The 57,671-nt window shown below is 48.9% G+C and carries 56 protein-coding genes (1 of these 56 cut by a window edge); 14 read left to right on the top strand and 42 right to left on the bottom strand.

Annotation, left to right across the window (positions count from 1 at the left end; genetic code table 11):
* The 12 genes from PUP29_RS00875 to lepA all read right to left on the bottom strand — a co-directional run.
* A protein-coding gene (locus PUP29_RS00875) for a PhoH family protein (protein ID WP_079547898.1) crosses the window boundary here: on the bottom strand, nt 1–597 show its 5' portion. 345 nt of this gene lie to the left of the window's left edge; only the first 597 of its 942 coding nucleotides appear in the window; the start codon lies at nt 595–597; the stop codon falls past the left edge of the window.
* Between the two features lie 193 nt (nt 598–790).
* The gene (gene rpsU, locus PUP29_RS00870; RefSeq protein ID WP_046444557.1) at nt 791–964 is read right to left on the bottom strand and encodes a 30S ribosomal protein S21; all 174 of its coding nucleotides are present in this window, start codon (nt 962–964) and stop codon (nt 791–793) included.
* A gap of 133 nt (nt 965–1,097) precedes the next feature.
* Nucleotides 1,098–1,442 (bottom strand): histidine triad nucleotide-binding protein, encoded by a 345-nt coding sequence (locus PUP29_RS00865; protein ID WP_079547681.1) that lies wholly within the window; start codon nt 1,440–1,442, stop codon nt 1,098–1,100.
* 16 nt (nt 1,443–1,458) lie between these two features.
* A complete protein-coding gene (gene mtaB / locus PUP29_RS00860) occupies nt 1,459–2,727 on the bottom strand; it encodes a tRNA (N(6)-L-threonylcarbamoyladenosine(37)-C(2))-methylthiotransferase MtaB (protein WP_353423574.1) in 1,269 nt (422 codons plus the stop codon).
* Between the two features lies 1 nt (nt 2,728).
* The gene (locus tag PUP29_RS00855; protein WP_079547683.1) at nt 2,729–3,463 is read right to left on the bottom strand and encodes a 16S rRNA (uracil(1498)-N(3))-methyltransferase; all 735 of its coding nucleotides are present in this window, start codon (nt 3,461–3,463) and stop codon (nt 2,729–2,731) included.
* Nucleotides 3,460–4,401: a 50S ribosomal protein L11 methyltransferase gene (gene prmA, locus PUP29_RS00850; RefSeq protein WP_079547684.1), complete on the bottom strand. Its 942-nt coding sequence runs from the start codon at nt 4,399–4,401 to the stop codon at nt 3,460–3,462. Before prmA ends, PUP29_RS00855 begins: the two co-directional genes overlap by 4 nt.
* Nucleotides 4,402–4,501: 100 nt before the next feature.
* Nucleotides 4,502–5,614 (bottom strand): molecular chaperone DnaJ, encoded by a 1,113-nt coding sequence (dnaJ, locus tag PUP29_RS00845; RefSeq protein WP_353423572.1) that lies wholly within the window; start codon nt 5,612–5,614, stop codon nt 4,502–4,504.
* Between the two features lie 102 nt (nt 5,615–5,716).
* Entirely contained in the window at nt 5,717–7,600 is a 1,884-nt protein-coding gene (dnaK, locus tag PUP29_RS00840) for a molecular chaperone DnaK (RefSeq protein WP_079547686.1), read from the bottom strand.
* Nucleotides 7,601–7,667: 67 nt separating this feature from the next.
* Nucleotides 7,668–8,249 carry a nucleotide exchange factor GrpE gene (gene grpE / locus PUP29_RS00835; protein WP_353423570.1) on the bottom strand — a complete coding sequence of 194 codons (582 nt, stop codon included), beginning with the start codon at nt 8,247–8,249 and terminating at the stop codon, nt 7,668–7,670.
* 14 nt (nt 8,250–8,263) lie between these two features.
* The gene (gene hrcA / locus PUP29_RS00830) at nt 8,264–9,310 is read right to left on the bottom strand and encodes a heat-inducible transcriptional repressor HrcA (protein ID WP_079547688.1); all 1,047 of its coding nucleotides are present in this window, start codon (nt 9,308–9,310) and stop codon (nt 8,264–8,266) included.
* 231 nt (nt 9,311–9,541) lie between these two features.
* Nucleotides 9,542–10,672 (bottom strand): radical SAM family heme chaperone HemW, encoded by a 1,131-nt coding sequence (gene hemW, locus PUP29_RS00825; RefSeq protein WP_353423568.1) that lies wholly within the window; start codon nt 10,670–10,672, stop codon nt 9,542–9,544.
* A 57-nt stretch (nt 10,673–10,729) separates the two neighbouring features.
* Nucleotides 10,730–12,535 carry a translation elongation factor 4 gene (lepA, locus tag PUP29_RS00820; protein WP_079547690.1) on the bottom strand — a complete coding sequence of 602 codons (1,806 nt, stop codon included), beginning with the start codon at nt 12,533–12,535 and terminating at the stop codon, nt 10,730–10,732.
* Between the two features lie 143 nt (nt 12,536–12,678).
* Here lepA and PUP29_RS00815 point away from each other — a divergent pair, with 143 nt between their 5' ends.
* The 3 genes from PUP29_RS00815 (at nt 12,679) to PUP29_RS00805 (ending at nt 15,404) form a co-directional block, all read left to right on the top strand.
* Nucleotides 12,679–13,296, top strand: coding sequence for a lactate utilization protein (locus PUP29_RS00815; protein ID WP_079547691.1), 618 nt, complete (start codon nt 12,679–12,681; stop codon nt 13,294–13,296).
* Nucleotides 13,297–13,367: 71 nt separating this feature from the next.
* Nucleotides 13,368–15,089: a phospho-sugar mutase gene (locus PUP29_RS00810; protein WP_079547692.1), complete on the top strand. Its 1,722-nt coding sequence runs from the start codon at nt 13,368–13,370 to the stop codon at nt 15,087–15,089.
* Between the two features lie 12 nt (nt 15,090–15,101).
* Nucleotides 15,102–15,404 carry a Dabb family protein gene (locus PUP29_RS00805; protein WP_079547693.1) on the top strand — a complete coding sequence of 101 codons (303 nt, stop codon included), beginning with the start codon at nt 15,102–15,104 and terminating at the stop codon, nt 15,402–15,404.
* 52 nt (nt 15,405–15,456) lie between these two features.
* Here the strand turns inward: PUP29_RS00805 and PUP29_RS00800 are convergent, their stop codons facing one another.
* From PUP29_RS00800 to PUP29_RS00730, 15 genes are all read right to left on the bottom strand, one after another.
* Nucleotides 15,457–16,263 (bottom strand): class II aldolase/adducin family protein, encoded by an 807-nt coding sequence (locus PUP29_RS00800; protein WP_079547694.1) that lies wholly within the window; start codon nt 16,261–16,263, stop codon nt 15,457–15,459.
* Nucleotides 16,263–17,342: an S-methyl-5-thioribose-1-phosphate isomerase gene (gene mtnA, locus PUP29_RS00795; RefSeq protein ID WP_353423566.1), complete on the bottom strand. Its 1,080-nt coding sequence runs from the start codon at nt 17,340–17,342 to the stop codon at nt 16,263–16,265. The genes PUP29_RS00800 and mtnA overlap by 1 nt, the downstream gene beginning before the upstream one ends.
* 13 nt (nt 17,343–17,355) lie before the next feature.
* Nucleotides 17,356–17,934, bottom strand: coding sequence for a EutN/CcmL family microcompartment protein (locus tag PUP29_RS00790; RefSeq protein ID WP_353423565.1), 579 nt, complete (start codon nt 17,932–17,934; stop codon nt 17,356–17,358).
* Nucleotides 17,935–18,095: 161 nt separating this feature from the next.
* Nucleotides 18,096–19,823: an ATP-binding protein gene (locus PUP29_RS00785; RefSeq protein ID WP_079547697.1), complete on the bottom strand. Its 1,728-nt coding sequence runs from the start codon at nt 19,821–19,823 to the stop codon at nt 18,096–18,098.
* A gap of 3 nt (nt 19,824–19,826) precedes the next feature.
* Nucleotides 19,827–20,504, bottom strand: coding sequence for a response regulator transcription factor (locus tag PUP29_RS00780; RefSeq protein WP_079547698.1), 678 nt, complete (start codon nt 20,502–20,504; stop codon nt 19,827–19,829).
* 58 nt (nt 20,505–20,562) lie between these two features.
* Complete coding sequence (gene phoU, locus PUP29_RS00775; RefSeq protein ID WP_079547699.1) at nt 20,563–21,219, bottom strand: phosphate signaling complex protein PhoU; 657 nt, start codon at nt 21,217–21,219, stop codon at nt 20,563–20,565.
* A 14-nt stretch (nt 21,220–21,233) separates the two neighbouring features.
* The gene (gene pstB / locus PUP29_RS00770; RefSeq protein ID WP_353423564.1) at nt 21,234–21,989 is read right to left on the bottom strand and encodes a phosphate ABC transporter ATP-binding protein PstB; all 756 of its coding nucleotides are present in this window, start codon (nt 21,987–21,989) and stop codon (nt 21,234–21,236) included.
* Between the two features lie 16 nt (nt 21,990–22,005).
* Nucleotides 22,006–22,893, bottom strand: coding sequence for a phosphate ABC transporter permease PstA (gene pstA, locus PUP29_RS00765; RefSeq protein ID WP_079547701.1), 888 nt, complete (start codon nt 22,891–22,893; stop codon nt 22,006–22,008).
* Nucleotides 22,883–23,818 (bottom strand): phosphate ABC transporter permease subunit PstC, encoded by a 936-nt coding sequence (pstC, locus tag PUP29_RS00760; protein ID WP_079547702.1) that lies wholly within the window; start codon nt 23,816–23,818, stop codon nt 22,883–22,885. Before pstC ends, pstA begins: the two co-directional genes overlap by 11 nt.
* A gap of 96 nt (nt 23,819–23,914) precedes the next feature.
* The gene (locus PUP29_RS00755; RefSeq protein ID WP_353423562.1) at nt 23,915–24,805 is read right to left on the bottom strand and encodes a phosphate ABC transporter substrate-binding protein; all 891 of its coding nucleotides are present in this window, start codon (nt 24,803–24,805) and stop codon (nt 23,915–23,917) included.
* A gap of 236 nt (nt 24,806–25,041) precedes the next feature.
* On the bottom strand, nt 25,042–25,518 hold the full coding sequence (locus tag PUP29_RS00750) for a peptidylprolyl isomerase (protein ID WP_079547704.1): 477 nt from the start codon (nt 25,516–25,518) through the stop codon (nt 25,042–25,044).
* Between the two features lie 118 nt (nt 25,519–25,636).
* On the bottom strand, nt 25,637–26,806 hold the full coding sequence (hydF, locus tag PUP29_RS00745; protein WP_353424036.1) for a [FeFe] hydrogenase H-cluster maturation GTPase HydF: 1,170 nt from the start codon (nt 26,804–26,806) through the stop codon (nt 25,637–25,639).
* 43 nt (nt 26,807–26,849) lie between these two features.
* Nucleotides 26,850–28,241, bottom strand: coding sequence for a [FeFe] hydrogenase H-cluster radical SAM maturase HydG (gene hydG / locus PUP29_RS00740; protein ID WP_079547899.1), 1,392 nt, complete (start codon nt 28,239–28,241; stop codon nt 26,850–26,852).
* Between the two features lie 21 nt (nt 28,242–28,262).
* Entirely contained in the window at nt 28,263–29,258 is a 996-nt protein-coding gene (gene hydE / locus PUP29_RS00735) for a [FeFe] hydrogenase H-cluster radical SAM maturase HydE (RefSeq protein ID WP_079547706.1), read from the bottom strand.
* Between the two features lie 182 nt (nt 29,259–29,440).
* Entirely contained in the window at nt 29,441–30,697 is a 1,257-nt protein-coding gene (locus PUP29_RS00730; protein ID WP_079547707.1) for a hypothetical protein, read from the bottom strand.
* 150 nt (nt 30,698–30,847) lie between these two features.
* Here PUP29_RS00730 and PUP29_RS00725 point away from each other — a divergent pair, with 150 nt between their 5' ends.
* The 7 genes from PUP29_RS00725 to PUP29_RS00695 all read left to right on the top strand — a co-directional run bounded on the left by PUP29_RS00725 (nt 30,848) and on the right by PUP29_RS00695 (nt 37,973).
* Entirely contained in the window at nt 30,848–32,140 is a 1,293-nt protein-coding gene (locus PUP29_RS00725) for a sn-glycerol-1-phosphate dehydrogenase (protein ID WP_353423561.1), read from the top strand.
* A gap of 142 nt (nt 32,141–32,282) precedes the next feature.
* Nucleotides 32,283–33,479, top strand: a complete 1,197-nt coding sequence (locus PUP29_RS00720; protein WP_079547709.1) for a coenzyme F420-0:L-glutamate ligase — start codon at nt 32,283–32,285, stop codon at nt 33,477–33,479.
* 159 nt (nt 33,480–33,638) lie between these two features.
* The gene (locus tag PUP29_RS00715; protein WP_079547710.1) at nt 33,639–34,505 is read left to right on the top strand and encodes an amino acid ABC transporter substrate-binding protein; all 867 of its coding nucleotides are present in this window, start codon (nt 33,639–33,641) and stop codon (nt 34,503–34,505) included.
* An 89-nt stretch (nt 34,506–34,594) separates the two neighbouring features.
* Nucleotides 34,595–35,266 (top strand): amino acid ABC transporter permease, encoded by a 672-nt coding sequence (locus PUP29_RS00710; RefSeq protein WP_079547711.1) that lies wholly within the window; start codon nt 34,595–34,597, stop codon nt 35,264–35,266.
* A gap of 12 nt (nt 35,267–35,278) precedes the next feature.
* Nucleotides 35,279–36,040, top strand: coding sequence for an amino acid ABC transporter ATP-binding protein (locus tag PUP29_RS00705; protein WP_079547712.1), 762 nt, complete (start codon nt 35,279–35,281; stop codon nt 36,038–36,040).
* Nucleotides 36,041–36,148: 108 nt separating this feature from the next.
* Nucleotides 36,149–36,892: an acyl-[acyl-carrier-protein] thioesterase gene (locus PUP29_RS00700; RefSeq protein WP_079547713.1), complete on the top strand. Its 744-nt coding sequence runs from the start codon at nt 36,149–36,151 to the stop codon at nt 36,890–36,892.
* Nucleotides 36,893–36,896: 4 nt separating this feature from the next.
* On the top strand, nt 36,897–37,973 hold the full coding sequence (locus PUP29_RS00695) for a 6-phosphofructokinase (RefSeq protein ID WP_079547714.1): 1,077 nt from the start codon (nt 36,897–36,899) through the stop codon (nt 37,971–37,973).
* A 57-nt stretch (nt 37,974–38,030) separates the two neighbouring features.
* Here the strand turns inward: PUP29_RS00695 and PUP29_RS00690 are convergent, their stop codons facing one another.
* Nucleotides 38,031–39,293 (bottom strand): homocysteine S-methyltransferase family protein, encoded by a 1,263-nt coding sequence (locus PUP29_RS00690; RefSeq protein ID WP_079547715.1) that lies wholly within the window; start codon nt 39,291–39,293, stop codon nt 38,031–38,033.
* Between the two features lie 132 nt (nt 39,294–39,425).
* On the opposite strand from PUP29_RS00690, the gene PUP29_RS00685 reads away from it, so the two are divergent.
* Nucleotides 39,426–39,980, top strand: coding sequence for a DUF6512 family protein (locus tag PUP29_RS00685; protein ID WP_079547716.1), 555 nt, complete (start codon nt 39,426–39,428; stop codon nt 39,978–39,980).
* A 287-nt stretch (nt 39,981–40,267) separates the two neighbouring features.
* Here PUP29_RS00685 and PUP29_RS00680 read toward each other — a convergent pair whose 3' ends face one another.
* Nucleotides 40,268–40,648 (bottom strand): desulfoferrodoxin, encoded by a 381-nt coding sequence (locus tag PUP29_RS00680; protein ID WP_079547717.1) that lies wholly within the window; start codon nt 40,646–40,648, stop codon nt 40,268–40,270.
* Nucleotides 40,649–40,727: 79 nt separating this feature from the next.
* Nucleotides 40,728–41,975 carry a deoxyguanosinetriphosphate triphosphohydrolase family protein gene (locus PUP29_RS00675; RefSeq protein ID WP_079547718.1) on the bottom strand — a complete coding sequence of 416 codons (1,248 nt, stop codon included), beginning with the start codon at nt 41,973–41,975 and terminating at the stop codon, nt 40,728–40,730.
* A 140-nt stretch (nt 41,976–42,115) separates the two neighbouring features.
* On the opposite strand from PUP29_RS00675, the gene PUP29_RS00670 reads away from it, so the two are divergent.
* Nucleotides 42,116–42,796: a hypothetical protein gene (locus tag PUP29_RS00670; RefSeq protein WP_079547719.1), complete on the top strand. Its 681-nt coding sequence runs from the start codon at nt 42,116–42,118 to the stop codon at nt 42,794–42,796.
* Between the two features lie 258 nt (nt 42,797–43,054).
* Here PUP29_RS00670 and PUP29_RS00665 read toward each other — a convergent pair whose 3' ends face one another.
* From PUP29_RS00665 to pyrB, 4 genes are all read right to left on the bottom strand, one after another.
* Nucleotides 43,055–44,533, bottom strand: coding sequence for an aldehyde dehydrogenase family protein (locus PUP29_RS00665; protein ID WP_434542800.1), 1,479 nt, complete (start codon nt 44,531–44,533; stop codon nt 43,055–43,057).
* 107 nt (nt 44,534–44,640) lie between these two features.
* Nucleotides 44,641–45,549, bottom strand: a complete 909-nt coding sequence (argF, locus tag PUP29_RS00660) for an ornithine carbamoyltransferase (protein WP_079547721.1) — start codon at nt 45,547–45,549, stop codon at nt 44,641–44,643.
* A gap of 66 nt (nt 45,550–45,615) precedes the next feature.
* Nucleotides 45,616–46,038 (bottom strand): aspartate carbamoyltransferase regulatory subunit, encoded by a 423-nt coding sequence (locus PUP29_RS00655; RefSeq protein WP_079547722.1) that lies wholly within the window; start codon nt 46,036–46,038, stop codon nt 45,616–45,618.
* Nucleotides 46,038–46,958 carry an aspartate carbamoyltransferase gene (gene pyrB / locus PUP29_RS00650; protein WP_079547723.1) on the bottom strand — a complete coding sequence of 307 codons (921 nt, stop codon included), beginning with the start codon at nt 46,956–46,958 and terminating at the stop codon, nt 46,038–46,040. Before pyrB ends, PUP29_RS00655 begins: the two co-directional genes overlap by 1 nt.
* Before the next feature lie 269 nt (nt 46,959–47,227).
* On the opposite strand from pyrB, the gene PUP29_RS00645 reads away from it, so the two are divergent.
* Complete coding sequence (locus PUP29_RS00645; RefSeq protein ID WP_353423560.1) at nt 47,228–47,401, top strand: hypothetical protein; 174 nt, start codon at nt 47,228–47,230, stop codon at nt 47,399–47,401.
* A 43-nt stretch (nt 47,402–47,444) separates the two neighbouring features.
* On the opposite strand, the gene PUP29_RS00640 is transcribed toward PUP29_RS00645, so the two are convergent.
* The 6 genes from PUP29_RS00640 to PUP29_RS00615 form a co-directional block, all read right to left on the bottom strand.
* Nucleotides 47,445–48,383, bottom strand: coding sequence for a mechanosensitive ion channel family protein (locus PUP29_RS00640; RefSeq protein WP_079547724.1), 939 nt, complete (start codon nt 48,381–48,383; stop codon nt 47,445–47,447).
* A 36-nt stretch (nt 48,384–48,419) separates the two neighbouring features.
* On the bottom strand, nt 48,420–49,955 hold the full coding sequence (gene cls / locus PUP29_RS00635; RefSeq protein ID WP_079547725.1) for a cardiolipin synthase: 1,536 nt from the start codon (nt 49,953–49,955) through the stop codon (nt 48,420–48,422).
* Nucleotides 49,956–50,202: 247 nt separating this feature from the next.
* Nucleotides 50,203–51,570, bottom strand: coding sequence for a TrpB-like pyridoxal phosphate-dependent enzyme (locus PUP29_RS00630; protein WP_079547726.1), 1,368 nt, complete (start codon nt 51,568–51,570; stop codon nt 50,203–50,205).
* Nucleotides 51,564–51,716 carry a hypothetical protein gene (locus tag PUP29_RS00625; RefSeq protein ID WP_353423559.1) on the bottom strand — a complete coding sequence of 51 codons (153 nt, stop codon included), beginning with the start codon at nt 51,714–51,716 and terminating at the stop codon, nt 51,564–51,566. The genes PUP29_RS00630 and PUP29_RS00625 overlap by 7 nt, the downstream gene beginning before the upstream one ends.
* Before the next feature lie 212 nt (nt 51,717–51,928).
* The gene (locus PUP29_RS00620; RefSeq protein ID WP_079547727.1) at nt 51,929–53,092 is read right to left on the bottom strand and encodes a hypothetical protein; all 1,164 of its coding nucleotides are present in this window, start codon (nt 53,090–53,092) and stop codon (nt 51,929–51,931) included.
* A gap of 146 nt (nt 53,093–53,238) precedes the next feature.
* Nucleotides 53,239–53,904: a glucosaminidase domain-containing protein gene (locus PUP29_RS00615; protein ID WP_079547728.1), complete on the bottom strand. Its 666-nt coding sequence runs from the start codon at nt 53,902–53,904 to the stop codon at nt 53,239–53,241.
* A gap of 168 nt (nt 53,905–54,072) precedes the next feature.
* On the opposite strand from PUP29_RS00615, the gene PUP29_RS00610 reads away from it, so the two are divergent.
* On the top strand, nt 54,073–54,435 hold the full coding sequence (locus PUP29_RS00610) for a DUF2185 domain-containing protein (protein ID WP_079547729.1): 363 nt from the start codon (nt 54,073–54,075) through the stop codon (nt 54,433–54,435).
* A 543-nt stretch (nt 54,436–54,978) separates the two neighbouring features.
* On the opposite strand, the gene PUP29_RS00605 is transcribed toward PUP29_RS00610, so the two are convergent.
* Both PUP29_RS00605 and PUP29_RS00600 read right to left on the bottom strand, forming a co-directional pair.
* Entirely contained in the window at nt 54,979–55,428 is a 450-nt protein-coding gene (locus tag PUP29_RS00605) for a GatB/YqeY domain-containing protein (RefSeq protein WP_079547731.1), read from the bottom strand.
* A 252-nt stretch (nt 55,429–55,680) separates the two neighbouring features.
* Complete coding sequence (locus PUP29_RS00600; RefSeq protein WP_079547732.1) at nt 55,681–57,045, bottom strand: putative glycoside hydrolase; 1,365 nt, start codon at nt 57,043–57,045, stop codon at nt 55,681–55,683.
* Nucleotides 57,046–57,671 lie beyond the last annotated feature (626 nt).

Raw genomic sequence — 57,671 nt, 5'->3', positions numbered from 1 at the left:
TTTCTCAGACAGACGCGCATAAGCATCCGTTCCCATAAAATCATAAAGAGCATCGTAAAGCGGCCGCAGATATGGATCCACTTTATTTTGCAGATCCCCCGGCAAAAATCCCAAATTCTCACCCGCTTCTACAGCAGGTCTTGTCAGTATGATACGCGATACCTGTTTATTTTTCAACGCGACGACTGCCATTGCCATAGCAAGATAGGTCTTTCCCGTTCCGGCGGGGCCAATGCATATCACTACGGTATTGTCCCGTATCGCTTTGATATATTCCTTCTGGCCATAGGATTTGCATTTGATTTGTTTCCCCTTGGCGGTAATTGCTACTACGTCTGACATCATTTCATTTACAAGTTCTTGCTGTCCATCGTGAACAAGGTCAAACGCATAGTTGACGGAATCCTGATCGATCGTTTCGTTTTTCCCATACATCTTCTTTAAAACTTCGATTACATCTGCAGCGGTCTGCGCTTTTTTTGCTTCTCCTGTGATCCTGATCCCATGCTCAGTCGCCCGGATCGCCGTTTCTGTCTCTGCCGAAATAATATTGATATTCTCATCAAAGTTTCCAAAGACACCAGCCATCTGCTCCATGTTGTCAAATGAAATATCTATTTGTGTTTCAGCCAAATTAAACGCTTCCTCCTGACTTCATACCCATATATGCATAGTACCACATTTTCTTCAAAAAGCCCACACCTATTTCCGTTTAAAAAAACAGGCCGCCTCGTCTGCACGAGGGGCCCGTCATGTTTTGAAAATAGTCAGCGCATAAGCCGCTTTAAGCTCAATGCTTTCTTTTTCTAGCTGCTTCTGCTTTCTTTTTTCTCTTTACACTGGGTTTTTCATAATGCTCACGTTTCCGGATCTCAGCCAGAACTCCTGCTCTTGCGCATTTACGCTTGAATCTTCTCAGAGCACTTTCCAGTGTTTCGTTTTCGCCTACGCGTATCTCAGACATTGATCTCCCCTCCTCCCGTACTCGGTTTTCATGCTGCCATAAAAACTGGGAGTTATTTCATACCCCTGTATTATAGTAAAATCGTCTCATTCTGTCAACAGCTAATTCATAGCTCCGATCTTTCCGCATCGTTTCAGCCGGGCGGCCATTCCATATATCTCCCGCCCAGAAGATGCATGTGAAGATGGTGAACGGTCTGCCCGCCGTTTTCTCCCGTATTGAAAACGAGCCGGAAACCATCCGCGGCTATTTTCTGTGTCTCCGCGATTTTTTGTGCCGCACGTACCATAGCGTCTAAATATTCAAAATCTTCTTCCGATACTTCGAGAATACTTTTGATGTGCTTTTTAGGGATCACCAAAATGTGCACCGGCGCCTTGGGGTCAATATCGGTAAACGCATATACCCTCTCGTCTTCATATATTTTGTTCGAGGGGATCTCCCCTGCTATGATCTTGCAAAACAAGCAATCTTCCATCCTTCGGCCTCCTCGCTTATCTTTTCCCATACAGTATACCATTTTCGCAACGCTGCAGCAAAACTTTTTCCAATGCTCCGGGAATACCGTCCGCATGCACTCGCAAATAGCGGTCTGTATATCCTTCTGCCATACCGTCGCCTGCCGCCTGTTCAAACAGGACATCCTGCACCGTTCCTATAAACCGCTCCGCATAATTATATTCCAGCTGTTTTCCAAGCTCGATCAAATCATTCGCGCGTTCGCGCCGGACAGAAACGGGAATTTTCTCTTCCATTCTTTCGGCAGGCGTTCCTTTACGCTCCGAATAGGGAAACACATGGATTCTGGAAAATTGCTGTTCCTCCAAAAAACGGCGTGTTTCCTGAAATTCCTGCTCAGTCTCTCCGGGAAAGCCGGTAATCACATCCGTCGTGACGGCAGGGCAGTCATACGTTCTGCGGATCGTATCCAAATATCCCGCGAATTGCGATGCAGTATATTTCCTGTTCATTCGCTTCAAAACGGAACTGCTCCCGCTCTGGAGCGATATATGAAAATGCGGACATACTTTTCCGAGCGTTTTGAGCCTACACACGAAATCCTCCGTCAGGATATGCGGTTCAAGGGAACCAAGACGTATCCGCCGAATCCCGGAAATCGAATCAAGTCTGTGCAGTAAGTCAAAGAGTTCTTCCCCGGTATCCTCCCCATAAGACGAAATGTGTATCCCCGTCAGCACGATCTCCTGCACGCCAGCCTCCGCAAGCCCCTGTGCCTCCGCATAAATCCCGCCTGAGCCGCGCGACCGCACTCTGCCGCGCACATAGGGGATAATACAATAGCTGCAAAAATTATTACAGCCCTCCTGTATTTTGATATATCCGCGCGTCAATTCTCCTGCCGTTTTTACCCGCAATTCCTCATATACACTGCCAATCTCCTGCACACCGTCTACCCGCTTCCCGTCAAGACACTCCCGAACGATAGCAACGATCTGTCTGCGCCGTTCCGTTCCGATCACCGCGCTGACTCCCTCTGTTTTCAGAAGCGCTTCGCCGTCCCGCTGAGCCAGACAACCGCATACACAAATAATGGCGCCGGGATGGCTTTTGTGCAGGCGCCGAATCATATTACGCGATTTTTTATCTGCAGCGTTCGTCACCGTGCAGGTGTTGATGAGATAGACATCCGCTTCCTCATGAAACCCTACCCGCTGAAATCCCGCTTCTTCAAGCAGCTCCATCATTGCATTTGTATCATATTGGTTCACTTTGCATCCAAGCGTATATGCAGCTGCTTTCATTTTATTCCTTCTCCATGAATTCATAGCCTATCATTGCAGCAGCGGCAAGTCCCGCTGTTTCTGCACGCAATATCCTCTTCCCGAGCGAGCATGAAACTGCTCCGTATTCCTTCAGCACGCTGATTTCTTCCTTCGAAAATCCGCCTTCAGGCCCAATGAACAATGCTATCTGCATCGAGTCAGCCTTTTTCAGCGCCCTCTTCAGCGTCCGTTTTTTTTCGTCCTCATAAGCAACTAAAATCGTTCCGCCAAGGCTGCATGCAGCTTTGGCCGCTTCTCTAAACGGTAGGATATCCGTTACCTCCGGAACGATGGAACGCCCGCACTGCTTTGCCGCTTCCAGAGCGATCCTATTCTCACGTTCCACAAGCTTTCGCGCCGCTTTTTCGTCCGGACGCTTCACACAACGCTCGCTGATAAACGGCATAAATCTATATACGCCGGCTTCTGTGCACTTTTGTATGGCATAATCCAGATGATCGCTTTTCAGTACTGCCTGAAATAAAACGATCCTGACCGGCAGCTCCCGGTCTGAAGGCTTTCGCTCTATGATATCTACAACTACGCTTTCCGCACCTATTCGTGTTATCGTTCCAATGCAATCGACTCCGCTGCCGTCAAACAGAATAAGCATATCGCCCGGCTGCATGCGCAGAACGCGGGAAATATGCTTTGCTTCCGTTCCTGTTATAGCAACCTGCCGTCCGGCGATATCCGGCCAAAAGAAGCGTCTCATCCTCTATACTTGCAGGCGATCGCCCGCCATTCTCCATCCTCTAAAATCTGTATGACCTTATAGCCCTCTTCCTCCAGAGACTTGCGCACATCTCCAAGCCGGGAATCAATGATGCCGGAGCAGATATACATTCCATTGCGCTTCATATATTTCTGCGCTTTTCCGTTCAGAGCGATCACAACGTCTGCAATGATATTAGCGACAACGATATCTGCCTGCGTTCCCTCGGGCACCTCCGTCAAAAGATCAGACCTCTTCGCCTCTATTACGTCCGCACAGCCGTTACGTTCTGCATTTTCCGCAGTTACATCTACTGCGACCGGATCAAGATCGAGCGCGTATACTTTTTCTGCGCCGAATTTTGCCGCTGCGACGGAAAGAATGCCGCTGCCGCAGCCGGCATCGATCACCCGCATTCCCGGTTCCATATATTCTTCTAAAAAACGCACGCACATGCGCGTCGTCTCATGGTTTCCCGTTCCAAACGCCATTCCCGGATCGATCTCGATCACGATCTCGTCCTGTCCGGCCGAATATTCCTCCCATGTCGGTTTGATCACTACAAAATCAGATATCTTGACCGGTTTGAAATATGCTTTCCACGCATTTGCCCAATCCTCTTCGCGCACAGTTTGGGTAATGATCTCAAGAGTTCCGAGCGGCAGGCCGATATCCATCCCCTTCACATCACGCACCCGTTCCTTAATATCTGCCAGTACCTCCTGTTCGCTACCGTCGCATGGAAAAAACGCCGTTACGCAAAACGGGACTTTTTCCAATACTTCTTCATCCAAATAGTCCCATGGAAGCCCGCCCTTTGAGCATGCCTCATTATCTCCTTCTATAGAAACGCCTTTCGCTCCTGCTTCCATCAATAACGCGGAAAAGATCTCCTCCGCTTCTTTTTGTGTCCGTATTCCTATTTTCAGCCAATCCATATCTGATTGCACCTCGCATATTGTATTTTATTATTATACTCGCAAATCTTTTGTCAATGCAACAAAAAAAGAGCGGCGGCCCGCTCTTTTCTTTATTTTATCAAAATGCATCGTTTGGTTTTGTGAAAGACGTTTCCTTATCCTTCGTCCGTATCTTATCCTCAAATTCACGCAGTATTTTCTTCTGCCGCTCGTTCAGCTTTTTGGGGATCTGCACATTGGCCCGCACATAAAGGTCGCCCACACGGTTCGAATTCAGATACTGTATTCCCTTGTTCTTCAGTCTGAATACCGTACCCGGCTGCGTTCCCGCATCGATTTTATATCGTACTTTCCCATCGAGCGTAGGCACCTCTACTTCATCGCCGAGCGCCGCCTGCATCATCGTGATGCTCATATCCAGATAAAGATCGTTTCCAAGACGCTCAAACAGCTTATGCGGCTTTACCGAGACTACGATCTGCAAATCACCGGCCGGACCTCCCCGCTTTCCCGCATTTCCTTCGCCGCGCATCGTAAGGATCTGACCGTTATCGATCCCCGCCGGAATGTTGACTGCGATCGTGCGCTGGCGCTGTATGGTTCCTTTGCCCTTGCATTTTTCACACGGCGTATCCACGATCGTTCCTTCTCCGCCGCAGGTCCGGCAGGGCTGCACATTTACAAAGCTCCCGAACATCGTCTGCTGCTGTACGCGCTCCTGCCCCGTTCCATTGCAGGTAGGGCAGGTCCTCCGCTCCGTTCCCTTTGCAGCTCCTGTTCCGCTGCATTCATCGCATTGTTCGAGCCGCGTTATGGTAATATCATGTTTTATACCGTGCGCTGCGTCTTCAAATGAAAGCCGCATGTTCACCCGGATATCGCTTCCGCGCTGCGGTCCGTTTGCCGGACGGCTCCGCATACCGCCTCCGAAAATATTATCAAAAATATCTCCAAAACCGCCGAAACCTTCAAAGCCGCCGAAGCCGCCCTGACCGCCGAAGCCGCCTGCATTTCCGTCCGCCGTTCCGAAAGTGTCATATTGTCTGCGCTTCTGGTCGTCGCTCAATACCTGATAAGCCTCGTTCACTTCCTTGAATTTCTGCGCCGCTCCTTCATCGCCTTTATTCAGGTCTGGATGGTATTTTTTTGCAAGCTTTCTGTATGCGCTTTTGATCTCGTCCGCACTTGCGTCTCGTCCGACTCCAAGCGTTTCATAATAATCCTTAGCCAAAATCTATGATACCTCTTCCATTTCATTCTGAAAAATCCTCAAAAGCCAAAGTATAATACTCTGGCTTTTTGAGGAATTCCAGCACACATAACTCAACGGCGCTTATTTTTTATCTTCGTCCTTTTTGTCGTCATCTACGACTTCATAGTCCGCGTCTACCACATTGTCATCCTTTTTCGCCCCGCCGTTCGGGTCATAGTTGGGATCGAAGCCCGCACCGCCCTGTGCTCCGCCTGCTGCATTCGGGTCTCCGCCTGCCTGCTGATAAATCTTTCCGAAAGTATCGAACGAAACCTTCTGCAGCTTTTCTGTCGCAGATTTGATCGTATCCGGATTATTTGTTTTAAGCGCTTCTTTTGCAGCTGCTACTTCATCCTCTATCTTTTTCTTATCCTCTTTCGGCACCTTATCTCCGAGGTCTTTCAGCGTCTTTTCCGTTTGGTAAATCAGAGAATCCGCATTGTTGCGCGCCTCTACCTCTTCCTTGCGCTTCTCGTCCTCTGCTGCGAACTTTTCAGCTTCTTTAACGGCCTTGTCGATTTCTTCATCCGAAAGATTCGTAGAAGCTGTGATCGTGATCTTCTGCTCTTTCCCGGTCCCCATATCCTTTGCAGACACGTTTACGATGCCGTTTGCATCGATATCAAAGGTGACTTCGATCTGCGGTACACCGCGCGGAGCGGGAGCGATGCCTGTCAGCGTAAACCGTCCAAGGGTTTTATTTGCCGCGGCCATTTCGCGTTCGCCCTGCAATACGTGGATCTCTACGCTGGTCTGCCCATCCGCTGCCGTCGAGAAGATCTGACTCTTTTTCGCCGGGATCGTCGTGTTCCGGTCGATCAGCTTCGTGCAGATACCGCCCATCGTTTCGATGCCGAGCGAAAGCGGCGTAACGTCAAGCAGCAGTACATCCTTTACCTCGCCGCCCAATACGCCTGCTTGGATCGCTGCGCCCATTGCAACGCATTCATCCGGATTGATTCCCTTAAAAGGTTCTTTTCCTGTGATCCTCTTGACCATATCCTGTACTGCGGGGATACGGGAAGATCCGCCTACCAGCAGCACCTTATCGATATCTGAATTGCTGATGCCTGCATCTTTGATTGCACTTGAGGTCGGTCCCTCCGTTGCCGCAACCAAGTCTGCCGTAAGCTCATCGAACTTCGCACGCGACAAATTGAGATCAAGATGCTTCGGGCCTGTCGCATCCGCCGTAATAAACGGCAGATTGATGTTTGTCTGCATCACGCCGGAAAGCTCTATTTTCGCTTTTTCAGCCGCCTCTTTCAACCGCTGCATTGCAATCTTATCGCCGCCGAGGTCTATCCCATTGCTCTTCTTGAATTCTTCTACCATCCACTGTACGATCTTATCATCAAAATCATCGCCGCCAAGGCGGTTATTTCCACTCGTTGCAAGAACTTCAATAACGCCGTCGCCAATCTCCAGAAGCGATACGTCGAACGTGCCGCCGCCAAGGTCATATACCAAAACTTTCTGATTGTTGTCCTTTTCCAGTCCATAAGCAAGCGCTGCTGCCGTCGGCTCATTTACGATACGCAGAACTTCAAGACCTGCTATCTTGCCCGCGTCCTTTGTTGCCTGACGCTGTGAATCCGAAAAATAAGCCGGAACAGTAATGACCGCCTGTGTCACCGTCTCACCGAGATATGCTTCCGCATCCGATTTCAGTTTCTGCAGAATCATTGCAGATATTTCCTGCGGAGAATATGCTTTCCCATCGATCGTAACTTTCCTGTCTGTCCCCATATCGCGCTTGATCGACATAACGGTATGGTCGGGGTTCGTTACCGCCTGACGCTTCGCTACCTGTCCGATCAGTCTTTCTCCGTTGTTCGAAAACGCAACGACGGACGGCGTTGTTCTTGCTCCTTCTGCGTTTGGTATTACGACGGCTTCTCCGCCTTCCATAACTGCTACGCAGGAATTTGTTGTTCCAAGGTCGATTCCGATTACTTTACCCATTTATAAAAACCTCCTGTAAATGTTTTTCACTTCTTTGTTATCAAACAAGGCTTACGCCTGTTTCTGCTTATTTAGCCACTTTCACCATGGAGTGCCGAAGCACTTTTCCGTTCAGGCTATAGCCCTTTTGCAATACCTCGATGATCTGATTTGTTTCATATCCCTCCTCTTCCGCCTGCATGACTGCATTGTGGAATTCCGGGTCAAACTGCCCCTCCGCAGGGATCTCCTCTACTCCAAGGCTTTTCAGAGAATCCTGCATCTGCCGCATGATCATTTTCATGCCCTCGAGGAAAGCTTCATCTCCGCATTCGGCTACGAGTGCGCGCTCAAAATTATCAAGGATCGGCAGGACTGCCATAACAGTGTCTGCTACACCGTTTTGAAAAGACGTCGCGGCAAGAGCGGCATTCCGCTTTTTATAATTTTCAAAGTCGGCGCGTTCCCGCTGCAGCGCGTTCAGATATTCGTCCTTTTCTGCTTCCAGCTTTTTCAGCTTCTCTTGTGTCTTATCCTTTTTGGGAGCGGACTTATGCTTAGCTGCTTTTTTTTCTTGCGGCTGTTCCTCCTCCGCTGTCTTTTTCTGCTCTTGTTCCTGCTCTTCCTCAGCAGCCTGACCAGCCTGCTTCTTTTCCTGTTCTTCCGCCAATTTTCTTACCTGCCTTATTTTTTATTCTCTGTATTTTCTGTTTGCAGCAAACACGAAAGAATGTCGCTCAAACTCATTCCGACATATTTTAATACAGACAGCACCCTGCCGTAATCCATCCGCGTAGGTCCTATCACGCCGAACGAACCGATTTTTTCCCCGCCGATCTTATAGGTCGCCGTTACGATACTCATATCCTTAAAATCGTCATAGGGGTTCTCTTTTCCGATCCTGATTGAAAATTCAAGGTCGGTCGCCGCGGACATCACTTTATATAAAACGTCTTTTGTCTCCAAAAGCTGCAGGAAATGCTGCGCCTTGCTGACATCCTTATATTCCGGGTAGTTAAAAATATTCTGTGCGCCGCCGAATACCATTTCTTTCTTTTCCCTGTTCAGATTGATGGCATCCAACACCTCGCCCATGATAAGCTTCTGCTCCTTCAGGCTGTCCATACAGGAGTTCCGGATCACTTCCTCCGCTTCCGAAAGAGAGAGATTCTGCACCCGCTCTGTCAGCATATTCGACAGGAGCTCCAATTGATGCATATCCATCGCAAGAGGGATATTGATCATCTTATCCTGCACGAGACCGTTATCCGTAACAAAAATGAGTATCCCTTTCGTTTCCGTGATCTTTACGATCTGTATTCTCTTGAGTCTTACGCTTTCAAGATTCGGGGCCGTTACCATCGATATATGCTTTGTTGCATCCGACAGCGCCTTTGCCGCCGATGTAAGCACCTCACTGATCTCGTCTACGCGTGTGTCAAAGTAATTGCGGATAAACATCGCCTCGTCTTTTGTGATACGGTCTATGTGCATCAGCCGGTCTACATACAGCCGGTACGCCCTGTCGCTCGGCGTTCTTCCCGCCGAAGTGTGCGGCTGTTCGAGAAAGCCCATTTCTTCAAGGTCCGCCATCTCGTTGCGGATCGTCGCCGGGCTGTAATCAAGCTCCGGTTTTTTGGACAGCGTACGCGAGCCCACCGGGATACCGGTATCGATATAATCATCGATAATCGCTTTTAATATTTTCAGTTTTCTGTCCGATAGTTCCATAGTCCGGCGCGCCCTCCTTTCCGCGCTTATCTCTGCACAAATTAGATATATACACAAAAAATCGGCTCTAAACCGTTTTGTTAGCACTCTATTCAGTTGAGTGCTAACCCTTGATATAAAGATACCACCGCTCCGGGTGGTTGTCAATATGGTTTGTTAAAATAATAGCCGTACAAAATGAATATTCTGTGAACTTCCGTTATCCGTTTATTCCATGCATGTCATAGAGGTTTACAGGTTTTCGGTCAGTAAGGACACGAGTTGGTTCTGCAGATCGAAGCCGCGCCGGGTAGGCCGCATGCCCCGGTCGTCCATTTCTACAAGTCCATAGAAAACTGCCCGCCGTATCTCCTCTGGGAATTCTTCCCGGAAATCTTTTGTGAATCTGCTCTTGTAATCAAAAAAAGTAAAACCATCCTTCAAACGCAGTTTTAGCATGATATATTCCAATTTCCGTTCCTTTTCCGGCAAAAATTCCGAGGCTGCATACCGCAGAACGCCTCCCGACAGGTTTTTAATATATTCCTCTATATCCTCCGTATTTGCAAAGCGCATCGAATCGATACACGAATGTGCGGCGGCTCCAAGCCCCAAATAATCCCTCACATTCCAATATTTCAGATTATGCCGGCAGGAAAAGCCCTCCCGTGCAAAATTGGATATTTCATAGTTGGTATAATCGTTTTCTGCCATCGCCTCCTGCGCCGCATGATACATGGCAAGGTCTGTTTCTTCGTTGGCAGGATGCAGCTTTCCTTCCTGTACCTCCCTGTACAGCGGAGTTCCCTCCTCTATTTTCAGCGCATAAGCTGAGATATGCTCCGGCCTCTTTTCCAGAACAAAATCCAGCGTCTCCTGCCAGTCCTCCAGACTCTGCCCGGGAAGCGCATAGATCATATCGATATTGATATTTTCAAACCCTGCTTCACGCGCAAGGCCGTACGCCCTTTCAAATCCTTCTTTCGTATGCTGCCTGCCAAGCATCGCAAGAAGCCTGTCCTGCGCCGCCTGCAGTCCGATGCTGAGTCGATTGATTCCTGCTGCACGGTAGGCTGCAAGCTTCGGGCGGTCAAGCGTGCACGGGTTCGCTTCCAGAGTGATTTCCGCATCTGCGCTGACATCGAACGCCTGCCGCAGCGCTTCCAGCAATCCTGTGATATATCGCGCCTCCGGCAGCGACGGCGTACCACCGCCGAAGAAGACAGAATCCACTTTCCGGCTATACATTTTTCCTGTTGCTGCGATTTCGTTTTTCACAGCAGAAAAATACTGATCGATAAGCTCTCCGTGTTCGACGGATACAAAATCGCAGTAATTGCATTTTTTGATACAGAATGGAATGTGCAGATAGATCCCCAGCATAACGCTCTCCATTTGAAGCGGGGCGCCCGCCGCCGGACGCCCCGCCCTATTTTTCTCTTATTTATCCATTTTCAGTACGCTCATAAAGGCTTCCGACGGAACTTCGACACTGCCTACCTGCCTCATGCGCTTTTTCCCCTCTTTTTGCTTTTCAAGCAACTTTTTCTTCCGGGTGATATCTCCGCCATAACACTTCGCAAGCACATCTTTGCGCAGTGCTTTTACCGTCTCCCTTGCGATGATCTTTCCGCCGATCGCCGCTTGTATCGGTATTTCGAACATCTGGCGGGGAATGACTTCCTTGAGCTTTTCGGCAATAGACCTTCCCCGTCCATAAGCGCGGTCTCTGTGCACAATGATGGATAGGGCGTCGCACATCTCTCCGTTCAGCAGGATATCGAGCTTCACAAGATCGCTCTTTTCATATCCGCTGACCTCATAATCCATAGAGGCATATCCTCTTGTTCTTGATTTCAGATTATCGAAAAAGTCGTATATGATCTCATTGAGCGGTATCTCGTAATGCAGCAGCACACGGGTCGATTCAATATATTCCATATTCTTGAACGTTCCTCTTTTTTCCTGACAAAGCTCCATAACTGCGCCTACGTAGGTATCGGGTGTCATCACACTGACCTTGGCGATCGGTTCCTCCATATATTCAATGGTAGACGGATCCGGAAGATTCGTAGGATTATCTATTTCCAATTCTTCTCCGCTCATCATGCGCACCCGGTAGGAAACGCTCGGAGCCGTCGTTACAAGATCAAGATCAAATTCCCGTTCTAACCGTTCCTGTATGATCTCCATGTGCAGCAGGCCGAGAAAGCCGCACCGAAATCCAAATCCAAGCGCTGCGGAAACCTCCGGATCGTAGAGCAGAGATGCATCATTGAGCTGCAGTTTTTCGAGCGCATCCCGCAGGTCATCATATTTGGCCCCATCTGCCGGATAAATACCGCAGTATACCATTGGGGTGATCTTTTTATATCCCGGAAGCGCCTCTGCCGCCGGCTCCCGGTCATTTGTGACCGTATCTCCCACGCGCGTATCCGCAACATTTTTGATGCTTGCCGCGATATATCCGACGTCTCCTGCTTTCAGCTCTTTCGTCGGTACAAACTCCGGCGAAAAAGCGCCGACCTCCGTCGTATCAAAGACCTTGCCCGATGCCATGAAGCGTATCTTCGTTCCCTCGGAAACCCGCCCGTCGATCAGCCGCACATAGCTGATCGCGCCCTTATAGTTATCATAATAGGAATCAAATACAAGCGCTTTCAACGGCCTGTTCTCATCTCCCGACGGAGCCGGGAGCTTATCCACGATCGCATCCAGCACCTGCTGCACATTTTCTCCGCTTTTCGCACTGATGCGCGGCGCATCGGAAGCGTCCAGTCCTAATACATCCTCGATCTCTTTTGCGATCTCATCCGGACGTGCGCTCGGCAGGTCTACTTTATTGATGACCGGAATAATTTCAAGGTCGTTAGCCATCGCGAGATAAACGTTGGCAAGCGTCTGCGCTTCAATTCCCTGACTTGCGTCCACCACAAGGACAGCGCCCTCACACGCCGCGAGCGACCGGGAGACCTCATAGGTGAAGTCCACATGCCCGGGCGTATCTATCAGATTCAGCTCATATTCCTCGCCGTTCCGCTCATAGATCATGCGCACCGCCTGCGACTTGATCGTAATGCCGCGTTCCCGCTCAAGGTCCATCGTATCCAGAAGCTGATCCTTGATGTCCCGCTGCGATACTGTTCCTGTCATCTCGATCAGCCGGTCTGCAAGCGTTGATTTTCCATGGTCTATATGTGCGATGATACAAAAATTCCGTATATTTTTCTGATAGTCGTTTTTCATGTGTGCTCCTCGTATTGTTCTCCTCTCTATGATACGCAAAGCGCATTCAAAAATCAATAAAATAATCGGTAGCCCGCCGCGCTCTTGTGGTATATAATAAAGAATAAAGATTCCTTATTTCTGCGAAGAGGGAGAGCATTTTTATGAACGAATATCAGGATCTGATCGACCTGCTGAACAGCAAGCGGTTCCATGCCGAATTTTTTGAAGATGCAAGTTCTGCAAAAAAACGCGTAATAGAGCTTATCGCCGATGCTGCGTCCGTCGGGATCGGCGGAAGCCAGACCATTATGGACACCGGACTTTTTGACGATATCGTTTCTACCGGAAAAACGGTTTATTCCGCAGTTCTTGAGCAGCAGAAGGAAAAGCCCGATAAAATGGCCGCATGGAAAAACGCTATGAGCGCGGACGTCTATCTTACATCCACCAACGCCCTTACCCGCGGCGGCGATCTCATCAATATCGATGGAAACGGCAACCGGGTGGCAGCCATGTTTTTCGGGCCGGATACCGTGATCGTATTATGCGGCGTCAACAAGATCGCAGGCAGTCCGCACGACGCGATTGACCGGATCAAAAAGACGGCCTGTCCGCAGAATGCGCGGAGACTGAATCTCCCTACACCATGTGCCGTTGAGGGCGTATGCCGTGATTGCAGCCTGCCTGAACGCATGTGTAATGTGACTGTGCGGCTTCAATATCCGCCGCGCGGAAAAGAAATCTATATTCTGCTCGTCAACGAAGCCTTAGGCTTTTAAACAACGCAGTACCTTATAAAATACGCGTCCCGTAAATATTCGGGCCGCATCAAGCACGAGGAGGCACTCTCATGACTTACCGGGAAACCTATGAAATTTGGAAAAATGCCCTAAAGGATACGGAATATGCGTCCGATCTGGACCGTATTGCAGATGACGAAGACCTGCTTCAGGATTCTTTTTATAAAGAAATGGAATTCGGCACCGCCGGGATGCGCGGCATCATCGGCATGGGCACAAACCGCATGAATGTATTTACGGTAAAGCGCGCTACCCAAGCGCTTGCCAACAATATCCTTGCACACGGCGATCCTGTTGCCGGCGTTGCCGTCGCCTACGACACGCGTAAAAACAGCGACCTGTTTGCGCGCGAAACGGCAGGCGTTTTGTGTGCGAACGGTATCAATGTGTTTATGTATGACACGCCGCACAGCGTTCCCCAGCTTTCCTTTACGATCCTTGAGCTGAAAACGACGTCGGGGGTTGTCATCACAGCAAGCCATAATCCGCCCGAATATAACGGCTATAAAGTATATGGCAAGGACGGCGGACAGTGTCCCGTTGCGGATTCCGACCGCATCACGGAATACATTTCCCAAATAGACGACATGTTCCACATTGAATCCATGCCTCTTGATGAAGCAGAACGGAACGGGCTCTTGACCTATATCGGCCATGAGCTTGATGAGATCTATTTCAGCAAGGTAGAAGCGCTTTGTATCCACCCTGAGATCATGAAGCAGCAGGCGGATAAGCTGAATATTGTATACACGCCCCTCCACGGTACCGGAAACGTTCCCGTACGCCGCGTTCTCAAAGATCTCGGTATTCGCCGGCTGCACGTCGTTCCCGAGCAGGAACACCCCGATCCGGCATTTCCGACCGTCAAGGCGCCTAATCCGGAGGAAAGGCAAAGCTTCGATCTCGCAGTAGAGTTAGCAAACCGCGAAAACGCCAACCTGATCCTTGCGACGGATCCGGACAGCGACCGCCTCGGCGTTGCGGTCCGTAATCCTGCGCATGAGTTCGTCATTTTGACCGGCAATCAAATCGGCTGCCTGCTTATGGATTATGTGCTGTCCCAAAAGCAAAGCACCTTTGTGGGCGACGAATTTGTTGTAAAATCGATCGTCACCAGCGATATGGTCGATGTGATCGCCGGCCATTACGGTGTGGAGCTTCGCAGCGTATTCACCGGCTTTAAATTCATTGCAGAGCAGATCAAGCTGTCTGAACAGACCGGAAAAGGAAAATTCATCTTTGGTTTCGAAGAAAGCTATGGCTATTTGCAGGGAGCGTTTGTGCGTGATAAAGACGCGGTACAGGCGGCGATGATGATCGCCGAAGCCGCCTGTTGGTATCATTCCATGGGCCGGACTCTTTATGACGTCCTCGTCGGCCTGTATGAAAAGTACGGTTGGTTTGAAGACCTTGTCCTCTCGAAAACGCTCTATGGAAAGGAAGGGATCGAAAAGATCCAGAATGCCGTGCGCACTTTGCGTGAGAGCTATCCCGGCCATATCGGCGCCTTCAAAGTGCTTGCGGTCCGCGATTATCTGAAGCAGGAGCGGCTCGATATGCTGACCGGAAAGACGGAGCCGATCGATATGGAGCGCTCCAACGTCCTCTACTTTGAACTTGAAGGCGGACGCTTCATTATTCGTCCTTCCGGTACGGAACCTAAATTGAAATCTTATCTTTCCGCCTCCGCTGCCGAAAAAACAGAAGCAGACTCGAAGCTTGCGCAGTTAAAAACTGCGGCGTCAGCGCTGATCGATCAACTTACAAAATAAAGGAGAAAGAATATGGAAGCTGCAATCAGACATATGGTAGTATTTAATCTGAAATATGATAAGGACGATCCCCGCGCAAAGGATTTTATTGCTACTGCCAAAAAAGTTTTCGCGGGTATCCCTTTTGCGCAGAATGTCATGCAATGCTGGGAGGTAAGCCCTAAAAATGGTTATACCTATGGCTTTTCTTTTGATTTCATGAAACCTGAGGATTACGAAAGCTACAATAATCATCCGGAGCACTGTAAATTTGTGGAGGAACGGTGGAATACCGAAGTAACGGATTTCATGGAGATCGACTTTAAGGAGATATAAAAATAAAAGGCAGCCAGTCCTTTTGCAGGGCTGACTGCCTTTTGATTCTGCACTATTCCATCTGTTTCAGCTTTTCTACAACTCTCCGTGCAATTCGCTCAGTCAATTCATCAAGCGCAGTAAAATACGTCTCCACCGTTCCTGACTGCGGCATAAAGTCAGTATCGTTCGTTTCCCTTGCGCTGCACAGCGGCTCCCCTCCACAGCGGTTCCCCATATTTTCCCGCGTCTTTAGAAGCGGCTCTATTTGTTTCTCGCTTAAATAATTGGCTTTCCCCAGAATATTTTCCGCATACATCGTTATCATAGCATAGTATTCTACAGACTCCAACCGATAGAACGCCTGCAAAAGGTCTTTCCCCCATGTGAGCGCCCCATGGTTCGAAAGCAGCACCGCATTATGCGTCGTACAAAAGGGTGCAATAGAATCCGGCACTTCCACTGTTCCGGGTGTCGCATATTTTGCTACCGGTACGCTTCCGAGAAGCACGATCGGCTCAGTGAGCAGCGGCCTATCAAGCGGCAGTCCTGCGATCGCAAATGCTGTCGCTGCCGGAGGGTGCGCATGCGTCACCGCCATGATTTCCGGATTTTCCCGATAGGCGCGAATATGCATTTTTACTTCCGAAGACGGAGCGTAGGCCCCCTGCTTCAGGACTTCCCCGTCAAGCGTCATCTCCACCAGCATATCCGCATCCATAAATCCCTTGGATACGCCTGTCGGAGTAGTCAATATCACATTGTCTGCGATCTTACAGCTGATATTTCCATCATTAGCGGCAACAAAACCTTTTTGATACATTCGCCTGCCAATGTCAAGTATCTGTTCTTTTGCTTTCTCTGCTGATAAATATGCCATTATCGTTCCGCCTTTGCTTTTTGTTCAAAAATCTCTTTCAGCGAAACATCATACGGTGGATAGGCCACGCCATATTCCGTGATGATCGCTGTGATGAATTCGGCGTCCGTAACGTCAAAGCTGGGATTATAAACCTTCACGCCCTCCGGAGCCATACGTTTTTCGTACCACATTTCCGTCACTTCTTCCGCCGGACGCAGCTCAATATGAATATCCGCTCCCGTTTTGCAGGCCATATCGATCGTCGAGGTGGGCGCGCATACATAAAACGGAATGTGAAAATGCTTAGCCGCAAGCGCTACGTATGATGTGCCAATTTTATTTGCCGCATCTCCATTGGCAGCGACACGGTCACAGCCCACAAAAACAGCGTCTACCCACCCCTGCTTCATAACGGACGGCGCCATATTATCGCAGATCAGCGTCGTATCGATACCGGCCTCCTGCAATTCAAAAGCGGTCAGCCGTGCACCCTGAAGCAGCGGGCGCGTTTCATCGCAAAATACATGAAATCCATATCCACGTTCCTGCCCAAGATACATCGGCGCCGTTGCCGTTCCATATTTAGACGTGGCAAGCTGCCCGGCATTGCAATGGGTAAGAAGCCCCATGCCCGGCTTTAACAGCTTCAGCCCGTTTTCCCCAATCGAACAGCACACACGGATATCCTCCGCTTTGATCTCATTTGCCTCCCGAAGCAGCAGACTTTTGATCTCCGGCACCGTCTTTTCCCGGTTTTCACGCACTACACTGTCCATACGCCGGAGCGCCCACGACAGATTGACCGCCGTCGGGCGCGCAGAGTCGAGATAATCCCGCGCCTCCTCAAACCGCTTATAGAAATCGTCAAATGTGTCCTCATCTATCTCTTTGGCCGCTAAATAAATCCCAAATGCTGCCGCTACTCCGATCGCCGGGGCTCCGCGGACTTTCAGCAGATAGATTGCATCCCAAATGCTCTTCTGATCTTTAAGGCGCAGTATTTCCCTGCGTCCTGGAAGCTGCGTCTGGTCGATAATCAAAAGGGCGCTGTCCTGATCGTCGAGCGCCACCGTCTCCATATCAAATATCGTTGCCATGATTTCTCCTGAACTATTTTTTTCTTTCACTTCTATAACCTACGCGTGAATATCCTGTTTTTTTCTGCTTCGTTCCTTCTGCTGTCTCTGTTTTCTGCGCCGATGCATCCACCGGCTCAAAATCTGTCGTCAAGTACTTTGCATATTCCTCATAGGGAACGGCGTTGGTATTTTGTTTGGCCGCCTCATCGGCTGACAATCGGTCCAGCTCCTGATGAAGCGCCTTGAATTCAGCCGTAAGGCTCGATACTGGGTCAAATTCCTCCAAAGAGTCCTGCGGCGGAACGGGCTCCGGTTCTTCTATTATGTGCTCAACGGTTTGCCCGAACCTTTCTTCACCATTCCATATCAGACTTTCCGGGATTGCAACGACCATATTGATCGCAGTGTCGCCCTGCTGGAATGTGCATACTGCCGCACATACGACAAGCTGCCCCTCCTGCGCCCCCAGCTTATCCGCCACTAAAAACGGCTTCCCGGCTTCCTGCATAGTCTCCATATCGACCGGAACCGCGACAAGAAGCTCCGCTCCATATAGCTCATCGGATTTCGTGATGCTCTTTGCATTTCCAATAATTTTGGCTAACTGCATTCCGCACGCCTCCCATTCGCTAAAATGTTTTCTTCCGCTTTTCATATTAATCGTTGCCGCCGCTAATGTCAACCGCAGGGAAACGTTGTGTCCTTTTTTCCTGCCATACATAAAAAGGCAGACGCATTTTTTGCGTCTGCCTTTTTACACCAAACTGTTTTCTATTCTTTTTTCATGCGCACGGTAAACCGGCTTCCCTCTCCCTCACGGCTTTCCACCGTAAGCTCTCCTTCATATAAAGCGGCGATATGTTTCACAATCGCAAGGCCAAGGCCCGTGCCGTTCACCGTTGCTCCGCCTGAATTTTTCGCCCGGTAAAAGCGCTCGAAAATACGGTTGATCTCATTTTCCGGTATTCCGATCCCCGTATCCTGCACTTCTATTGCAGCATAACCATCTTTTTCCGAAAGACCGATAACGATCTTGCCATGGTCTTTATTATACTTTACGGCATTATCGCATAAATTCATCACCAACTCGCGGATACGGTTCCGATTTGCTTTCATCTCCGCATTTCCAGTCACCTGTACGTCAAGATGGCGCTCTGCGATCTTGTCTTCCATCAGACGCAGAACTTCTTCCGTAGTTTCCCGGATATCTACCTCTTCTATCGGTTCCTCTATACTGATCTGCTCCAGTTCAGACAGCATGAGCGTATCGTTGATAAGACCCATCAGGCGGTCTGACTCTTCCGATATCCGCTTGGCATAAGCTTTGACACTTTCCGCATCTGCTGCCATTCCATTGGCTACAAGCTGTGCAAATCCATTGATAGAGGTCAGCGGCGTTTTCAGCTCATGCGAGACATTTGCTGCAAAATCACGGCGTACACGTTCGGAAAGCTCGATATCCGTTACGTCGCTGATCAATACGAGCATGGCATAGCCGCCCTTTCCGTCCAAAAATGCCGGTTCATCCGCAATGCTGGTATAAAAACGATAGGTACGCCCCGTTTCTTCGCTGTGCATCTCAAACTGCATGTTCTTTTTCTTCTTCAGTGACCGTTCCAGCTTCGATACGACATCCGGCCTGCGCACGTAGTGCAGAATATTTTCGTTTGCCGCTTCCCCGGTTATGCCAAATATTTTTTTCGCTGCCGTATTGATGAGCAGCACATCCTCCTTGCCGTCCATGATCATAAGCCCCTCGTTCAGGCTGTCAATAATAAGCGCGGTTTTGCGGCTTTCCAGCTTCACTTTTTCAATATACCGGTTCAGACGTTCAGACAGGCGGGAAAATGCTTGCGTCATATCGTCGAATTCCGGATAAGGACTTTCGATACTGAGCGTCTTTTGCTTCCCTTCGATATACCCTTGAATAGAATCACGAAGCTGCCCGAACGGTCTCAAGGTATTGCTCACGATTTTTCCCGAAAGGAATATCGCCAAGATCACAAGCCCGATAAATACGATGATAATTACCGGCAGAGTTTGGTTTACGACAGCCGTTACATTGTCAAGCGGCATAGAATTTCGGACAATAAGCCCATCCGGCAGCTGTTTAGCCACATAAATCATATCTTTTCCGGTCGTTTCCGAATACCGGACCGCCGTTCCGAAGCCTCCGGCAAGCGCCTGCCGTACTTCCGGCCTTTCCAGATGATTCTCCGCTTCCTCCGAATCCGTCTGCGTATCCGCCAGCACTTCTCCATCTTTTCCGATCATTGTGATACGGTTATTCTGGCCAAATGCCTTTTGATATTCGTCTGCGAGCGCTTGATAATCCGTCCGCTCCCCGATAGAAAGCTCCAGCGCATTGATATTTCCTTTCAATACTGCAATCACATCGTTCGTGTATGTTCCTTTAAAACTTGCCATAGAGACCAATACCGCTACTGCAAGCGCCACGATCAACAGGCAGGTGGTCAATTGTACTATTTTCTTTTTCACGCCTTATACCTCGAAACGATAGCCGACGCCGCGGACCGTTTTGATATATTCACCGCAGCTGCCTATCTTTTGTCGTAATGTTTTGATGTGCATATCAACCGTACGCGTTTCGATGTCCGTATCGATACCCCATATCTCGCCAAGAAGCATATCCCGCGTCAATACGATCCCCGGATTGCGCATGAAATAGCGCAGCATCTCAAACTCCTTGTATGTAAGCTCTGTCTTTTTCCCGCTTACATAAAGCGTATGAGCGGAAACATCCATACGCAGTGCGCCCCGTTCGATGGCCTGCTGCGGGCGCGCCGTCTTTTTCGAACGGCGGATCACGGCGTTTACCCGTGCGATCAGCTCCAATACTCCGAATGGCTTTGTAATATAATCGTCCGCACCAAGATTGAGGCCGGATACTTTATCTACTTCTGTTGTACGTGCCGTCAGAAAAATAACCGGAACATCAAAATCCCCCTGTGAGGATAATCTTCTGAACACTTCAAATCCGTCGATCCCGGGCAGCATGATATCGAGCAGCACCGCGTCCGGCACGTTCATCTCTTCATACCGCGCAAGGAGATCTTCTCCGCGTTCAAATGCGTCCACCTCAAATCCTGCCGATTTCAAAGTACATATAATAAGCTCCCGTACCGAAGCATCGTCTTCCACTACCGCAATATAAGCCACTCACTCCACCTCACACCGCATATCGTTGTTATGCACATATTATACCATAATGCAGCCGTCAAATAATACGGCTGTCCTTATGTACTCCTGTCTCCGAAAAAATTGCCCAGTCCGCAATATTTTCCGCATGGTCACCGATACGCTCCAAATACTTTGCGATCATCAGGAAATCCACGATCTGATCGATCTTTTCCTTATCTTCTATCGCAACGTTCAAAAGCTCGTTCTTTACGACGTCGTACAGGCGGTCCACCTCATTGTCCATTTCTTTTACTTCTTCCGCAAGTCCTACGTCACGATGCACATAGGAGTCTACCGCCATGTGGACCATCTGCGCTGTTGTACGTCCCATTTTCGGAATATGCTGCGGCTTCTCTATCAGCAGATTCTTACAAACAGAAAGCGTAATCTCTGAAATATCTGCGGCCTGATCGCAAATGCGTTCAATGTCTGTTATCATTTTCAGTGCCGTCGATATCATTCTTAAGTCTTTTGCGACCGGCTGCTGCTTCATAATCAGCTTCATCGACCTGCTTTCGATCTGCCGCGCCATTGCGTCCACAAGGTCGTCGTCCTCAATGATCTCTTTTGCGCCCTCCGCATCGCAGTTTTCGATCACCTTCACAACTTTCGTGATCGTCTGTTCCGCCCGGGCGCCCATGCGAATCAAATCCAAATTCAGGTCTTCCAACTCTACATCAAATCTATTTCTCATCCTTCTCTCCTTTCTCAGCCGAAGCGCCCGGTAATATAGTCTTCCGTCCGCTTATCCTGCGGCATACTGAACAGGTCTTCCGTTTTTCCAAACTCCACCATTTCGCCGAGCAGGAAAAATGCCGTCCGGTCTGAAATACGGACTGCCTGCTGCATATTGTGCGTCACGATAACGACTGTATATTGTTTCTTCAGCTCGCTCATCAGGTCTTCGATCTTTGTCGTCGAGATCGGGTCGAGGGCAGAAGTTGGCTCATCCATCAGGATCACCTCCGGCGATACCGCAATGGCACGCGCAATACACAGCCTCTGCTGCTGTCCGCCCGAAAGGCCAAGCGCACTCTTCTTCAGCCTGTCCCGCACTTCATCCCAAAGCGCCGCCCCTTTCAGACTGTTTTCTACGATCTCATCAAGATCACTGCGGTTTTTGATCCCATGGATCCGCGGTCCATACGCAATATTGTCATAGATGCTCATCGGAAACGGATTCGGTTTCTGGAATACCATGCCTACCTTTTTTCTAAGGATCGTCACATCTACCTTAGGATCATATATATTCTCGCCGTCAAGCTTGATCTCCCCTGTGATCTTTACGCCCTCGACGAGATCGTTCATGCGGTTAAGCGTCTTTAAATAGGTAGACTTTCCGCAGCCCGACGGGCCGATCAGAGCCGTTATTTTCCCCGCCTCAATATCGATATTGACATCTTTCAAGGCGTGGTTCTGCCCATAATATAAATCAAGATTCCTTGTCGTAATTTTTATATCCAAGGTTTTTCCCCTTTCGTTATTTATTTTTATTGCTGAACCGCTTGCTTAAGTAGTTCGTCAACAGATTGATGATCAATACGATAATGACCAGAACGGCCGCTATCCCGAAAGCAGGTTCGTTCTGTCCTTTTGCAGCATATGTATAGAGCTGAACAGTGAGTGTCGCTCCCGATTCCATTGCATGGCCAAAAAAGTTCGTCGGCATATTCGTTCCGATCCCTGAGGTGAAGAGCAATGCCGCCGATTCGCCTACGATCCGTCCGATCGCGAGGATCACGGCAGTAATGATACCCGGGAGCGCGCCGGGCAGTATGATCGTCCGTATCATATGCCATTTGGTAGTCCCAATCCCGAGCGCACCTTCGCGGTATTCATTCGGAACTGTTTTGAGCGCCTCCTGTGTCGTGCGGACGATGATCGGCAATATCATCAGCACCAGCGTCAGCGCGCCGGCCAATATGGAATAACCAAGCTGCAGGGTGACGCCGAAGAACAGCGCTCCGAAAAGTCCATACAGGACCGACGGTATACCCGCCAGCGTTTCAGTCGTAAATTCGATAACTTTTACGATCTTTCCGCGCTTTGCATACTCGTTCAGGAAAATTGCTGCTCCTACGCCGATCGGCGTAGCGATCAGCAGCGTGATCCCGATCATGTAAAGCGTATTGATGATACTCGGCAGGATACCCACCGTTTTATTAAGTGCCGACGGTTCTGTTGAAAGGAACTCCCATGTTACGTTCGGCAATCCCCGCACCATGATATAGATCAATAAATAAAACAGGATCACGACCGTAAGGATCGCGCACGCGTAGATAGCAAACTTTTGCGCCGAATCTTTGGGCCGGTGCTTTTTCTTCATCAGGCTGATGTCGTTGGAAAGCTTATCTATACTACTTTTCATTCGCTGCAGCCTCCTTCTTCAATACCGTATTAAGTACAATATTAATGATCATAATGAAAATAAAGAGTACGAGGCCGATGCTGAAAAGCGCTTCACGATGAAGCCCGGAAGCATAGCTCATTTCCGAAACGATTCCCGTGGTAAGGAAACGCACACTATTAAAGAGCGCCGGCATATTCGCTACGTTTCCCGATACCAGAATGATTGCCATCGCTTCGCCGATCGCCCTGCCTATCCCGAGCACGACACCTGTGATGATGCCCGATTTTGCCGCCGGTATCTGCACCTTGAAAATCGTCTGCATTTTAGTTGCTCCCATCGCAAGCGACGCTTCCTTATATTCATTCGGCACGGCCTTTAGGGAAGTGATGCTGATATTGACTACGGTAGGCAGAATCATAATAGTCAGAACAATGATACCGGAAAGCATATTTGCCCCGCCTGTGAACGTATGGCTTGGATCGTTTGCATACAAAAGCGCTTCCAGCTTTGATATCTGCGGAACGAGAATGATCATTCCGAGCAGTCCATATACGACCGACGGGATTCCCGCTAAAAGCTCGATTGCCGGTTTTACGATCCCCGCTAATCTTTTATGCGCTACCTCCGAAACAAACACTGCCGCCATCAGCGCGATCGGAACACCTACGAGGATCGTAAGTCCAGTTCCCACCAATGATGTCAAAATCATGGGAAGTATCCCAAATTTAGGGTCGGCTGCCGTAGGCGCCCATTCTGTTCCGAACAGGAAATCTTTCAAGCCGATCGTAAACATCGCGGGCGCCCCGGAATAGATCATATAGATCGTAATGACCAGTACTGCAACGATCGCAAATACGCCGCATACGATGAATATCCCTTTCATCGTTTTCTCAAGAGCCGTCTTGCTTTTCCTGCCGCCTATGATCGTCATATTGGCATTCATATATTCTCTCCTTCGGTTGATCGTTGTAAAATCCTCCTACTATGAAAGAGACGCGGATCTTTATCTCCGCGCCTCTGTTCACTTTCAGAGGTAATATTATGAAATCGTGATCAGGGAATTGTCGGCAACGATCGCCTGTCCCTCTTCACCCATTGCGAAGTCGAGGAATGCCTGCACCTCCGGACGCAGCTCCTCACCTTTCTTGGTCGCCATGATGAACGGTCTTGAAAGCGCATAGTCTCCCGCTTTGATCGCCTCTTCCGTTGGTTCTGCCCCGTCTACTTTCAACGCCGTTACCGTATCGTCGAGTGCCTCAAGAGACACATATCCGATCGCACCCGGCGTAGAGGATACCGCTGTCTTTACGGCACCTGTTTCATTCAGCTCCTGTGCATATTTGCACTGGTCCTCGATCGCCAGAAGCTCTTCGAACGCCCCCCGCGTTCCCGAAGATGCTTCCCGTCCAATCACTACGATCGGCTGGTCTTCGCCGCCGAGCTCACTCCAATTGGTGATCTCGCCTGTATATACTTTTACCAGATCTTCCGATGTGATCTCGCTCACCGTGTTGCTCGGATGCACGATCACTGCGATCCCGTCGATCGCGATCGTATGTCCGTCGAGCACTGCCGCTTCCTCTTCTTTCATTTCGCGGGAAGCGTTTCCGATGTCCGATTTTCCGGATTCCGCATCCTGAAGCCCTACCGACGAACCGCCAAGCTGTACGTCTATCGTAACGTCAGGATTTTCTGCCATAAAAGCCTCTTTCAGAGCGTTTGCGATCTGTTCCATCGAAGTGGAGCCAGACATCGAGACCGTTCCGGAAAGCGCCTCTCCGGAGCTTTCCGCAGATGCGCTCGTTTCCGTGCTCGCTTCTGCGCTCTCGCTGGGAGCTGCGGAGGACTCCTCCGCCGGAGCCGACGCGCATCCAACGGCTGCAAATACCATGCAGACTATCAGTGCTGTGATCGTAACAAATTTCTTCATGTTCATTCTCCTTTGTTTCAATTATTCAAAATTTTTACGATGAGCACATTATAAAACCTCATTGTAAAATCAAGCGCGCATTTTTGTAAAATCCGTGTAAAATCCAGCCGGCCATTTCCTTTTAAAATAAAATTGGCTTTATATCGCCTTTTTTAGTGCAAAAAAATACCGCAGCAAACTGCTGCGGTATTTTACTGCCGTTCCGGATCCGTTTAGAACCAACCTATATATGCTGCTCAGTCCTCTTCAAGCGTAACCGTTTCCATCACGATATCCACGACTGGCCGGTCGGAAAAATCGGTTTTCATGGAGGCGATCTCATCAACAACCTCCATGCCTTCCACCACTTTTCCAAACGCAGCATACTGTCCGTCAAGATGCGGAGCATCCGCATGCATAATAAAGAACTGCGAGCCTGCGGAATTCGGGTCCATGCTGCGCGCCATAGAGATCACGCCGCGCTTATGCTTCAGCGGGTTATCGTATCCGTTAGAAGAAAACTCCCCTTCAATACTATACCCGGGACCGCCGGTTCCCGTTCCTTTCGGGCACCCGCCTTGGATCATGAAGCCTTTGATGACGCGATGAAACGTCAGACCGTCATAGAAGCCTTCCTTTACAAGCTTTTTAAAATTTTCTACCGTTTTTGGAGCAGCCTTCTCGTCGAGCTTAACCTTTATGGTGCCGCCGCCCTTCATTTTGATAATAACCATTATCTGACTCTTCCTCCCGGTATACGGGCCGTATCACCGGCCGCTTTTTTGTATAGTATACTTGATTTCATCTTTTTTGTAAACAGTACCTGCCCCGCAGCGGTCATTCATCTTCCATTCAATAGACAACGCGGGAGAGCATACCGTTTAGAAATGCGATCGCTACGCCGAAATTCGTAATGGGCACTCCCGCGCTTTTGGCATGCTCTATTTTAGAGAGCATATTGCTGCGGTTTATCATGCAGCCGCCGCAATGTATGATGAGCCGGTAATCCTCTATGTCCTCCGGAAAACCATGTCCTGCTGTATTTTCGATCACAAGACCGCCTCCTGCATATCGGTTCAGCCATCCGGGCAGTTTTTCCCGTGCGATGTCGCCTTTCATGGCATGATGCGTACACGATTCCGCAATCAATACTTTATCCCCGGACTTCAAATCAGCAATTGCCCGCGCTCCTCTTACAAACTCGTCGATATCCCCCTTGTTCTTTGCCATCAGCATCGAAAAGGAGGTCAGCGGTATCGTCTTGTCGAGATGCTCATTCACATATTGAAACACCTGAGAATCTGTGATCACAAGACGAGGCGGGGTCTTTAGCTCTCCCAGCATCGGGACCATATCTTCTGTTTTGACGGAAACGATACGGCAGCCTTTATCCAAAAGATCGCGCATTACCTGTACCTGCGGCAGGATCAACCGTCCTTTTGGCGCTTGGATGTCCTGCGGCATGATAAGCATCACAGTATCGCCTTTTCCGGCGAGCTTGCCTATGATACTGCACTCTTCTTGCCCCGGCGCATTTTCTATAAGCTTTTTCTTTAATTCTTCAATTCCCCGTCCGTCCTTTGCCCGAATGGTCACCACATTTTCACCGGAAAGTACGGCAGTTCCTTCCGGCGTTTCTTCAAAAACATTACAGGCAATAATGACAGGGATATTTTTCTCACGAAAACGCCCGATATACTCCTGCTCCCGCGCAAGTTCCTTATCTGTACTGCGAATTACAATAACCGCGATATCCGTCTTGTCGACCACTTCTTCCGTTTTTTTGATGCGTGCTTTTCCAAGCGCACTCGTATCGTCGAGCCCAGCGGTGTCGATAAAGACCACCGGCCCGATCGGCAATAGCTCCATCGCCTTATAGACCGGATCTGTCGTCGTACCGGCCACATCCGAGACAAGAGCAATCTCCTGACCGGTGATCGCATTGATCGTGCTGGATTTCCCCGCGTTTGTCTTTCCAAAAAACGCGATATGAAGCCGGTTTGCTCTCGGTGTCTCGTTCAAATTCGACATCAAATCACTCCTTCCGTTTTCCCGTCCTGTGCTGTCAGAAGCGGAAATCCCGTTCTCCGTTCTCGATCTTGGCAAGATATTCTTTCGCCTTTTCCCGCACTGTGTCGTTCGGTATCTCCTCTAACTGCCGGGCAATGAGCTTGTTTGCCATTGATTTAAATTCATCGTCGCCATAGTCCACTGCATACTCTTTTAAGGTAAGAAGCGCATTCGGCTGACAAATATTGCTGATCTGTCCGGTTTTTGCGAGCCGCATAAACCGGTCTCCCGTCCTCCCCTGACGGTAGCAGGCCGTGCAGAAGCTGGGGATATATCCGTCTTTGATCAGCTCTTTCGTCATCTCGATCGGCGTCCGGTGATCCTCGATCTCAAACTGCGGCTGCTGCGTTTTGATCGTATAGCCTCCCACTCCCGTAGCGCTCCCCGCGCTTACCTGAGAGATGCCAAGCTCGATCACGCTGTCGCGGTATGCGCCGCCCTCGCGCGTCGAAAGTATCATACCCGTATACGGAACCGTCATGCGCATGATCGCAACGATCTTTTTGTAGTCGTCATCCGATACGGCATGCTTATAATCTGTTTTCTTCACATCTCCTGCATCGCGGATACGCAGCATAGAAATAGTATGCGGTCCTACACCGAACACCGCTTCCAAATGCTCCGCATGCATGATCTGTCCTACAAGGTCAAAATGCCAGTCATAGAGGCCATACAGCACACCGAGCCCTACATCGTCTATTCCTGCCTCCATCGCGCGGTCGTGCGCAGTAGTATGATACTCATAATTGCTTTTCGGCCCTTTGGGATGCTGCTGCTCATAGGTCGGCTTATGATAAGTCTCCTGAAACAGGATATAAGTTCCGATCCCTGCCTCTTTGAGCCGCTTATAGTTCTCCACTGTCGTCGCCGCAATATTGACGTTCACACGGCGTATCGCACCATTATCAAAATGGATGGAATAGATGGTCTTGATGCTTTCCAGTACATAGTCGAGCGGACAGTTTTTCGGATCTTCCCCCGTTTCAAGCGCCAAACGTTTATGGCCCATCTTCTCGAGCGCCTTGACCTCCTGTACGATCTCTTCCTGCGTGAGCTTTTTTCTCTCCATGCAGGAAGAATGATGATAGCCGCAGTAGCGGCATTCGTTGACGCAGTAATCCGAGAGATAAAGCGGAGCGAACATTACGATACGGTTTCCATAGATATGCTTCTTGATCTGCTTTGCCGCAGCGAACATTTGTCCGATCAGCTCCTTATCCTCTACATAGCTCAAAACTCCTGCTTCCTCATGTGTCAGTCCGCCAAAACCGCTTGCTTTGTGGATAATGCGTTCCACCTCTTTTTTATCCTTTGCCCGTTCCTTTGCTGCTGCGAGCGCCCGCTCGATCTCAGCATTATCCATAAATTCAGCGGCTGTTTTTCCCATTACGTTATACATACTTTCCCCCTATTCTGCGGATAATCCAAGCTCCGCAAGTCCTTTCCTCAGTGTTTCATATTGTTCTTCAAGCGGCACCTCCCGCGCATCTCTGCCCGGATAAATGTCGTAAAGCTCCCGGTATGCAAAAGGCGTCGCCTTTTGCATGATTACGTCCGCGCCACAAAACAAAGCATTTTTCATGCCTCCCTTGACGTTTAAGGCCGTTGTGGAAGGCAAATGACAAGCCGGTAATAAAAGCCGCGCGAGCGCCAGCACCTTCAGCGTCTTATGGGGGTCTCCGTCCCGCGCCCCGGCGAGCTCCGTATCCGGATGAACGATGAATGGACCGATCCCCGCCATTTGGACTTTCTCGCGCACGAGTGTCAGCAAATCATCCGCAAGCGTCTCGTCTGTTTGTCCGGGCAGACCCACCATAAATCCGCCGCCCAGCTCAAATCCGAGCCCCCGAAGTCTCCGCTGTGCGTCAAGCCGGGTTTCAAGCGGAACCCCATGCAGCGCCTCATAAAGTACAGCGTTTGCCGTTTCATGCTTCAGCAAAAAACGATCTGCGCCTGCCTCCCGCATCATCCGGTATTCCTCCAAGGTGCGTTCGCCAATCGATAACGTGACTGCGCAATTTGCCTGCTTCTTGATACGCCGCACAATATCCGCAAGCATATCCGCAGTATAGAAGCGGTCCTCCCCGCTTTGCAGGATCACAGTACGATAAGTTTGGGCTGCATGAACAGCGGCATCCACCAAATCATCCGGCAGCATACGGTAACGCTTTATGCGCGTCATCCGTGCATTGATGCCGCAGTAAGCGCAGGTACATCGACAGTGATTGGAGAACTCTATAATTCCACGAATAAATACTTTGTTCCCAAACTCTCTCGTTTTTACACAGTCGGCCACATGAAACAACTCTTCGTTAACAGTCTCGTCTTTCAGTAGTGCAACGAGAGTCTCCCGGTCCGGCTCCCGTAAATCAAGCGTATGATCTCCCAGTACATAAATCGCCATACTCTCTCCTGTTCTCTGCTAATCAAAATAAGCTGTCTTCCCAAACGAAAAGACAGCTTATAAAATATCGCTATTTTAAACGCCGTCCTCTCACTCAGATCTCTCCTTGTGGTCAGAAGCAAAATTCGATCTCTACTATTTATAAACAACTAAAAGCAAAAATATACACTTTTATTTTTTCGTCACCGTGACAGCCCCGCTATTGCACACCCCTTCAGCACCGCCAACTCAACGCTGATCACGTCTGCCTTGATCCCAATAGAATCCAGATAGGTAAGCAACACGGTGAGCGCTTCTTTTTTCAGGCCATACATTTTTTCATAGGTCGTTCCTTCGATCGTCATGCACACACGGTCGTTTTCTTTCGCGGCTTTTACTGCCACTGCAGCCATCTGCAGGGCAAGGAGCCTGCCCGCCCGAATCACGATATTGAGCAGGATCTCCCTTGCGGCTGCCATGTCATCCTCTGCTTGAAAATAGTCTCCTAAAACGCCTGCGCCGTCCGTCAGAAAGTCATTGACGTCGATGGTATCGATCGTCTTATCCGGCGCGAAGCCGTTTTGAAATACGCCTTCACGCGCCGCTGTCCGCAGCGTATGATCGCATAGGCCGCCAAGATAGCCGCCGCTTGTCATTTTCTCAAATACGCCGATGCCCGGATTCTGCATGCTGTTGTCATAGGCAATATCGATATCGCTGCGCGGAACCTTATCGTAGCTTCCCGCTTCGGTGTTGATCACCATAACTCCGTCGCCGCCCATACCAAGCTTGGGTATATTTCTCACATATTCGATATAACAGCTATTGCTTCCTGTTCCGAGGATCGTTCCCGTAAAGGAACCGTATCCGTCGTTCAGCCGTTCGGCTTTTCCTGCGAGCGCAGTCGCCACGGAATCGTTTATAACGATAATATTGCATCCCGGCGCTCCCTTTTTAGCAAGAGACGCGCAGACCTCTTTCCCGAGCTGCTTTCCTCCCGCATTCCTGACTTTGACCTCTTTTGTGATTTCTATGATCTCGCAGTCGATATTGGGCAGAATTTTTGCACGGTATGCAAACGAGATCACGATATCCTTCGTGATTCCGGTAAACGGCAAAATATAATCCGCAAGAATATCAAAAAACTCCTGCGCCTCCAGTTCCCGTTCAACGCCCGGCATCAGATAGCGGCTGACCTTTTCCGTATGAAAAGTTCCATCCTCCGAAAATTTTGCTGCGGCTATGCGCAGATTCGTTCCGCCCGCATCGACACAAATGACGCTTTTTTCTCTTTGTACTTCGCTTTTCAGCGTAATATAGGAGGGAACCATTAAAAGCGAGCTTTTCGCACCGCATAATCCCTTTTTCATTTCATCGATATAGGTGTCCATTTCCGCTTTCACATCGATAGACGTGTATTCCATTTTATGTTTCCGAATAAATTCTTGTGCTGTCAGCATGAAATTCCCCTTTGCTACCGTTATATAGATCCTCTTACCTATTATACCGGAAAATCCCTTTTTTGCAATGCCGTTTGACGAATGATTCTTCCTGCCGTAAAATAAAATAAAGAATATTTTCGTTTTATATATTCAGGAGGATACGATTTTATGTTCGAAGACATTTTAGACGTTGCAGCCTGCGCCTGCGGAAAGAACCATACGCTCCAAACGCGCGAATATATCGTAGAAAAAGATGCGCTGCACAAGCTTCCCGCGCTGCTCGAAAAATCGTTCCCGGGCCTCAGCCCCCTTGCGGTGTTCGACCATAATACCTATAAAGCGGCATGGTCTAAGCTGAGCGCTTCGCTCCCCGGGGTTCCGGCGCTTATTTTGGACGGCGAGGAGATCCATCCGGATGAAGAGCAGCTCGGCCGCGTCACAAAGGAACTGAAAGAGGGAAAGTACGGCATTCTCCTCGCGGTCGGCTCCGGCGTGATTTGCGATATCGTCCGGTATGTCGCTTTTAAGCAGGACGTTCCGTTTATTGCGGTGCCTACCGCGGCCAGCGTGGACGGATTTGTATCTGATTCCGCTGCGCTTACACTGAACGGCGCTAAGATCACGCTTCCTGCCAAAGCGCCTAATGCGGTAGTCGCCGATCTTGCAATCATTGCCGCTGCTCCGAAAAAAATGACTGCCTCCGGCGTAGGAGATATGCTCAGTAAATATATCAGTATCGCAGATTGGAAAATCGGCCATCTGATCACCGGAGAGTATTTTTGTCCTTTTGTTTCTGATCTCACACTTGAGGCAGTGGATATGATCGTCCAGAATATCGAAAAGATCAACGCAGGCGATATCGAAAGCTTCGGCATTCTGATGAAGGGACTCCTGCTTTCAGGCGTTGCTATGCAGATGGTCGGGATCACACGCCCTGCGTCCAGCTTCGAACATCATGTCTCGCACTATCTCGAGATCGTTCCGGTTCCGGGAGTAGACCACAGTGCGCTTCACGGTGAAAAGGTAGGGATCGCGACGATTCAGGCTGCAAAATATTATCCCGTTTTTGCCCGTCGTCTAAAACGTATTTACGAGGAAAATATTCCAAACCGTTTCGATATCGAACGGGTCAAGGCCTATTATGCTCCTTATTCCGACGGGATCGTCGCTGCCGTTGAGAAGGAAAACACTCCTACGGTCACTTCCCGTCTTGATCCTGCTCTGCTCAGGCAAAACTATGCGGAGGTGATCAAAATCGCCGATGCGGTCCCCAGCCCGGAAAAGCTGACGGAGGTACTTAATACAGTCGGCGGCTATACGACTTTCCGCGATATCAATATGACGGACGAACAATTCAAGGAAACCATGAAAATCTGCTGTTATATCCGGAACCGCTTTACGATGCTGCGGCTTATGTGTGATTTCGAACTGTTCGATTTCGACCGCGAGCTCGAGGTCTGAGCCTATAAAAAAAGAGCAGTATCAGGTCTGCTCTTTTTTGTTTTCCTCCGTCTGAAATATTGTATGGAGGCGCCCGCTCTGTTATAATAGACAGGCATTTTGATGTCACAGCATGAATAAATCTATTTCGAGGTATAAATTTATGTCTAGATGTGTTGGAACAGTTTCACGTGGGATCAGGACTCCTATCATACGCGAGGGCGACGACCTTGCCTCTATCGTTGTTTCGAGCGTGCTTGAGGCTTCGAAAGAAGACGGCTTTACTTTGAATGACCGCGATGTGATCGCCGTTACGGAAGCAGTCGTAGCCCGTGCACAGGGTAATTACGCTTCTGTCGACGATATCGCGGGCGATATCCGTTCTAAATTCGGAGACGATACGGTCGGCGTTATTTTCCCTATATTATCCCGCAATCGTTTTGCGGTCTGCCTGCGCGGGATCGCCCGCGGAGCGAAAAAGATCGTCCTCATGCTCTCCTATCCGTCCGACGAGGTAGGCAATCATTTGGTATCTTTAGATCAGGTGGAGGAAAGAGGCGTCAATCCGTGGAGCGACGTGCTCACGCTTGAGCGCTACCGTGAGCTTTTCGGTGTGAATCTCCATCCTTTCACAGGGGTAGATTATGTGGAATATTACGAGGGGCTTATCCATGAGGAAGGCGCTGATGTAGAAATTATTTTTGCAAACGACCCATGCGCGATCCTGCCCTATACCGATCATATATTATGCTGCGATATCCATACGCGCGAACGCTCTAAGCGCAAACTCATTGATGCAGGTGCAAAGACCGTTTATACGCTTGACGATATCATGTCCCGCCCTATCAACGGAAGCGGTTTTAATGCCGAATATGGCATTTTGGGCTCCAACAAGTCCACAGAGGACAAGGTGAAGCTTTTTCCTCAGCCGCAGGCCTGCGAAGAATTTGTGGCGGCAGTGCAGCGCATGATCTTGGAAAAGACCGGCAAAACGGTAGAGGCTATGGTCTACGGTGACGGCGCTTTTAAAGATCCTGTCGGCAAAATCTGGGAGCTTGCCGATCCGGTCGTGTCTCCCGCGCATACCGCCGGGCTCATAGGTACGCCCAACGAGCTAAAGCTGAAATATCTCGCAGATAATCAATTTGCCGAACTGGAGGGTGAAGAGCTTCAGGCCGCGATTCGCCAGTCTATCAAAGCAAAGGACGGAGACCTCAAGGGCTCCATGGCATCGCAGGGCACGACGCCCCGCCGTCTGACCGACCTGATCGGTTCACTGTGCGATCTGACTTCCGGAAGCGGTGATAAGGGAACTCCCGTTGTTCTCGTGCAGGGATACTTTGATAATTATGCAGATTGATATAAGAGCCGATAAAAGCCGCTGCTGAAGCAGCGGCTTTTATTTTAGAATATTCCCCCACATTTTGCAGCATTCCGTCAAGTTATCCCTTTACTAATTTACCACGATGAATTATAATAACATGGTGACCAAAAATTATGACACAAGGAGAATGAAGAAATGAAAAAATTTTTATTGCTTGCTCTCGCCGTTGTATTTGCAGCGGCGCTGTTCGTTGGCTGCGCGCCTGCCGGAGAAGAAACGTCTTCCGCTCCGTCTGAAAGCGCCTCCGCACAAACGGATACCGATTCGCAGTCTTCTGCGGAGGACGATTCCCTGCAGAAAATCATGGATAAGGGTGAATTTATCATGGGGATGGACGTCAGTTTCCCGCCCATGGGTTTTAAGGATGAAGAGGGCAATCTGACTGGATTTGACGTGGAACTGGCGCAGGCCGTTGCCGAGCACATGGGCGTCAAGGTGAACCTTCAGGCCATCGACTGGAACGCCAAGGAAATGGAGCTTAATACCGGAACGATAGACGTGATCTGGAATGGGTATACCATCACGCCGGAGCGTCAGGAACAGGTCCTGATGAGCGAGCCCTATATGGAAAATGCGCAGGTCATCGTTGTCCGTGCGGATTCAGATATCAATTCCCTTGCGGATGTTGCCGGGAAAACACTCGGTGTACAGGATGGCTCTTCTGCTGAAGAAGCAGTAAATGCCGATGAAGAATTTGCTTCTTCGATCGGGAAAACGGTCAAGTTCGATAATAATGTAATGGCACTGATGGACCTTGCCAACGGTCAGGTGGACGCTGTTGCAGTCGACTCTGTCGTTGCAGATTATTATTCCGCACAGACACCGGATACATACAAGATCCTTGATGAGACGCTGGCTCCCGAGGAGTATGGCATTGGTTTCCGCAAAGGAGACGAAGCTTTTATGAATGCCGTTATGGATGCTCTTAAGGAAATGAAAGAGGATGGAACCGCCGCTGAGATCAGCAACAAATGGTTCGGCCGCGACGTGACCACTTTCTAAACCTCTCCATTGAAAATATGAAAATCGGGCAGTATAATAATACTGTCCGATTTTTTCACGAAATAGATCGAATTGAGGAGTATGTTTGAATGGAAAGCTTTTTTCGTTTTTTTCCCGAGCTTGTAAACGGCCTTGGTTTAACGCTCTCGCTTTTTGTACTGACGCTTGTTTGCTCTATTCCGCTCGGCTTCCTGTGCTCACAGGCCGGTCTTTCCAAAAATAAAGTTGGGCGCGGGGTCTATCTTGCCTACGTAACGATCATGCGTGGCACGCCGCTTATTTTGCAGGTATGCTTCCTATATTTCGGCATCAATCTCCTGCTGACCACCTTGGGCGTTCCTGCCGATGTTTTTCGTCTCGACCGTTTTGTCGGCGCATTTATTGCCTTTGTGCTCAACTATACCGCTTATTTCAGCGAAATCTTCCGCGGCGGGATCCAGTCCATCAACCGCGGGCAGTATGAAGCCGCATCCGTTCTCGGGCTGTCCAAGAGCCTCACTATGCGCAAAATCGTGATCCCTCAGGTGTTCAAGATCGTAATGCCCTCCATCGGGAATGAAGTGATCAATCTTGTAAAAGATACCGCCCTTGTCAGTCTGATTGCGATCGAGGATCTTATGATGCTTGCATGGTCGGCTACGAACCGTGAGGCTTCCGTTATGCCGCTTATTGTTGCAATGGTGTTCTATCTGGCCATCAATGCTGTTGTAACACTCGTATTGCGCAAAATCGAAAAACGTATGAGCTATTATAGGATTTAAGGTGGGCAAATCATGAGTATACTTGAAGTAAAAAAGCTGAATAAAAGTTTTGGCAGCACACATATTCTAAAGGATATCGACCTCTCTCTTGAAAAGGGCGATACTATGGCGATCATCGGCCCGTCCGGAAGCGGAAAATCGACCCTGCTTCGCTGCATCAACTGCCTTGAACGCGCGGAAAAGGGAACTATCATTCTCAATGGGATCACAATCGCGGAAGAAAAAGAGAACGGTATGGAATATTTGAAAGACGATGAGCTTCGCATGGCGCGGCTTCATTTAGGAATGGTGTTCCAAAATTTCAACCTGTTTCCACATCTCACCGTTTTGGAGAATCTGACGCTCGCTCCCATGAATGTGGATAAGAAATCTCAGACTGAGGCGGAAAAAACTGCGCGTGAGCTGCTTGCCAAGGTCGGGCTTTCAGATAAATCCGATTCCTATCCCTGTGAGCTTTCCGGCGGTCAAAGCCAGCGTGTGGCGATCGCCCGTGCACTCGCGATGGATCCGGATATTCTCTGCTTCGACGAACCAACCTCCGCTCTTGACCCGGAGCTTACCGGAGAGGTATTGCAAGTCATTAAGGAATTGGCCGCGGAACACATGACGATGCTGATCGTCACTCATGAGATGGGATTTGCGAAAGAGGTCGCCAGTCAGGTCGTATTCATGGATGACGGGCGCATCACCGGGCGCGGAACGCCTGAAGAGCTTCTCGTCAATCCTAAGGAAGAACGAATACGCGCTTTCCTCAACAAGCTTCTCAGCGTCTGAATATCTATCGGGTAGGGCTTCCCCTGCCCTTTTGTTTTGCTTTTCTTTTTTCAGGGGAAGTGTTAGTATAAAAGAGAACAGGATTTTTGCAGCTTTTGGAGTAATCGAATGGATATTACAAAACTGGAACAAAATTATACGATTCGGGCATACGATGTCGATACGAAAGGAAAATGGCGGCCATCCGCTATCCTTTCCCGTATGCAGGAGATCGCGGAAGACCATGCTATTCTTGCTCACTGCGGCAGAAAAGAGCTTGTGGAAGAACGCGGTATCGCATGGATGCTCACCCGGCTCCATCTTGAGATGAAGCGTTATCCAGACTTGATGGATGAAATCAGGGTCGTTACGTGGCCGGGAAAACCTACCCGCCTTTTTTTCGTCCGTCACACCATGTTTTTCGATGCGCAGGGCAATGAGCTCGGCCGCGCTACTTCTCTATGGGTTCTTTTTGATATCAAGGGCCGTTTTTTATGCCGCACCGGAGATATCGCGGAGAATTATCCATACGATCTCTCTCATGGTACTGCGCTGCCCGACCCGGGAAAGATCCGGCTGCCCGACCCGATGGAATATAAAACTTCCCGAACAGTAGCATATAGCGAAGTAGACATGAACCGCCACCTGAACAATGCAAAATATGCAGACTGGGTCTGCGAGCTTTTCGATTCGGAAACATTAAAAAAAGATTCTATTCGGGATTTCCGAATCAATTTTATTGCCGAGGCCTATATGGGACAGACGGTCGACCTCTATCGCAGGGATATTGACGGTATATCCTATATCTGCGGTAAAACGGGAGATAAAACAGTATTTGATGCTTCCGTAATTTGGGAAAGCGAGGCAAATTAGCAGTATGACAAAACGAATTGGTATCCTCACAAGCGGAGGTGATTGCCCCGGCTTAAATGCAGCGATCCGCGGCGTTGCCCGGGCCGCCTATGACAGAATGGAGGGCGTTGAGATCATTGGCATCGCAGACGGCTATTCCGGCCTTATCAAGGGCGATTACCGCGTGATGGAGCAGCGCGAATTTTCAGGCATCCTGACGTTGGGTGGAACGATACTCGGAACCGCTCGCACTCCATTTAAGGATATGCGCAAGATCGGTGACGACAATATTGATAAAGTGTCGAGTATGGTCAAAAACTATGAAAAAATGAAACTTGATTGCCTGTGCACACTCGGGGGAAACGGCACGCATAAAACGGCCAATCTTCTTGCAGAGGAAGGACTGAATGTGATCGGGCTTCCGAAAACGATCGATAACGACATTTGGGGAACGGATGTAACGTTCGGCTTTCATACCGCCGTCGATATTGCTACAGACGTGATAGACCGTGTCCATACGACTGCAGCAAGCCACGGCCGCGTTATGGTCGTAGAGCTTATGGGGAACAAGGCCGGCTGGCTCACCATCTATGCAGGCGTTGCGGGCGGCGCGGATGTAATCTTGATCCCGGAGATCCCTTTTGACCGCGAAACGGTGATCGAGGCGGTCAGAAAACGTGCGGAGCACGGAAAAGCCTTTTCCATCGTTGCTGTTGCAGAGGGCGCCATCCGCACTGATGAAGCCGGCCTGAAGCGAAAAGAAATTCGTGAAAAACGTGCGGCAGAGGGTTTTTCATCCGTTTCCACCCGTTTGGCTCATGCTATCGAGGCAACGACAGGAATCGAAACGCGGGTCGTTGTTCCCGGGCATATCCAACGCGGGGGCAGTCCCAGTGCGTACGACCGCGTCCTTTCTACCAAATTCGGTGTGCAGGCCGCTGAATTGATCTATCAGAATAAATTCGGCTATACGGTCGCCAAACAAAAAGACCGTTTGACGCAAAACAAGCTGTCGGAGATTGCCGGAAAGCCTAAACCAGTCACCCCGGACAGCGATATCGTCCGTGCGGCAAGACATATCGGCATTTGCCTCGGAGATTAAGCGTAATAAAAAAACAGAAAGCGCCGGATAGGAATCCGGCGCTTCTTGTTTTTTCTGTTATCGTTCGACGCCCACTGCTCCATAAAGCTCTGTAAGGCCCTGTTTTGCATCCTGCATGATCCCCGCTCTGCCCGCATAATACCGTAGGAAGCCCTGTATGAGCTCCGGCGTTCCGCCTTTTACGATCACGGGCTTTTTCACGAACATTCCCAGTGTAGCTGTAAAGCTCCACATATCGAAAAATAGTTCCATCTGTCCAAAATCCAGAACGACTGCGTCCGCTTCTCCTGCATCCATCGGAATAGCATCCATCAGGCAATAATAATCCCCGTTCCTTAAGCCATCCAAGACAGACTGTATATCGAGCCTCATTTCCGCCGTTTTGACAGCTTCGATCTCTACCGCCTCATACGCGGAAGCGATCACCGCTTTGTCCGGCCATCTATCCTGCGGTCTCTGCAGACGGTCGACGGCAGCCCGCAGCGCTTTGATATGCTCCGGTCCGCTGCCGCAGCAGCCGCCTATCAGCCGCACGCCGCTTTCAGCGAACTCCGGAACGAGCCGCGAAAAATCTTCCGGCTTCTGTTTGAATACGGCAACGCCGTCCTCCATCTCAGGAAGCCCCGCATTTGGTTTTACAGACAGCGGCAAAGAAATCGTTTCATGCATATTGCGTATCGGCTCAAGCAGGCTCTCCGGTCCTCCGGAACAGTTTGCTCCCATGAGCGAAACTCCCATGCCCGCGCAAACGGCAGCACAGGCGGCAGGTGTATTGCCCGACATCGTTCGCTCTCCGTCGAACGTCATACTGGCAATGACCTCAAATCCTCCTGTTTCCCGTGCTGCCACGATCGCTGCCCGCATTTCGTTTAAATCTGTAAAGGTCTCAAAGTTGACGATCGATATCCCCGCATCCCGCAAGGGTTTGAGCTGCTGCCGGAATACTGCGGACATAGATTCAAAGGTCATGTCTCCCGCCGGTTCAAAAAACAGTCCGGTCGGACCTACGGAAGCGGCAACCATCACATTTTCCTTCGCGCAGTCAAGCGCTAATTTCGCTCCCTCATAGTTGATTTCATATAGCTTATCTTCCAGTCCATGGTTTTTAAGCGACGGAGCATTGGCGCAAAAAGTATTCGTCTGTATAATATCTGCGCCCGCTTCAATATATTCCCTGTGCACCTCGCTTACCTTGTCTGCATGGGAAAGATTCCATTCTTCTGCGCTGTCTCCGCCGGAAAGCCCTTTCATTTGCAGCATAACTCCCTTGGAGCCGTCGTATACTAATATTCTGTCTGCACATCTTTCCAGTAAATTCATTCAAAATTCCTTTCTGATATTTGATTTCTCGTTTTATTATACTGCATTCTACCCCTTGTTTGAACTGCAAAATGCATATTCAGGAAAAACTTGGGTATTATAATTTCATAAAATCCGGGAGGATAGCTTACTATGGAACTTAAAAATACATCATTGAAACCTCGTCTGCTTCGTTGGGAAATCTTCGGTGCGATCATCGTCTGTGTCCTTGCCCCGCTGTTTCACTTTCTGTTCGAGTGGTCCGGCGAAAACGCATTCGTCGGGATATTTGCAGCAGTGAATGAAAGCGTATGGGAGCATACTAAGATCGTCTATTTTCCGTTTCTGTTTTTTGCTGTTTTCGAGTATTTTATTGTAAAACCGGAGGCCCGCCGTTTCTTTGTAGCAAAAGCAGTCTCTATGGGCTTGATTTTACTGATCATGATTACATTTTTTTATACATACTCCGGTATGTTTGGAACAGAAAGTCTTGCTGTAGATATCATCTTCACATTTGTCCTTACGTTCTTTGCGTTCTTCATTTCCTACCGTCTATACATTTCTCCCCGCCTTATCGAATTATATATTGTTCCGGCATCGGTCCTGTTCGCAGCTGTCCTGCTCATGGAACTGTTGTTCACTGCATTCCCGCCTCATATCCCACTTTTTCAGGATACGGGAAGCGGCTTATTCGGGTTCCCGGTATAAAATACAGGAACAGGCCATGACCATTGTGTAAGCCGATGGACCCGGATACCGGCAGTCCTTTAAGGGACTGCCTTATTTTTATTTTTGCTTGTCGGCTCTTCTGTAAACAGTCTTTATTTATTCTTTCAGGTTCATTTAGCCTGCGGATGCAGTTGGCTACACGGTTTCCATATTAGTTTTTCCTTACAGCTACAGTTTTTTATTCCCCGCATATTCCAGTCCGTTTTTTTACGCTTAGGCACACATACAAAAAAACCGGCTTTGATAGCCGGCCTTTTGCTTTCCTGTTACGATTCGTTTTTCCATAATCCATGAAGATTGCAATACTCAAAGATCCTGAATTCATCGGAATCGATTTGAAATTCCGCCTTCGGCGCTTCTCCCGGCCTTAAAACACGGCGCTGGATACGGTCTGGTGTTTCTACTGCGATCCACTCGATATAATGCTCTTCCGTCATTGGGTGCTCTACGCTGCCCACCTGTACGGAAAGAATGTTCCCTTTTTTCTCATATACGGGCACATGCTTTTCCTGCGCTGCGTCGACTGTATTCGGCTCAAGCTTTTTCATCGGCTTTCCGCAGCATACCAACTCGCCGCCGCCATCTTTTATGAGTTCGACGATATTTCCGCACATCTCACATCTGTAAAAAATTACCTTTTCTTTCATGATAATTCCCCTTACTTCAAAAATTCAGACGCTTCCATCTGTTGCCCTTTTAATAAACCATTCAACTCCCGTCTAAACCTCAGGAACGCTTTTGTCCGGAAAAATAAGAAATATATTTAAGCTTCGGTCCCTCCGGAAACAGCATGGCATGTAAATCTAAAAAATAGTCATCCGTCATACTTGCGATATAATCCACAACGACCTGATTCGGTTCTTCCTTCAGGTAAGCTTCCTTCAAGCCCTCTGCCCGCGAAAACCCACGGTATATATGGTTGATATGATGTCTGAAAACAGGCGAAGCCTCATCCTGTTTTATAAAGTCGTCCAGAAGCTTTTCATATACGCGTGCAAACATCTCACGAATTGTCGGATAGGGCTCGTTCCTGTCCTGCGGCTCATAAATACGCTTGAAATTTACCTGCTTTTCATAGGCGAGCGCATCTGCATATTTCTCATCCAGCTTGATATAAGGTCGTCCATAGCTGTTTGATACTACATTTGTAATAATATTGTTGATAAAGTCGGAGTTTGTAGAGCCCAATACATCGTTTTTAGAAAAAGGCTCCTGCATGCCGATTTTCAGGATCTGTGCATCCTGCCTGTCTTTTCCCAAATAGGCAATGACATCCGCAAGACGTACAACGCAGCCCTCCAGCGTAGACGGAACCAGCCTGCCAACCGCGTCCTCCTGTGTGTAGCATTCCTCCATCTGGCGCTCAAACTCTGCGAAAACTCCCGCTGCATCCTGAGAATGATATTCGCGCGGGCGATATTCACCGCTCACCTTTTCCCCGTTATGGCATAATATGCCGTTCAGCACCTGAAGACTGAGGTTCAGCGACAACACCTTGTCTAAAATGCGCGCGCTGTGTACATTATGATTAAAATACCGTCCTGTGCCCGCATGATAGAGCCGCGAAAGAAAGCGTTCCCCCGCATGCCCAAAGGGCGTATGTCCAAGATCGTGCCCAAGGGCGATCGCTTCGATCAAATCGAGATTCAGATTCAGCATACGGCCAATATTGCGGGCTATCCGTGAAACAAGCTGCACATGCAGGATCCGGCGCGTGATATCATCGTTTTTATAAAGAGAAAACACCTGCGTCTTATCTGCGTAACGGTTAAAATAACGGCAGTAAAGTATCCGCTCGCTGTCCTTTGCAAAATTGGGGCGCTGTACGCGGAATCGTTCTTCTTCCCTCCGTATGGAACGGTCGTCCCGCGTTGCATATTCGTACATTTCATCCTGCCTGTGCTTCAGGTCTGCGTAGACCGCATCCCGTACTTTTGGCTCAAGCTCCAAATATTTTTTCTCTCTTTTTTCCATACGCTTACTCCTCGCGGTTCCATTATAACACAGATCGTCTTGCCCGTCTTTTGTAAATTTATTTGAAATAATTACGCTTTTCGTTTGCTATAGGGGGTGTCCGTGTATTAATATAAAAACGAATATTGGAGGAATTTATAATGAAGAAGCTTTTATTGGGGGCCTTAGCCCTTACAGTATGTTCCCTGTTTCTTTTTGCCGGCTGCGCTCCATCATCTGCACCGTCCGATACAGACGAAGAGCTTACGCTTACGGCGGCAGGAACTGTCACAGATATCGTATCCTCGGAAGATGGAACTGCCAGTATAACGGTTGACGGCAGCGGTATGGAATCGGATGCGGTTTACCAGTCTATGATCCTTCATGTCGCCAACGGGACTGTCGTTGAAGCGGATGGAAAGACCGATACATATAGAGACGGTATGATAAAGGTCGGCGATACGGTGGAGGCATATTTTCTCCCTACCGCACCTGTAACAGCTTCTGAGCCGCCGCAGGGAACACCGGAAAAAATCGTAGTGACTGCATCCGGTTCGTCCTCCGATGTACAGCGGGAGTTTCAGGGTACGATAACCGAAATCGATAAAGATAACGATTATCTGCTTGTTTACGTGCAAAGCGGGGAGGACAGCGAGCCTGCCGACGATCTTCGCGCCGTCGTATCGTCTGATACTGTGATCACCTCTGAAAGCGCACCCGAGCAGGCCCTCTCTATGGATGATCTTGCTGTTGGGCAGGCCGTTACCGTAACGACCGATGGACGTATGACCTTTTCTATTCCGCCGCAGGCCAATGCGCTGAGTATTGTATTGCATTCATGACATGCCTTTTAAAATGACCCGGACTTTCGATAGACCCATATTATTACGGATGATCAGGCGTTTTTTCTAAGTTGCTCATTTGCGGACAAGGAAAGCGCACCCGCAGACCCGCTCATATAGCAGTTTTATGGCCGTGCGCTCTGCGTAGAATAAAACCGCCGCAACTCGACCGCCCGTTCGCGGGCGGTCTTTATGTTCCCTTCATAAAAAATATCCGACCCTAAAAGAGCCGGATACTGTTATGTGAACACGGGATTTTCAATAGAGTCCCGCAGGTCGCTCTGATAAATTGATCAGAATATTTTTTGTCTGGGTATAATGCTCAAGGATCGCTTTATGTGTTTCCCGGCCAATTCCCGATTCCTTATATCCGCCGAATGGCGCGCCCGCAGGAAATGAATTATAGGTATTGACCCACATCCGCCCTGTTTTTACACCGCGCGCCACACGAATGGCACGGTTCAGGTCTTTTGTCCAAACGCCGCCGCCCAGTCCGTATACGCTATCGTTTGCCATACGTATCGCTTCCTCTTCTGTCTTGAATTTTATAACGGCTCCGACCGGTCCAAATATTTCTTCCTGTGCCACGCGCATATCATTTGTCACATCCCCGAGCAACGTCGGCCTCATAAAGCAGCCTCTCCCTAATTCTCCGTCCGTTATTCTTGAACCGCCGCAGATCACTTTTGCTCCCTCCTGCTTTCCAATTTCGATATACTTCAATATTTTTTTCAGCTGCTTCTCCGATATTTGCGCGCCCATCTGTGTGCTTTCCTTCCATGGTACATCTACAATTACCTTATCAAAGCGCTTTGCAGCTTCGTCTATGAACCGGTCATAGATCGTTTCCTGCACAAATATGCGTGAACCCGCACTGCACACCTGCCCCTGATTAAATAATATCCCAAGCTGGACGCCCTCCATTGCCATTTCCCAATCGCAGTCTTCAAAAAAGATATTTGCTGATTTTCCTCCCAGTTCTAAAGTTGCCGGTATCAGTTTTTCAGCAGCCGCCTGCGCAACAGACAGGCCGACCTCCGTAGATCCGGTAAAGGCAAGTTTAGAAAAGCCCTTATGCTGCAGAATGTATTCTCCGGACTTTGATCCTTTCCCTGTAATAACATTAAATACACCGGGCGGAAGCACCTCTCTTGTTAATTCTGCAAGCTCTAAAACGGAGAGCGGAGTGCTGCTGGAAGGCTTTAGGATCGTGCAGCAGCCTGCCGCCAGAACAGGCGCTAGCTTCCATACAGCCATCAAAAAAGGAAAATTCCATGGAACGATTTGCCCTACAACGCCGATCGGCTCGTGCAGGATCAGGTTCAGCGTGTTCTTGTCGAGCATCACCGCCTCCCCCTCTCCAGTTCGTACTGCTCCCGCAAAATATCTAAAATGGTCGGCTGCCAGCGGGATATCTGCATTCAGCGTCTCGCGGATCGGTTTTCCGTTATCGAGCATCTCTATCTCTGCGAGCCGTTCCCTGTTTTCATCGATGATCTCTGCGACCCGGAATAGGAGCTTTTGCCTTTCTTCCGGGCTCACATCCTTCCATGTTTCCCACGCTGTCCAAGCTGCTTCCGCCGCATCCTCTACATCCTGCTGCGTCGCCTCCGCGCAAACAGCGAGCCTCTGCCCATTTGCAGGACAAAAGGTGTCGAATGTACCTCCGTCTGATGCCTCACGCCATTCTCCATCAATAAACAGGCCGTATTTTTCTGCTATGTGTTCCATTTTTATTTTCCTTTCAAGGATTTTGATTTGTCTTTAAACATTGTTAAACCATACAGGAAAATAAAACATTAAAAAAACGGGCAACGTCTGCCCGCTTTTATTTTTATTTCTCTCTATTTGCCGCCCATGACCTTCACCATAACTGCTTTCTGCGCATGGAGCCTATTTTCCGCTTCATCAAAAATCTCCTGTGCATGCTCTTCAAAAATCTCTGCGGTTATCTCTTCTCCGCGGTGTGCCGGCAGACAATGCTGAACCATCGCGTCCGGCTTTGCGACAGCCATCACATCACGATTGATTTGTATCCCCTGAAATGCCTGCCTCCGTTCCTCTGCCTGTGCCTCCTGCCCCATAGAGGCCCATACGTCTGTAAAGAGCACATCTGCATCTTTGGCCGCGGCATAGATATCCTCTGAGATAGAGAATTTAGGATGGTCTTTTGCAAATTCCAATACAGATGCATCCGGCTGGTAGTCCTTTGGCGTCGCGCACGCGACTTCCATTCCAACCGTAAGCCCGCCGACGATAAGGGAATTTGCCATATTGTTTCCATCGCCAATATAGGCCATTTTCAAGCCATCAAAGTCCTTTTTATGTTCGCGGATCGTCTGCAGATCCGCCAACACCTGACAGGGATGCGCAAAGTCTGTCAGCCCATTGATGACCGGTATGCTGCCATATTGTGCCAAATCTTCAACTTCCTTTTGCGCATAAGTACGAATCATAATACCATCCAGATAACGTGACAATACGCGCGCAGTATCTTCCACAGGCTCGCCTCTGCCGATCTGCAGATCATTTGAAGAAAGAAAAAGCGGATAGCCGCCGAGCTGATACATACCGACCTCGAACGATACGCGCGTACGCGTCGAGGATTTCTGAAAAATCATGCCAAGCGTCTTTCCGGCAAGAAGCGGATGCTTTATCCCCGCTTTATTTTCCGCTTTCAGCTTATCTGCCAAATCAAGCAGTTCTATGATCTGTTCTTTATTCAGGTCTCCCATTTTGAGTAAGTGCTTCATTCCAATTACCTCGCTTCGATTCAATAGAATGATTATACATCAAAATGAATATTTATGCAAATATTTTTAATGTTCTGCCTGCTGCTCACAATAGGCGCACCGATAGACCTTGCGCTCCGGGTCGGTCAGCTTGAATACATGCGGCAGTTCCTGCTCCACCGAGGTGATACAGCGCGGGTTTTTACATTTGATGATATTCACGATCTTATCCGGCAGCGTAATATTCATCTTTTTGATGATCGTTCCGCCGTCAATGATATTCACTGTAATATTGGTGTCGATAAAACCAAGCATGTGGAGATCTGTCTCGATCTCGTCCTCAATTTTGATGATATCCTTTTTCCCCATGCGGTTGCTTTTGACATTCTTAATGATCGCAACGCTGCATTCAAGCTTATCAAGGCCAAGATAATTATAAATCTCCATCGCCTTTCCGGCCTCGATATGGTCGATCACCACGCCCCGCTCCAAGCTATCTATGCTTAGCATTACGCATTCACCCCCAGCATCGTCATAATGAGCGCCATTCTTACATATTTGCCAAATAAGGTCTGTTTAAAATATGCGGCGCGCGGGTCTTTATCTACCTCTACAGAAATCTCGTTCACCCTCGGCAGCGGATGCATCACGATCATGTCGTCCTTAGCCAGCTTCATTTTTTCCGTATCCAGAATATAACTGTCGCGCAGCCGGATATAATCCTCTTCGTTAAAAAAACGCTCGCGCTGTACGCGCGTCATATACAGGATATCAAGCTCTGCTATGATCTCTTCAAGGCGTTCATACTGCACATAGGTAACATTTTCATTATTTTTCAGCACATCCTCTTTTACATACCGCGGCACTTTCAATTCCTTGGGAGAAATAAGGACAAATTTGATATTGCTGTACCGTGAGAGCGCACGGATCAGCGAATGTACCGTCCGCCCGAATTTCAGGTCTCCGCACATGCCGATCGTAAGATGATCGAGCCTTCCCTTGAGGGAACGTATGGTGAGAAGGTCCGTCAGCGTCTGCGTCGGGTGCTGATGCCCACCGTCCCCTGCATTGATGATTGGAATATTTACGTTTTGGGAAGCGACCAGCGCCGCCCCCTCTTTGGGGTGGCGCATAGCGATTATATCAGCATAGCATTCTACGGTGCGCACCGTATCCGCCACGCTTTCCCCCTTGGATGCCGAGCTATTGTCCGCTCCGGCAAAACCGATCACATCGCCGCCAAGCTCATGCATCGCCGCTTCAAAACTCAGACGAGTACGTGTGGATGGCTCAAAAAAAAGTGTTGCAAGCTTCTTATACCTGCACACTTCCCGATACTTTTCCGGTTCTTCCATAATGTTGTCCGCGAGGTCTAAAAGCTCGTCTATCTCCTCCACCGAGATATCCATAGGGTCAAGTAAATGCTTCATTATGCTCCTCCTGTGCCGAAGCCCCAACCGGTACTGTCCGTTCCTCAGAAAGCAAAAAATGCCTTCCCTAACAGAAAGACACCGAGCTCATACAAGAAAAATGTATCAAACCTTATCAGCCTCTCTGTACCAATTTAAAGGTCTTCTTATCGCTTATCATATTTTACTACACAGTGTCTTAAATGGCAAGACATGAAATTTTCATGTTTGTATGGCAGTAAATGCGTCCATTATTAAATCAGAACAGCTTGGAAAGGAAGTGAAAAATTATGGCGCATGCTCTGGCGGTAAAATTTATTGCAGTTATGGCTGTGATCATCGTTGGTCTCACAATGATACTTATGGCGCTTCCTTCCAATCCACTCCCGTTTCAAAGCTTGGCGGAGAACCCGTCTTCAGGAGCTCCGATACAGGCCGAAACGGTATCTGTTCCAACTAAATGATTTTCTCTCCTCTTATTTTTACAGAAAAGGCACGGAGCTATGCTCATTTCCGTGCCTTTTCCTTTTCCTGCAAAATGATATTTTGGTAAGGATATGGGATCTCTATCCCGTTTCTATCAAATTCTTTTTTGACAGCATACCGTAGGTCTGACATTACAGCGAAACTGGTAGAGGTATCCTGTGTCCAAACAAAGGCCCGTACCTTAACGGCATAATCGCCTAATTCCTGCACGCGTACCGTGACGGGAGGAACACCCTGTGCTTTTTCCTCTTCTGTCCGCACATCCAGTGTTCCCTCATGCGCTTCCACAAGCTTTGCCATCAGTTCCATTGCAAGGTCTATATCGCTTCCATACGATATCCCAACGTCAAGGAATGTGCATACGTTACTTTTCTCCGCCATGCGGACTACCCGTATCATTTCCTTGTCGATCACACTGTTAGGAATTACAATGCTCTTATTGGATGGGTCTAGGATCGTCGTATGCCGCAGGCCGATATCTTTCACAATCCCTGTGATCGGCGGCGTAATATTTAATATCTCAATATATTCTCCTACTTCAAACGGCTTTGCTGCGCTGATCGATATGCCGCTGAACACATTTCCCAAAGTCTGCTGTGCTGCAAGACCGATCACAACGCCGGCAATTCCCGAGCTTGCCAAAAGCGCAGTTCCGAGGCTGCTTAAAGGCTTGATCGTCATTACGACGCACATGACCGCGATCACAATAATAATGATATAGATCAAACGGTAAAAGATCCGCGCATTGCCCGTTAATTTCCGTGCAAGAAAATGCTGGATCAATTTAATGATCACAAATGTGGCCGCACCTACGACCGCCGCATAGATAAGCGTATTGACAAAGCCAAGCGAAAAGATGCTGTCCTCTATCTGCCGCATCGCGTCTCCCGCAGACTGCGCTCCTCCGTTTTGTACTGTTGAATCCGCAAGTACGCGGATACCTGTATCCTCTACTATCATATTTCCTCTCCCGTGCCTTCCATCCAGTTCCTGCGGTCACATCATCGGAGCGAATACGCGGAGAACCGCCTGCATCAGGCGGATATACCACGGCCGGCGGCACACTTCTTCGCAGGTTATCTCCTGACAAACCGCAAGCGTCTTTTCATAATCCTCTTTCAACTGACCGATCGTCTTAGCCTGATATAACCATACCCCGCATTCATAATGCAGAAACAGACTGCGATAATCCAGATTGATCGTCCCGATGATGCCGAATTCATCATCACAAACAAATGTCTTAGTATGGATAAAGCCGGGCGTATACTCATAGATGCGTACTCCCGCTTTCAGAAGCGCTTCATAATGCGCCTGCGTTAGAAGAAACACCATTTTTTTATCCGGTATATGAGGCGTAGTGATACGTACGTCCACACCGCTTTTCGCTGCGTTCTGCAGAGCCGTCATAAATTCATTATCCAGAATCAGATAGGGTGTGTTGATGTATAGATACCGTTTTGCCCTCCCTACCATATTCATATAGGTATTTTCGCTGACATATTCGTCATCCATAGGGTCGTCTGTAAACGGCTGCACATATCCGTCAGACGAAATTCCATCCAATTCCTGTACTTTCGGCCGGAATATGGAGTAGTCGTCATCCTCCGGCCGCATAAAATTCCATGCCTGCAAAAACATAACGGCGAATGCCCATGCCCCCATCCCTTTCAGCATAACCGCCCCGTCTTTCCAGTGCCCAAACCGTTCGATGGCATTGATATATTCATCTGCAAGGTTCGCACCGCTGCAAAAAGCCGTATGACCGTCGACCACCGTTACCTTGCGATGGTTCCGGTTATTGAAGATAGAGGAGAGCTCCGGCCGCAGCGGATTAAAGACCGCCGCTTTGATACCCATCGCTTCCAGTTGTTTATAGTAACGGAAAGGGAGGGTTCGTGCGCATCCCATATCGTCATACATAAACCGTACGTCCACTCCTGCCTCCGCTTTTCGTTTTAATATGTCGAGGATACTGTTCCACATCGTGCCGGCCTGCACAATAAAGTATTCCATAAAAATATAGCGTTCTGCTTTTTCCAGTTCTTCTTTCAGTTGTTCAAAGAAAGCTTCTCCGCTCGAAAAATATTCCGTCTCAGTTCTATCATACACCGGAAACATGCTGGCTTTGCGGATGTAATCGGTTTGTCTGAGCGCATCCATGCTTTTTTGTTCCAGTTCGTGCGTTATCCTGCGGTCCTGCCCCAAAAACGGTTCCGACTTTTCTATCTCCCGTTCCGCTTTGCGCCGCAGCCAGCGAGTCAGGCGCCGCTGGCTGAAGAAGATATACATCAGCACACCAAAAACGGGCAGAACGAGGATCACGATGATCCATGCCAGCTTATAGGATGGATTTTGCCGCTTGTTGACGATATAGAGCGCCATCACAAGACTTGCGATCCAAAAAAACATCCGTATCGTTTGGGATTGATCGTCAAAGTATACAAAAATACTGATCAGGAGCCATGCTTGAATCCCAATAAGGGCAAAAACAATAAACATCCTGCTGATAAAGAAACTGAATAATTTTTTCATGTCAGGCTCCGTTCCATTATAGTATTATTATTTTACGCCATAATCATTTTTTGCGCAACTTGCGTCTATTCTCCCGATTTATGCCATATTTCATTTTCCGGAAAAGGCCGGCTGTACATCCTCCTTTTTTCGGCTATACCGGTATATTTTATTTCAGTAATCAGAGTACTTCTACCCTCTGCGCCTCGCACGGAGATAGATAAAAAAGCGGCGTAACCACGAGGGCCGCCGCTTTTTGGATTTTATTTTACGGTATTTGGGGCAGACTATCGAATCCTTTCTGGAGCTCTTCGTCCGTCGGAATATAATCGCTCATCCTGCCCTCATGATATGCTTCATAGGCTGTCATATCGAAATATCCTGTTCCCGTGAGTCCGAAAAGGATCGTCTTCTTTTCGCCCGATTCTTTACAGCGCAGCGCTTCATCGATCGCTGCGCGGATCGCATGAGCAGATTCCGGCGCAGGCAGAATCGTCTCTTTTTTAGCAAACAGCACCGCTGCCTCAAAGACTTTGCTCTGCTCGACTGCTACAGCTTCCATATATTTATCATGGTAGAGCTTAGACAAAATCGGTGACATTCCATGATAACGCAGGCCGCCTGCATGATTTGCAGAGGGAATGAATCCACTTCCGAGCGTGTACATCTTGGCCATCGGCGTGATCTTGCCCGTATCGCAGAAATCATACGCATATTTCCCCCGCGTAAAGGACGGACAGGAGGCCGGTTCTACCGCTACGATACGCGGATCCGCCTTACCTGTAAGCTTATCCTGCATAAACGGAGCGATCAGGCCTCCGAGGTTAGAACCGCCTCCCGCGCAGCCGATCACTACGTCCGGATATTCATCCAGCTTCTCCATCGCTATTTTGGACTCAAGTCCGATGATCGACTGGTGGAGCAGTACCTGATTCAGTACTGAACCGAGAACATACCGGTATCCCTCCGAGCTCACCGCTTTTTCTACCGCTTCTGAGATTGCGCATCCGAGGCTTCCCGTCGTGTTTGGGTCCTCCGCTAAAATCTTGCGTCCGATCTGCGTCGTATCGCTTGGGCTTGCAATCACCTCAGCGTCAAAGGTCTGCATGACCGCCTTGCGGAAAGGCTTCTGCTGATAGGATACCTTAACCATGAACACCGTGAGCGGGAGTCCAAAATATGAGCACGCTTCTGCAAGCGCCGTTCCCCACTGGCCGGCCCCTGTTTCCGTCGTGAGGCCTTTCAGGCCCTGATCTTTTGCGTAATAGGCCTGCGCAATAGCGGAATTGAGCTTATGGCTGCCCGACGTATTGTTTCCCTCAAACTTGTAGTAGATCTTTGCCGGAGTATCGAGCGCCTTTTCCAAATTGAATGCGCGAATAAGCGGAGACGGACGGTATATCTTATACATCTCGAGTATCTCGTCCGGGATATCGACGTATCTCGTCTCATTATCCATTTCCTGATGCGCTAATTTCTTGCAGAATACCGGATAGAGGTCCTCCTCCGCCGCCGGCTTCATCGTTGCCGGATTGATCATCGGGTCAGGCAACTCTTTCATATCTGCACGCATGTTATACCACTGCTTCGGCATCTCATCTTCAGTTAAATAGAGTCTATGCGGAATTTTTACCATTGCTTGTTTCTCCCTTCAAAGATATTTTTAAATAAAAAAGCTTCTGTCCCCTGCTCTGGGACAAAAGCTTTCAATAAACTTCTGCGGTGCCACCCGGATTGACGTAAAACGCCCTCTCTGCCACAATCAAACAATTGCGTTTCCATGATAACGGTTGGAATCTCCGTCAGGTATTACTAAACTTTCGCTGTTCTTCCTGCCCTCATCAGTCCATTCGCCGAAATTCCTGTGCCTGCGATGATCTCACCATCCATCGCTCTCTTGGAAGCGGTTTTCCCGGTTACTCTTCTGAATCACTGGTTTCTTTATTTATGATTATTAATCATAACAGCCTTCGTAAAACATGTCAAGCAAAAATTTATCTTTGCGTCTCCGCCTGTCTCTGCATGTCTTTCAGTTCCGCCGCAGTAATCGTATATTTTTTATCGCGTCCGCTTTGCTCCGTAAATCTTCCAGTCTGTTTTTTCTCATGCCGGGAATCATAGAACAAAAACGGAACCGGTTCTCCCCCGTGCGCTCCTGTATCTGAGAACGTAAAATGATCGGATGCAACAGAAAGCGTAAAATCATCTCCGATGTTTTTCAGGAATTCTCCCAGAAAGACGCGGTCTATAGACTCTACTGCACGCATCTTTTCTATGGGCTGGAGCTCATGGGATAAATCGTCCGTCTCTTGGATATGTACGTAAATATCATCGTACTCTTCTACCGCTTTGACTGCTTTTTCCAGCTTTTCTTTCAGAAAGTCATCGAAAGAACGTCCCTCCCGGCGGGTTCCGATATTCGTCAGCCCTGCGATCGTCGTGATCCCATCCATCAGCAGTGTTTCGGAAAGGGCGACGCGGCCGCGCGTATCTCCTTTGATCTCAGGCATGATGGACGCGCCCCACATCCACATACCATTGGCAGGGATATTTTTCTTTTGCAGAAAATCATAGGACCTCTTCATCAGTTCAAAAAATTTCGCCTGTTTGCCCTCTGTGCGGATAAAGGGTGCGATATCCTGCCCAATGATATCGTGCGCAGGCATAAAATCGACCGGATAAAGGGTTTTCCCGTTTTTCACGATCAGCGTACAGCGGAAAGAGCCGCAATAAACCAACTGGAATTCGTCGTCAAAGACCTTTGCGGCCAGTTCTTTTGCAACAGGCTCCGCGACCTCCGTCGCAATGTCATATGCGCTGTAGCTCTTGATTCGGCTCGTTTCAAAGGAATCTCCCTCGAACGTCACTAAGTTGCAGCGGATATATAAATCTTCCTCATTCATCGGAAGATGCAGGCCCGCCGCTTCTATGATCGATCTTCCACGATAGGTATGCGGATCAAACCCGAGCAAGCTTAAATTTGCTACTGCGCTTCCTACTTCAAGCCCGTCCGGTATCGTCAGGACCGTTCCGCCCAAAGCCTTTGCATAAAGCGCATCCAAATTCGGCGTCTTTGCATATTCAAGCGGCGTTTTATTACCCAGCGCGGCATTCGGCCTATCGGCAACGCCGTCTAAAACAAGCGTGATCTTTTTCATGTCCTTTCTCCTTTGCTGCGTTTCTTTTTCGTTCGCCTTTATTATACGTCATCCTATCTGCCGCTTCAATCTTCATCTATAAAAAAACGGCGCAACATAAAAAACCATGCCGCTGTTCAATGCGCATGGCTTTTATTTCCAAAAAATCAAGCTGCTTCTGCTCCGTTTTGTTCCCTCATTTCCTGTATTTTTCCAAAATTCCTTTTCATAAGGGATTCTACCTGCGTATACCATGACTCAGAGCCCCCGCAATAATTCTGGCTCACATCCTTCGACGTCTTTCCCCGGTAATATTTTCCGTTTTCGTTCAGATAATCATCCCGCAGGAGCGTGGCCTGATATTCTACGCAATCCTGTTTCGTCGGAAATTCCATATAGCCGTCATTTCCGTTTTTGATGCCGCCCAAGTTATTGCAGTTGCGCGCAAGACTGCTGTTTCCGAATCCGCTTTCAAGCTGAGCGACGCTGATCAGGAACAAAGCATTGATGCCGTGCGTCTGTTCTTTGTCCGCATAGTATGCGCCGAGTCCTTCGAGGCCCGAATCCTCGAGCAGGGTCTCCAGCTCCTCCGCCGTATATCCAGTAATGACCGTGAGATCCCCATAAGGGGCGTACTCATACGGCGCGCTCAGCGCTTCGTCTGTAAATGTTTCAATAACAGCCTGCGTGATACTCTCTGCAAGCGCCTCCGCACTTTCCTGCATCTCCGTGCTTTCCGCCGCTGACGCATGCGGCAGAGCAGTAACGCCAATCGCAAGAACCAAAAAGCCAGTACATACAACTTGGCAGGCTTTCATGACTGCTTTTTTCATACTACTTCCTTTCCCTTTTTAGGGGTGCCTTGCTATTATACCTCCGCTTTCTTTATTTTGCAAGTATTTTGCATTTTTTTAGGGAATCGGTTTATTAATCATTCATAAATGCTCTGTTGATTCCCCACATATTTAGGAGTACACTATGTCTTATAAAGGAGTGGTTCTATGAAAGCAGAAAAAAGTTATTTTCCCGGCCTTAAGCTCGATCCCGCGCTGCACCGCAGTGTTCCGGAGGCCGGATGCGTTGTCAGCGACAGGATCTCTGTAGATGGATGTGAGATCGGCGTTATGTATCGGGATATTCCGGTTCCAAACACGCCCGATTCCGGTTGGGTTTTTCTCGCCGGAGACGAAGACGGCGTTTATATGAATACTCCCGGCAACAATACGGTGTTTCCTCTCGAAACGATATGCAGCTACGATCCCGACATCGTTCCTTTTCTTGATTCCGACGTTGAGACCGCGTTTATCCGGGACGAAAACGGCGGATTTGTATTGCAAAAGCATTTTTTCGACGAAGAGGATTAAAGCGTTATGCCGACCGGGAACCGTTCATGGCTGGAGCACAGCCCTCGCATTAATAAAAAGTATCTTCCCCTGCTTGCCGGGATCGTTTGGTGCATTGCGGGCACAGCCGTTCTTTCAATCGGGCTGCCTGCTTTACTCCGTCATTTAGATCCAATATGGCTCTCGCTCCCAGCCGCATGCATTGTTTTCTTTCTTTTTTTCAAATTTATTTTTTTCCGCCTGTTTCGAAAGCATACCGCCCGCATCGCGGCTTTCCCTCATAGGCAGGTATGCGCGTTTGCATTTTTCGATGTCAAGGGTTATATTATCATGGCCTGCATGATCAGCTTCGGCATCATTCTGCGCGCCTCGGGTCTCTTTCCGCCATTTGTGCTCGGTATATTGTATACAGGCATCGGTGCGGCTATGTATGGAGCAGTCCTCAATTTTATTGTTTATTTTATCCGCAGTCAGAAAAAATCTTCCGCTTTTTAACATATTTGCGGTCTGATTCCCGAAAAAAATACGGCCGTTAAAAGGGCCGCATTTTTGGCCAACTGTTTTCTACTTCATGGCTTCTCCTACCAGCCGGTTCACCATACCGCCGTCTGCCTTTCCTTTCACGAGCGGCATTAGGTTCTTCATGATGATGCCCTTATCCTTTGGCTCCGGTTTTTCTATCCCCAGCTTCTGCAGAACTTCAGCGATTATCTTTTGAATTTCCGCTTCTTCCATTTGCGCAGGAGCAAATTCAGAGAGAACCGCAATACGGCTCCGGTTCATTTCGATCAAATCTGCACGGGCCGCTTTTTCGGCGCCTGCAAGGCTCTCCTCCGCTTGTTTGATCTCTTTCAGAATAATAGCGTCTTCCTCAGCTTCCAAAAGAGCCTCCTTTTTGTCTTTTGCCTTTGCCTTTAATGCAGCCAGCAAAAGCGAAAGCGATTCTTTCCGCTCCGCATCCCGCGCTTTCATTGCGGCAATCATTTCCTTTTGTACCAATTCCGTTTTACTCATGTTCCATTCCTCCTTCCGGCAACCCCTGTGCGTTACGATCTCTTTTTCATACAGATAACTGCGTCATCCCTAATATGATCCCATACTTTGGGCTCGTTCCATAGTCCTCGCCCGTATAGTTTGATACATCCCCATCCGGACGGCTGTTTTCCAAGGCAAATAATATCGCGTGAGCCTTTCTCCTCCGGCTGCCTTCTCGTCATTCAGAGAAGCCGAACACCGATAAACCCGGAAATATTTTCTCCATTCAATTCACGGCAAAGTGTCTGAAACCGCTGATCTATTGTTTTGACCATCTCTATTCGCACCGTTTTTTATTTCTTCCTCGTTTTCTGACGGCAAAAAAGCGTCTTCCGGGTAATGGCTTCCGGCATTCCAGAATATCCATTCCTTTGCTCCGCCGTCATAAACCGCATCGATCTGCGCCCTGAATTCTTCCGGACCGTATTCCAAATAGTTATCCAGCCATGTAGCCGTGAATCCCTGCAGCCACGGGCGCACTTTAGCAACATGCCCCTGCTTGTTCGGTTCGGACAGCAGGCGGCCGGAGTCTGACATGAGCCCTGCTACCAATTCATACGGGTGAGTATCCGGGTCGGTCAAATCGTATGCACCGTCTGTAATGTGCGAGGGATAATCCATCGGACAGATATAGTCGAGATATTTGGCCATTCCCGCGTAATCCTGCCCAATCAGAACACCGTCCGATTCATAAAGAACAATGACGCCATAAACATCCGCAGAAACAAACAGCCCCGTGGGGGCCAGCGCACGGTAAGCATATTCGACAAATTCATTTACGATCTCCTGCTTGGAAACGCTCTGCGCCTCTTCTCCAAAATCCACCTGCTTCATTCCATGGTCAGTAGAAAAACGGATATAATCAAATTGTATTTCATCGAAGCCATCCTTTGCCATCTGTTTTCCAATACCGACCAGATAGTCCCACAGCTCCCGGTCATACGGATTCACCCATGCATTTCCGTCTTTATCCCGAAAAATAGACCCATCGCTATTTTTCAGACTGAACTCCGGACGTGCCTCTGCAAGGAACGGGTCCTTAAAGGCAACGACGCGGCCTATTACATAGATACCGTTTTCCTTCAGCTTTTTGATCAATGCTCCGATATCCGTAATATACGGTTGAACAGCTCCTATCTCCTGCACCATATCAATATCCATATCGTACGTGACGTGTCCGTCGTCTGTTTTAACGTTGATCACCATGGCATTCAGCTCAGTTTTCTTGAGAAGCGCAATCAGGGAATCAAGCTTATCTTCCGTCGATACGCTTCCATCACTTACATATATCCCCTTTGCTTCTATCGGAACACGCGGGTCATTTTCCCATATCTCCTCTGCCGTCATATCGGCAAGCTTTTTAGGCGTCGGGGAAGCAGAGGGAGACGGACTCGCCGTCTTTTGGGGGCTCGCAGATACAAAGACCGTTTCCTCCGCGGAAACATCGTCCGGTTCCCTACCATTTACTTTTTGCTTCTGCTCCAAAGAACCCACGGCAAGAAAGACACAAGCAACAACACAAACAGCCGCAACTGTGCTGATTGCGATTCTTTTGCGGCGGTGCAGGCGCCGCTCACGCTCCGTTATCCTTGTCATGAAATCCCTCCGAAAAATATTGCAATATATTCCGTTTCTATTATAGCATACTGTGCAGCATCTGAAGAAATCGAATATTTTTCAATGCAGAAACACCGTACATTCCGCTATAGAAATTTGTCTTACCCGAACGTTCCGGCTGCCGCTTATTTTCCACCGCTCTAAGGGGCTTGGCCGTTATCTCCCCCAGCTCATCAACCGGGCAAAATAAAAATGCTGAAACCGTGGTTTTGTTTCATCGATACAAAATAGCTTCAGGGAAAACGGAGCCTCCGCCGAACTTGAATGGCCCGCTCATCGAAATAAGTTCGGCAAAGAAGCGGAAGATCAAGCTCCAGCACGGCAAAGATAGCTTTCTCTTCTTTCCGGCCGCGTTCGCATGAACTCCTCTCCCTCTTTCCAGCCGATAAAAAGTATGCGCTTCCGGCACAAACCGGGGCCTCAGCCGGCTCAAATACAGCGAGTCGTTTGGAAGCAATGCGAAACAGGTACGCATATATGGATTTTTCCGTATAAGAAAAATCGGAACAAGCGCGCTTTGTTCCGATTTGTGTCGTTCATACAAAATAGATGCAGCTAAAAACGGACCCCCGCGCGAGCCTATCGAAGCGGGTCGCGTGGGAAAA

The organism is Christensenella massiliensis, assembly GCF_040409835.1.
Taxonomy (GTDB): Bacteria; Bacillota; Clostridia; order Christensenellales; family Christensenellaceae; genus Christensenella; species Christensenella massiliensis.
The sequence above is the reverse complement of the archived record's forward strand: the minus strand, read 5'-3'. Positions and strand labels throughout refer to the sequence as shown.

Excerpts from the sequence above, each read along its gene's own strand:
- rpsU (WP_046444557.1), bottom strand. The coding sequence starts at position 964 with ATGTCTGAGATACGCGTAGGCGAAAACGAAACACTGGAAAGTGCTCTG.
- PUP29_RS00865 (WP_079547681.1), bottom strand. The coding sequence starts at position 1,442 with ATGGAAGATTGCTTGTTTTGCAAGATCATAGCAGGGGAGATCCCCTCG.
- mtaB (WP_353423574.1), bottom strand. The coding sequence starts at position 2,727 with ATGAAAGCAGCTGCATATACGCTTGGATGCAAAGTGAACCAATATGAT.
- PUP29_RS00855 (WP_079547683.1), bottom strand. The coding sequence starts at position 3,463 with ATGAGACGCTTCTTTTGGCCGGATATCGCCGGACGGCAGGTTGCTATA.
- prmA (WP_079547684.1), bottom strand. The coding sequence starts at position 4,401 with ATGGATTGGCTGAAAATAGGAATACGGACACAAAAAGAAGCGGAGGAG.
- dnaK (WP_079547686.1), bottom strand. The coding sequence starts at position 7,600 with ATGGGTAAAGTAATCGGAATCGACCTTGGAACAACAAATTCCTGCGTA.
- hrcA (WP_079547688.1), bottom strand. The coding sequence starts at position 9,310 with ATGGAACTATCGGACAGAAAACTGAAAATATTAAAAGCGATTATCGAT.
- hemW (WP_353423568.1), bottom strand. The coding sequence starts at position 10,672 with ATGCTGGGGATCTATCTGCACATTCCATTCTGTATCAAAAAATGCAAT.
- lepA (WP_079547690.1), bottom strand. The coding sequence starts at position 12,535 with ATGAAAAACGACTATCAGAAAAATATACGGAATTTTTGTATCATCGCA.
- PUP29_RS00815 (WP_079547691.1), top strand. The coding sequence starts at position 12,679 with ATGAACGAATATCAGGATCTGATCGACCTGCTGAACAGCAAGCGGTTC.
- PUP29_RS00810 (WP_079547692.1), top strand. The coding sequence starts at position 13,368 with ATGACTTACCGGGAAACCTATGAAATTTGGAAAAATGCCCTAAAGGAT.
- PUP29_RS00805 (WP_079547693.1), top strand. The coding sequence starts at position 15,102 with ATGGAAGCTGCAATCAGACATATGGTAGTATTTAATCTGAAATATGAT.
- PUP29_RS00800 (WP_079547694.1), bottom strand. The coding sequence starts at position 16,263 with ATGGCATATTTATCAGCAGAGAAAGCAAAAGAACAGATACTTGACATT.
- mtnA (WP_353423566.1), bottom strand. The coding sequence starts at position 17,342 with ATGGCAACGATATTTGATATGGAGACGGTGGCGCTCGACGATCAGGAC.
- PUP29_RS00790 (WP_353423565.1), bottom strand. The coding sequence starts at position 17,934 with ATGCAGTTAGCCAAAATTATTGGAAATGCAAAGAGCATCACGAAATCC.
- phoU (WP_079547699.1), bottom strand. The coding sequence starts at position 21,219 with ATGAGAAATAGATTTGATGTAGAGTTGGAAGACCTGAATTTGGATTTG.
- pstA (WP_079547701.1), bottom strand. The coding sequence starts at position 22,893 with ATGAAAAGTAGTATAGATAAGCTTTCCAACGACATCAGCCTGATGAAG.
- pstC (WP_079547702.1), bottom strand. The coding sequence starts at position 23,818 with ATGAATGCCAATATGACGATCATAGGCGGCAGGAAAAGCAAGACGGCT.
- PUP29_RS00755 (WP_353423562.1), bottom strand. The coding sequence starts at position 24,805 with ATGAAGAAATTTGTTACGATCACAGCACTGATAGTCTGCATGGTATTT.
- PUP29_RS00750 (WP_079547704.1), bottom strand. The coding sequence starts at position 25,518 with ATGGTTATTATCAAAATGAAGGGCGGCGGCACCATAAAGGTTAAGCTC.
- hydG (WP_079547899.1), bottom strand. The coding sequence starts at position 28,241 with ATGGGAAAAACAGCCGCTGAATTTATGGATAATGCTGAGATCGAGCGG.
- hydE (WP_079547706.1), bottom strand. The coding sequence starts at position 29,258 with ATGGCGATTTATGTACTGGGAGATCATACGCTTGATTTACGGGAGCCG.
- PUP29_RS00730 (WP_079547707.1), bottom strand. The coding sequence starts at position 30,697 with ATGCTGACAGCACAAGAATTTATTCGGAAACATAAAATGGAATACACG.
- PUP29_RS00725 (WP_353423561.1), top strand. The coding sequence starts at position 30,848 with ATGTTCGAAGACATTTTAGACGTTGCAGCCTGCGCCTGCGGAAAGAAC.
- PUP29_RS00720 (WP_079547709.1), top strand. The coding sequence starts at position 32,283 with ATGTCTAGATGTGTTGGAACAGTTTCACGTGGGATCAGGACTCCTATC.
- PUP29_RS00715 (WP_079547710.1), top strand. The coding sequence starts at position 33,639 with ATGAAAAAATTTTTATTGCTTGCTCTCGCCGTTGTATTTGCAGCGGCG.
- PUP29_RS00710 (WP_079547711.1), top strand. The coding sequence starts at position 34,595 with ATGGAAAGCTTTTTTCGTTTTTTTCCCGAGCTTGTAAACGGCCTTGGT.
- PUP29_RS00705 (WP_079547712.1), top strand. The coding sequence starts at position 35,279 with ATGAGTATACTTGAAGTAAAAAAGCTGAATAAAAGTTTTGGCAGCACA.
- PUP29_RS00700 (WP_079547713.1), top strand. The coding sequence starts at position 36,149 with ATGGATATTACAAAACTGGAACAAAATTATACGATTCGGGCATACGAT.
- PUP29_RS00695 (WP_079547714.1), top strand. The coding sequence starts at position 36,897 with ATGACAAAACGAATTGGTATCCTCACAAGCGGAGGTGATTGCCCCGGC.
- PUP29_RS00690 (WP_079547715.1), bottom strand. The coding sequence starts at position 39,293 with ATGAATTTACTGGAAAGATGTGCAGACAGAATATTAGTATACGACGGC.
- PUP29_RS00685 (WP_079547716.1), top strand. The coding sequence starts at position 39,426 with ATGGAACTTAAAAATACATCATTGAAACCTCGTCTGCTTCGTTGGGAA.
- PUP29_RS00680 (WP_079547717.1), bottom strand. The coding sequence starts at position 40,648 with ATGAAAGAAAAGGTAATTTTTTACAGATGTGAGATGTGCGGAAATATC.
- PUP29_RS00675 (WP_079547718.1), bottom strand. The coding sequence starts at position 41,975 with ATGGAAAAAAGAGAGAAAAAATATTTGGAGCTTGAGCCAAAAGTACGG.
- PUP29_RS00670 (WP_079547719.1), top strand. The coding sequence starts at position 42,116 with ATGAAGAAGCTTTTATTGGGGGCCTTAGCCCTTACAGTATGTTCCCTG.
- argF (WP_079547721.1), bottom strand. The coding sequence starts at position 45,549 with ATGAAGCACTTACTCAAAATGGGAGACCTGAATAAAGAACAGATCATA.
- PUP29_RS00655 (WP_079547722.1), bottom strand. The coding sequence starts at position 46,038 with ATGCTAAGCATAGATAGCTTGGAGCGGGGCGTGGTGATCGACCATATC.
- pyrB (WP_079547723.1), bottom strand. The coding sequence starts at position 46,958 with ATGAAGCATTTACTTGACCCTATGGATATCTCGGTGGAGGAGATAGAC.
- PUP29_RS00645 (WP_353423560.1), top strand. The coding sequence starts at position 47,228 with ATGGCGCATGCTCTGGCGGTAAAATTTATTGCAGTTATGGCTGTGATC.
- PUP29_RS00640 (WP_079547724.1), bottom strand. The coding sequence starts at position 48,383 with ATGATAGTAGAGGATACAGGTATCCGCGTACTTGCGGATTCAACAGTA.
- cls (WP_079547725.1), bottom strand. The coding sequence starts at position 49,955 with ATGAAAAAATTATTCAGTTTCTTTATCAGCAGGATGTTTATTGTTTTT.
- PUP29_RS00630 (WP_079547726.1), bottom strand. The coding sequence starts at position 51,570 with ATGGTAAAAATTCCGCATAGACTCTATTTAACTGAAGATGAGATGCCG.
- PUP29_RS00625 (WP_353423559.1), bottom strand. The coding sequence starts at position 51,716 with ATGGAAACGCAATTGTTTGATTGTGGCAGAGAGGGCGTTTTACGTCAA.
- PUP29_RS00620 (WP_079547727.1), bottom strand. The coding sequence starts at position 53,092 with ATGAAAAAGATCACGCTTGTTTTAGACGGCGTTGCCGATAGGCCGAAT.
- PUP29_RS00615 (WP_079547728.1), bottom strand. The coding sequence starts at position 53,904 with ATGAAAAAAGCAGTCATGAAAGCCTGCCAAGTTGTATGTACTGGCTTT.
- PUP29_RS00610 (WP_079547729.1), top strand. The coding sequence starts at position 54,073 with ATGAAAGCAGAAAAAAGTTATTTTCCCGGCCTTAAGCTCGATCCCGCG.
- PUP29_RS00605 (WP_079547731.1), bottom strand. The coding sequence starts at position 55,428 with ATGAGTAAAACGGAATTGGTACAAAAGGAAATGATTGCCGCAATGAAA.
- PUP29_RS00600 (WP_079547732.1), bottom strand. The coding sequence starts at position 57,045 with ATGACAAGGATAACGGAGCGTGAGCGGCGCCTGCACCGCCGCAAAAGA.